The organism is Streptomyces sp. MB09-01 (assembly GCF_033794505.1).
Taxonomy (GTDB): domain Bacteria; phylum Actinomycetota; class Actinomycetes; order Streptomycetales; family Streptomycetaceae; genus Streptomyces.
This window is the reverse complement of sequence record NZ_JARAYQ010000021.1, coordinates 1-57,052: the sequence shown is the minus strand read 5'-3', so window position 1 is coordinate 57,052 and position 57,052 is coordinate 1. Positions and strand designations below refer to the sequence as shown.

The 57,052-nt window shown below is 71.8% G+C and carries 52 protein-coding genes, 1 tRNA gene and 1 pseudogene (1 of these 54 cut by a window edge); 17 read left to right on the top strand and 37 right to left on the bottom strand.

Annotated elements, in window-relative coordinates:
- The 4 genes from paaC to PV721_RS07255 form a co-directional block, all read left to right on the top strand.
- Positions 1-597, top strand: partial view of a 1,2-phenylacetyl-CoA epoxidase subunit PaaC gene (gene paaC, locus PV721_RS07270; protein WP_319721996.1) — the 3' portion only. The gene continues 150 nt to the left of window position 1, outside the view; the window shows 597 of its 747 coding nt (coding positions 151-747); the start codon falls outside the window, past its left edge; it ends in the stop codon at positions 595-597.
- A complete protein-coding gene (gene paaD / locus PV721_RS07265; protein ID WP_319721995.1) occupies positions 591-1,097 on the top strand; it encodes a 1,2-phenylacetyl-CoA epoxidase subunit PaaD in 507 nt (168 codons plus the stop codon). The genes paaC and paaD overlap by 7 nt, the downstream gene beginning before the upstream one ends.
- Positions 1,098-2,201 (top strand): 2Fe-2S iron-sulfur cluster-binding protein, encoded by a 1,104-nt coding sequence (locus PV721_RS07260; protein WP_319721994.1) that lies wholly within the window; start codon positions 1,098-1,100, stop codon positions 2,199-2,201. It abuts the gene before it with no gap.
- 79 nt (positions 2,202-2,280) lie between these two features.
- Complete coding sequence (locus tag PV721_RS07255) at positions 2,281-3,423, top strand: acyl-CoA dehydrogenase family protein (RefSeq protein WP_319721993.1); 1,143 nt, start codon at positions 2,281-2,283, stop codon at positions 3,421-3,423.
- A gap of 7 nt (positions 3,424-3,430) precedes the next feature.
- Here PV721_RS07255 and PV721_RS07250 read toward each other — a convergent pair whose 3' ends face one another.
- From PV721_RS07250 to PV721_RS07225, 6 genes are all read right to left on the bottom strand, one after another.
- Positions 3,431-3,775, bottom strand: coding sequence for a rhodanese-like domain-containing protein (locus PV721_RS07250; RefSeq protein ID WP_319721992.1), 345 nt, complete (start codon positions 3,773-3,775; stop codon positions 3,431-3,433).
- 81 nt (positions 3,776-3,856) lie between these two features.
- Entirely contained in the window at positions 3,857-4,705 is an 849-nt protein-coding gene (locus tag PV721_RS07245) for a hypothetical protein (RefSeq protein ID WP_416371045.1), read from the bottom strand.
- Between the two features lie 108 nt (positions 4,706-4,813).
- Positions 4,814-6,214 (bottom strand): DUF2252 domain-containing protein, encoded by a 1,401-nt coding sequence (locus tag PV721_RS07240; protein WP_319721991.1) that lies wholly within the window; start codon positions 6,212-6,214, stop codon positions 4,814-4,816.
- A gap of 52 nt (positions 6,215-6,266) precedes the next feature.
- Positions 6,267-6,926: a response regulator transcription factor gene (locus PV721_RS07235; protein WP_319721990.1), complete on the bottom strand. Its 660-nt coding sequence runs from the start codon at positions 6,924-6,926 to the stop codon at positions 6,267-6,269.
- A gap of 8 nt (positions 6,927-6,934) precedes the next feature.
- The gene (locus PV721_RS07230; protein ID WP_319721989.1) at positions 6,935-8,641 is read right to left on the bottom strand and encodes a sensor histidine kinase; all 1,707 of its coding nucleotides are present in this window, start codon (positions 8,639-8,641) and stop codon (positions 6,935-6,937) included.
- Between the two features lie 263 nt (positions 8,642-8,904).
- A tRNA-Leu gene (locus PV721_RS07225) sits at positions 8,905-8,987 on the bottom strand.
- A 294-nt stretch (positions 8,988-9,281) separates the two neighbouring features.
- On the opposite strand from PV721_RS07225, the gene PV721_RS07220 reads away from it, so the two are divergent.
- The 6 genes from PV721_RS07220 (at position 9,282) to pknB (ending at position 17,376) form a co-directional block, all read left to right on the top strand.
- Positions 9,282-10,139 carry a DUF3662 and FHA domain-containing protein gene (locus PV721_RS07220; RefSeq protein WP_319721988.1) on the top strand — a complete coding sequence of 286 codons (858 nt, stop codon included), beginning with the start codon at positions 9,282-9,284 and terminating at the stop codon, positions 10,137-10,139.
- A 10-nt stretch (positions 10,140-10,149) separates the two neighbouring features.
- Entirely contained in the window at positions 10,150-10,647 is a 498-nt protein-coding gene (locus tag PV721_RS07215; protein ID WP_215014477.1) for an FHA domain-containing protein, read from the top strand.
- Between the two features lie 138 nt (positions 10,648-10,785).
- A complete protein-coding gene (locus tag PV721_RS07210) occupies positions 10,786-12,246 on the top strand; it encodes a PP2C family serine/threonine-protein phosphatase (protein WP_319721987.1) in 1,461 nt (486 codons plus the stop codon).
- Positions 12,247-12,280: 34 nt separating this feature from the next.
- The gene (locus PV721_RS07205) at positions 12,281-13,705 is read left to right on the top strand and encodes an FtsW/RodA/SpoVE family cell cycle protein (RefSeq protein WP_319721986.1); all 1,425 of its coding nucleotides are present in this window, start codon (positions 12,281-12,283) and stop codon (positions 13,703-13,705) included.
- Positions 13,702-15,165 carry a peptidoglycan D,D-transpeptidase FtsI family protein gene (locus PV721_RS07200; protein WP_319721985.1) on the top strand — a complete coding sequence of 488 codons (1,464 nt, stop codon included), beginning with the start codon at positions 13,702-13,704 and terminating at the stop codon, positions 15,163-15,165. Before PV721_RS07205 ends, PV721_RS07200 begins: the two co-directional genes overlap by 4 nt.
- A gap of 195 nt (positions 15,166-15,360) precedes the next feature.
- The gene (gene pknB / locus PV721_RS07195) at positions 15,361-17,376 is read left to right on the top strand and encodes a Stk1 family PASTA domain-containing Ser/Thr kinase (RefSeq protein WP_319721984.1); all 2,016 of its coding nucleotides are present in this window, start codon (positions 15,361-15,363) and stop codon (positions 17,374-17,376) included.
- A gap of 184 nt (positions 17,377-17,560) precedes the next feature.
- Here the strand turns inward: pknB and PV721_RS07190 are convergent, their stop codons facing one another.
- The 6 genes and pseudogenes from PV721_RS07190 to PV721_RS07165 form a co-directional block, all read right to left on the bottom strand.
- Complete coding sequence (locus PV721_RS07190; protein WP_319721983.1) at positions 17,561-18,283, bottom strand: class E sortase; 723 nt, start codon at positions 18,281-18,283, stop codon at positions 17,561-17,563.
- A gap of 15 nt (positions 18,284-18,298) precedes the next feature.
- Positions 18,299-18,970: pseudogene (locus PV721_RS07185) on the bottom strand (class E sortase); the annotation flags it as partial.
- 149 nt (positions 18,971-19,119) lie between these two features.
- Positions 19,120-19,758 carry an aminodeoxychorismate/anthranilate synthase component II gene (locus tag PV721_RS07180; RefSeq protein ID WP_319721982.1) on the bottom strand — a complete coding sequence of 213 codons (639 nt, stop codon included), beginning with the start codon at positions 19,756-19,758 and terminating at the stop codon, positions 19,120-19,122.
- The gene (locus tag PV721_RS07175; protein ID WP_030707621.1) at positions 19,755-19,931 is read right to left on the bottom strand and encodes a hypothetical protein; all 177 of its coding nucleotides are present in this window, start codon (positions 19,929-19,931) and stop codon (positions 19,755-19,757) included. Before PV721_RS07175 ends, PV721_RS07180 begins: the two co-directional genes overlap by 4 nt.
- Positions 19,932-20,020: 89 nt before the next feature.
- Entirely contained in the window at positions 20,021-20,779 is a 759-nt protein-coding gene (locus tag PV721_RS07170; protein WP_319721981.1) for a class E sortase, read from the bottom strand.
- Complete coding sequence (locus PV721_RS07165) at positions 20,751-21,524, bottom strand: DUF881 domain-containing protein (protein WP_319721980.1); 774 nt, start codon at positions 21,522-21,524, stop codon at positions 20,751-20,753. The genes PV721_RS07170 and PV721_RS07165 overlap by 29 nt, the downstream gene beginning before the upstream one ends.
- Positions 21,525-21,615: 91 nt before the next feature.
- On the opposite strand from PV721_RS07165, the gene crgA reads away from it, so the two are divergent.
- Entirely contained in the window at positions 21,616-21,870 is a 255-nt protein-coding gene (gene crgA / locus PV721_RS07160) for a cell division protein CrgA (protein ID WP_319721979.1), read from the top strand.
- A gap of 115 nt (positions 21,871-21,985) precedes the next feature.
- On the opposite strand, the gene PV721_RS07155 is transcribed toward crgA, so the two are convergent.
- Together PV721_RS07155 and PV721_RS07150 are read right to left on the bottom strand one after the other, a co-directional pair.
- On the bottom strand, positions 21,986-22,864 hold the full coding sequence (locus PV721_RS07155) for a rhomboid family intramembrane serine protease (protein ID WP_319721978.1): 879 nt from the start codon (positions 22,862-22,864) through the stop codon (positions 21,986-21,988).
- 136 nt (positions 22,865-23,000) lie between these two features.
- Positions 23,001-23,528 (bottom strand): peptidylprolyl isomerase, encoded by a 528-nt coding sequence (locus tag PV721_RS07150; protein ID WP_319722000.1) that lies wholly within the window; start codon positions 23,526-23,528, stop codon positions 23,001-23,003.
- A gap of 174 nt (positions 23,529-23,702) precedes the next feature.
- Here PV721_RS07150 and PV721_RS07145 point away from each other — a divergent pair, with 174 nt between their 5' ends.
- Positions 23,703-24,395, top strand: a complete 693-nt coding sequence (locus PV721_RS07145; RefSeq protein WP_319721977.1) for a DUF5324 family protein — start codon at positions 23,703-23,705, stop codon at positions 24,393-24,395.
- A gap of 62 nt (positions 24,396-24,457) precedes the next feature.
- On the opposite strand, the gene PV721_RS07140 is transcribed toward PV721_RS07145, so the two are convergent.
- On the bottom strand, positions 24,458-25,009 hold the full coding sequence (locus PV721_RS07140; protein ID WP_319721976.1) for a LysM domain-containing protein: 552 nt from the start codon (positions 25,007-25,009) through the stop codon (positions 24,458-24,460).
- 209 nt (positions 25,010-25,218) lie between these two features.
- On the opposite strand from PV721_RS07140, the gene PV721_RS07135 reads away from it, so the two are divergent.
- Complete coding sequence (locus PV721_RS07135) at positions 25,219-26,124, top strand: hypothetical protein (protein WP_319721975.1); 906 nt, start codon at positions 25,219-25,221, stop codon at positions 26,122-26,124.
- Positions 26,125-26,213: 89 nt separating this feature from the next.
- Positions 26,214-26,378 carry a hypothetical protein gene (locus PV721_RS07130; protein ID WP_319721974.1) on the top strand — a complete coding sequence of 55 codons (165 nt, stop codon included), beginning with the start codon at positions 26,214-26,216 and terminating at the stop codon, positions 26,376-26,378.
- A 73-nt stretch (positions 26,379-26,451) separates the two neighbouring features.
- Here PV721_RS07130 and PV721_RS07125 read toward each other — a convergent pair whose 3' ends face one another.
- Complete coding sequence (locus PV721_RS07125; RefSeq protein ID WP_319721973.1) at positions 26,452-29,712, bottom strand: AfsR/SARP family transcriptional regulator; 3,261 nt, start codon at positions 29,710-29,712, stop codon at positions 26,452-26,454.
- Positions 29,713-29,888: 176 nt separating this feature from the next.
- On the opposite strand from PV721_RS07125, the gene PV721_RS07120 reads away from it, so the two are divergent.
- A complete protein-coding gene (locus tag PV721_RS07120) occupies positions 29,889-31,331 on the top strand; it encodes an NB-ARC domain-containing protein (RefSeq protein ID WP_319721972.1) in 1,443 nt (480 codons plus the stop codon).
- 63 nt (positions 31,332-31,394) lie between these two features.
- On the opposite strand, the gene PV721_RS07115 is transcribed toward PV721_RS07120, so the two are convergent.
- The 12 genes from PV721_RS07115 to PV721_RS07060 are packed head-to-tail and all read right to left on the bottom strand — an operon-like array spanning position 31,395 to position 44,263.
- Positions 31,395-32,399, bottom strand: coding sequence for an MmcQ/YjbR family DNA-binding protein (locus tag PV721_RS07115; protein WP_319721971.1), 1,005 nt, complete (start codon positions 32,397-32,399; stop codon positions 31,395-31,397).
- A 29-nt stretch (positions 32,400-32,428) separates the two neighbouring features.
- Positions 32,429-33,574, bottom strand: coding sequence for an FAD-dependent oxidoreductase (locus PV721_RS07110; RefSeq protein ID WP_319721970.1), 1,146 nt, complete (start codon positions 33,572-33,574; stop codon positions 32,429-32,431).
- Between the two features lie 35 nt (positions 33,575-33,609).
- Complete coding sequence (locus PV721_RS07105; protein ID WP_319721969.1) at positions 33,610-34,872, bottom strand: ATP-grasp domain-containing protein; 1,263 nt, start codon at positions 34,870-34,872, stop codon at positions 33,610-33,612.
- A 5-nt stretch (positions 34,873-34,877) separates the two neighbouring features.
- Positions 34,878-35,381 (bottom strand): YbaK/EbsC family protein, encoded by a 504-nt coding sequence (locus tag PV721_RS07100; protein ID WP_319721968.1) that lies wholly within the window; start codon positions 35,379-35,381, stop codon positions 34,878-34,880.
- Positions 35,381-37,159 (bottom strand): ABC transporter substrate-binding protein, encoded by a 1,779-nt coding sequence (locus PV721_RS07095; protein ID WP_319721967.1) that lies wholly within the window; start codon positions 37,157-37,159, stop codon positions 35,381-35,383. Before PV721_RS07095 ends, PV721_RS07100 begins: the two co-directional genes overlap by 1 nt.
- The gene (locus PV721_RS07090) at positions 37,156-37,491 is read right to left on the bottom strand and encodes a hypothetical protein (RefSeq protein WP_319721966.1); all 336 of its coding nucleotides are present in this window, start codon (positions 37,489-37,491) and stop codon (positions 37,156-37,158) included. Before PV721_RS07090 ends, PV721_RS07095 begins: the two co-directional genes overlap by 4 nt.
- The gene (gene ddaH, locus PV721_RS07085) at positions 37,488-38,312 is read right to left on the bottom strand and encodes a dimethylargininase (protein ID WP_319721965.1); all 825 of its coding nucleotides are present in this window, start codon (positions 38,310-38,312) and stop codon (positions 37,488-37,490) included. Before ddaH (PV721_RS07085) ends, PV721_RS07090 begins: the two co-directional genes overlap by 4 nt.
- Positions 38,305-39,552 (bottom strand): ATP-grasp domain-containing protein, encoded by a 1,248-nt coding sequence (locus tag PV721_RS07080; protein WP_319721964.1) that lies wholly within the window; start codon positions 39,550-39,552, stop codon positions 38,305-38,307. Before PV721_RS07080 ends, ddaH (PV721_RS07085) begins: the two co-directional genes overlap by 8 nt.
- 14 nt (positions 39,553-39,566) lie before the next feature.
- A complete protein-coding gene (locus PV721_RS07075; RefSeq protein WP_319721963.1) occupies positions 39,567-40,895 on the bottom strand; it encodes an MFS transporter in 1,329 nt (442 codons plus the stop codon).
- 15 nt (positions 40,896-40,910) lie between these two features.
- Positions 40,911-42,530 (bottom strand): class I tRNA ligase family protein, encoded by a 1,620-nt coding sequence (locus tag PV721_RS07070; RefSeq protein WP_319721962.1) that lies wholly within the window; start codon positions 42,528-42,530, stop codon positions 40,911-40,913.
- Entirely contained in the window at positions 42,527-42,895 is a 369-nt protein-coding gene (locus tag PV721_RS07065; protein ID WP_319721961.1) for a cupin domain-containing protein, read from the bottom strand. Before PV721_RS07065 ends, PV721_RS07070 begins: the two co-directional genes overlap by 4 nt.
- A gap of 54 nt (positions 42,896-42,949) precedes the next feature.
- A complete protein-coding gene (locus PV721_RS07060; RefSeq protein WP_319721960.1) occupies positions 42,950-44,263 on the bottom strand; it encodes a SidA/IucD/PvdA family monooxygenase in 1,314 nt (437 codons plus the stop codon).
- Between the two features lie 336 nt (positions 44,264-44,599).
- Here PV721_RS07060 and ddaH (PV721_RS07055) point away from each other — a divergent pair, with 336 nt between their 5' ends.
- Positions 44,600-45,466, top strand: coding sequence for a dimethylargininase (gene ddaH, locus PV721_RS07055; RefSeq protein ID WP_416371044.1), 867 nt, complete (start codon positions 44,600-44,602; stop codon positions 45,464-45,466).
- 84 nt (positions 45,467-45,550) lie between these two features.
- Here ddaH (PV721_RS07055) and PV721_RS07050 read toward each other — a convergent pair whose 3' ends face one another.
- Entirely contained in the window at positions 45,551-46,327 is a 777-nt protein-coding gene (locus PV721_RS07050) for an MGMT family protein (protein ID WP_319721959.1), read from the bottom strand.
- Positions 46,324-46,953, bottom strand: coding sequence for an RNA polymerase sigma factor (locus PV721_RS07045; RefSeq protein WP_319721958.1), 630 nt, complete (start codon positions 46,951-46,953; stop codon positions 46,324-46,326). The genes PV721_RS07050 and PV721_RS07045 overlap by 4 nt, the downstream gene beginning before the upstream one ends.
- 410 nt (positions 46,954-47,363) lie before the next feature.
- Between PV721_RS07045 and PV721_RS07040 the strand changes: the two genes are divergently transcribed.
- Complete coding sequence (locus PV721_RS07040) at positions 47,364-49,550, top strand: BTAD domain-containing putative transcriptional regulator (protein WP_319721957.1); 2,187 nt, start codon at positions 47,364-47,366, stop codon at positions 49,548-49,550.
- 17 nt (positions 49,551-49,567) lie between these two features.
- Here the strand turns inward: PV721_RS07040 and PV721_RS07035 are convergent, their stop codons facing one another.
- From PV721_RS07035 to PV721_RS07005, 7 genes are all read right to left on the bottom strand, one after another.
- Positions 49,568-50,203, bottom strand: a complete 636-nt coding sequence (locus tag PV721_RS07035; RefSeq protein ID WP_319721956.1) for a LysE family translocator — start codon at positions 50,201-50,203, stop codon at positions 49,568-49,570.
- Between the two features lie 23 nt (positions 50,204-50,226).
- The gene (locus PV721_RS07030; protein WP_319721955.1) at positions 50,227-51,504 is read right to left on the bottom strand and encodes an ATP-grasp domain-containing protein; all 1,278 of its coding nucleotides are present in this window, start codon (positions 51,502-51,504) and stop codon (positions 50,227-50,229) included.
- Positions 51,491-52,447 (bottom strand): alpha/beta hydrolase, encoded by a 957-nt coding sequence (locus PV721_RS07025; protein ID WP_319721954.1) that lies wholly within the window; start codon positions 52,445-52,447, stop codon positions 51,491-51,493. Before PV721_RS07025 ends, PV721_RS07030 begins: the two co-directional genes overlap by 14 nt.
- Before the next feature lie 42 nt (positions 52,448-52,489).
- Positions 52,490-53,818: an MFS transporter gene (locus PV721_RS07020; protein ID WP_319721953.1), complete on the bottom strand. Its 1,329-nt coding sequence runs from the start codon at positions 53,816-53,818 to the stop codon at positions 52,490-52,492.
- The gene (locus PV721_RS07015) at positions 53,815-55,065 is read right to left on the bottom strand and encodes an ATP-grasp domain-containing protein (RefSeq protein WP_319721952.1); all 1,251 of its coding nucleotides are present in this window, start codon (positions 55,063-55,065) and stop codon (positions 53,815-53,817) included. Before PV721_RS07015 ends, PV721_RS07020 begins: the two co-directional genes overlap by 4 nt.
- A gap of 141 nt (positions 55,066-55,206) precedes the next feature.
- The gene (locus PV721_RS07010; protein ID WP_319721951.1) at positions 55,207-55,584 is read right to left on the bottom strand and encodes a Rieske 2Fe-2S domain-containing protein; all 378 of its coding nucleotides are present in this window, start codon (positions 55,582-55,584) and stop codon (positions 55,207-55,209) included.
- Positions 55,575-56,990, bottom strand: a complete 1,416-nt coding sequence (locus tag PV721_RS07005; protein WP_319721950.1) for an iron-containing redox enzyme family protein — start codon at positions 56,988-56,990, stop codon at positions 55,575-55,577. The genes PV721_RS07010 and PV721_RS07005 overlap by 10 nt, the downstream gene beginning before the upstream one ends.
- Between the last annotated feature and the right edge of the window lie 62 nt (positions 56,991-57,052).

Here is a 57,052-nt window from a genome sequence, read left to right as displayed (position 1 = left end):
ATCGCCCTCGACCTGCTCGGCCAGGCCCGCATCCTGCTGTCCATGGCCGGCGACGAGGACGAGCTGGCCTACCTGCGCGAGGAGCGGTCCTTCCGCAACCTCCAGCTGGTCGAGCAGCCGAACGGCGACTTCGCCCACACCATCGCCCGCCAGCTCTACTTCTCCTTCCACCAGCACGAGCTCTACGCGGAGCTGGCCCGCGGGGACGGCCCGTTCGCCCCGCTCGCGGCCAAGGCCGTCAAGGAGACCGCGTACCACCGCGACCACGCCGAGCAGTGGACCCTGCGGCTCGGCGACGGCACCGAGGAGAGCCGGCTCCGCATGCGGAGCGCCCTGGACGCCCTGTGGAAGTACACCGGGGAGATGTTCCAGCCGGTCGAGGGGATCGACGGCGTGGACTGGGCCGCCCTGGAAGAGCGCTGGCTGACAGCGCTGACCGGCGTGCTGGAGCGGGCCGGTCTCGCTCTGCCCGAGGGGCCGCGCACCGGCGCCTGGGCGGCCGGAGCGGGCCGGCAGGGCCTGCACACCGAGCCGTTCGGGCGGATGCTCGCCGAAATGCAGCACCTGCACCGCAGCCACCCGGGGGCGTCATGGTGACCACCGACGCGGGAGTGACCCGCCTCGAGGCGGAGCTGGCCGAGCTGGCCGGTTCCGTCCCGGACCCCGAGCTGCCCGTCCTCACCCTCGGCGAACTCGGCGTGGTGCGCGGCGTGCGGATGCACGAGGACGGCCACGCCGAGGTCACCCTCACGCCCACCTACACCGGCTGCCCGGCCATCGAGGCCATGTCGGCGGACATCGAGCGGGTGCTGACCGCACACGGCATCCCCGGGGTGCGGGTGACCACCGTGCTGGCCCCCGCCTGGTCGACCGACGACATCAGCGCCGAAGGCCGCCGCAAGCTCGCCGAGTTCGGCATCGCGCCGCCCCGCCCGCACGCGGCCGGCGGACCGGTCCCGCTCACCCTGTCGGTCCGCTGCCCGAACTGCGGATCGACCGACACCGAACTGCTCAGCCGCTTCTCCTCCACCGCATGCAAGGCGCTGCGCCGCTGCACCGCCTGCCGCGAACCGTTCGACCACTTCAAGGAGCTGTAGATGGCCGCCCCCCGCCACGGCGCGTTCCACCCGCTGACGGTGGCGGCTGTCGACCGGCTCACCGACGACTCGGTGGCGCTGACCCTCCGGGTTCCGGCGGAACTGCGCGAGGAGTACCGGCACGCCCCCGGCCAGCACCTGACCCTGCGCCGCACCGCCCCCGAGGGCGGCACCGAGGTCCGTCGCACCTACTCGATCTGCTCCCCCGCCCCGGCGCCGCACGGCCCGGGCCCGGCGGAGCTGCGGGTCGGGGTGCGGCTGGTGGAGGGCGGGGAGTTCTCCACCTTCGCCCACAAGGAGATCGCGGCCGGGGACGTCCTGGACGTCATGGTCCCGGCCGGCCGGTTCGTGCTGGAGCCCGCCGCCGCCCCGGCCGCGGGGCACTATGCGGCGATCGTCGGCGGCAGCGGCATCACGCCCGTGCTGTCCATCGCCGCGAGCCTGCTGGCCGCCCGGCCGGACGCCCGCTTCTGCCTCGTGCGCAGCGACCGTACGGCGGCCTCGACGATGTTCCTGGAGGAGGTCGCCGACCTCAAGGACCGGTACCCGGCACGGTTCCAGCTGGTGACGGTCCTCTCCCGGGAGGAGCAGGAGTCCGGGCTGCCCTCCGGGCGGCTGGACGAGGAGCGGCTGGCGGCCCTGCTGCCCGCGCTCCTTCCGGTGGCGGAGGTGACGGGCTGGTTCCTGTGCGGCCCCTACGGTCTGGTGCAGGGCGCGGAGCGGGCCCTGAGCGTGCTCGGCGTCGTACGGACCCGGGTGCACGAGGAGATCTTCCACGTGGAGGAGCCCACGGCGCCGGCCCGAACGGCGGCCTCGGCGGCCGCCTCTCAGGGTCGGGTCACCGCGCGGCTCGACGGGCGCTCCGGCACCTGGCCGGTCCAGGACGGGGAATCCCTGCTGGACGCGGTGCTGCGCAACCGCGCGGACGCCCCGTACGCGTGCAAGGGCGGGGTCTGCGGCACCTGCCGGGCGTTCCTGGTGTCGGGCGAGGTCCGGATGGACCGGAACTTCGCGCTGGAGTCCGAGGAGACGGAGGCCGGGTTCGTCCTGGCCTGCCAGTCGCACCCGCTGACCGAGGAAGTGGAGATCGACTTCGACCGCTAGGGAGTTCCTCTGTCCAATTTCCAGAACGTGTTCTATCTTGACGCACCGTCAGACCTGAATGCGCGCGGGAGGACAGGCAGTGGACTTCACCTTCACCGAGGAGCAGCAGGCCGCCGTCGAGGCGGCCAGGGCCGTGTTCGCGGACGTCGCACCCGACGGCGTGCCCAGCCCCGCGCTCACCCCGGGCGCCGTCGCCGACGAGTTCGACCGGCCGCTGTGGGCCAGGCTCGCCGGGTCAGACCTGCTGAGCCTGGTCCTCGCCGAGGAGCACGGCGGGGCCGGCCTGGACGCCATCGCCCTGTGCCTGGTGCTGCGCGAGGCGGGCCGGGTGCTGGCACGGGTCCCGCTGCTGGAGCACTGCGCCGCCGCCATGGCCGTCCAGGCCCACGGCAGCCCCGAACTGGCCGCCGCCCTGCTGCCCGCCGCCGGACGCGGCACGCTCGTACTCACCGCCGCCGCGCACGGCCGCTCCGGCCACGACCCGGCCGAACTCGCCGTCACGGCCCGCCGCGAAGGCGCGGACTGGATCCTGGACGGCACGCAGACCGCCGTCCCCTGGGCGCAGAGCGCCGACTGGATCGCCGTACCGGCCCACACCGGCGAGGGCGACGCCGTCCTCGCGCTCGTCCCGCGCACCGCCGAGGGCCTCGCCCTCGCCGAGCAGGTCTCCACCAGCGGCGAGCGGCTCGCCGAACTCGCCCTGGACGGCGTACGGGTGGACGCCGCCCACCTCATCGACGCCCCGGAAGCCTGGGAGCGGCTCCGCCAGCTCCTCGCCACCGGCACCTGCGCCCTGGCCCTCGGGCTCGGCGAGGGCGTCCTCACCATGACCAGCCAGTACACCGGCAAACGCGAGCAGTTCGGCTTCCCGGTGGCCACCTTCCAGGCCGTCGCCGTCCAGGCCGCCGACCGGTACATCGACCTGCGCGCCATGGAGGTCACCCTGTGGCAGGCCGCCTGGCGGCTCGACGCCGCGACCGGCGGCGCCGGCGGTCCCCTGCCGAGCTCCGGTGACGTCGCGGTCGCCAAGATCTGGGCCTCGGAGGGCGTGCGCCGGGTCGTGCAGACCGCCCAGCACCTGCACGGCGGCTTCGGCGCCGACACCGACTACCCGCTGCACCGCTACCACGCCTGGGCCAAGCAGCTGGAACTCCAGCTCGGCCCGGCCGCCGCGCACGAGGAGGCCCTGGGCGACCTGCTGGCCGCCCACCCCCTCGGCTGAGCAGGGGCTACAGCACGAAGGCCGGGCTCCCGCTGTCCGTCACCATCGGGCGTCCGGCGCCGTCCCAGGCCTGCATCCCGCCGTCGACGTTCACGGCGTCGATCTCCTGGCGCACGAGGTACTGGGTGACCTGCGCGGAACGCCCGCCGACCCGGCACATCACGTACACCCGGCGGCCGTCCTCGACGGCCTCCGTCAGCTCACCGAAGCGGGCGACGAAGTCGCTCATCGGGATGTGCAGAGCGCCCTCGACGTGACCGGCCGCCCATTCGTCGTCCTCACGGACGTCGAGGACAAAGCCTTCGGAGGGCACCGCGGCGGCGTCCACCGAGGGAAGCGGTCCGAAGTTCATACGTCGCCTTCTCTCATCGCAGATGGTCCTTCCAACCTATCCGACGGGCCCGTCAGGCCCCGCCGGCACCAGCCCGCCCGGTCACTCCGCGGCGAGCGCGGCCGCCAGCTCCGCCTCGCGCTCGGAAACCTGCGCCAGCAGCTGCTCCGCGATCTCCTCCAGCAGCCGGTCCGGATCGTCGGGCGCCATCCTCAGCATCGACCCGATCGCGCTGTCCTCCAGCTCCCGGGCCACCAGCGCCAGCAGCTCCTTGCGCTGCGCCAGCCACTCCAGCCGGGCGTAGAGCTCCTCGCTCTCGCTCGGGGCGGCCGCCTCCGGGGCCGGGCCCGCCGCCCACTCCTCGGCCAGCTCGCGCAGCTGCACCTCGTCGCCCCGCCCGTACGCGGCGTTGACCCGCGCGATGAACGCGTCGCGCCGTTCCCGCTCCGCCTCCTCCTGGGCGAGGTCGGGATGCGCCTGGCGGACCAGCTCGCGGTACAGGCGGCGCACCTCCTCCGAGGGCCGCACCCGCTCCGGCGGCCGCACGGGCCGGTCGGTGAGCATCGCGGAGGCGTCGTCGGAGATCCCGTCCGAGCTCAGCCAGTCGTGGAACAGCTCGTCCACCCCCGGCATCGGCATGACCAGCGCGCGCGCTTCCTTGGCCCGGCGCAGGTCGTCGCGGTCCCCGCTGCGGGCCGCCTTCGCCTCGGCGATCAACGCGTCCAGCTCGTCGAGCCTGGAGTACATGGGGCCGAGCTTCTGGTGGTGCAGGCGGGAGAAGTTCTCCACCTCCACGCGGAAGGTCTCCACCGCGATCTCGAACTCGATCAGCGCCTGCTCGGCGGCCCGTACGGCCCGCTCCAGGCGCGCCTCGGGGCGCTCCTCACCGGTGGAGGAGTCGCCGGAACCACCGGGGACTGTCTGCTCAGGCTGCTCGGTCTGCTCGCTCACCCGGCCAGCCTACGGCCCGCCCGCGCGGGCGACGTCGTCACCGGGGGCACCTCCCGGCGGTGGCCGGGGGAGGGACACCGCCCGCCCGCACTGCGCTCCGGCACGGCCCTAGACCCCGGCTTCCGCGGCGATCCGCCCGCCCCGCACGGCCGCCACCAGGTCGGCGTGGTCGGCCTCGGTCCGGTCGGCGTAGGCCACCGCGAAGGCCGCCATCGCCTCGTCCAGCTCCTCGTTCTTGCCGCAGTAGCCGGCCAGCAGCCGCGGGTCGACGCTGTGCGCGTGGGCGCGGGCCAGCAGGGCGCCGGTCATCCGCCCGTAGTCGTCGAGCTGGTCGACGGACAGCGCCGCCGGGTCCACGCTGCCCTTGCGGTTGCGGAACTGCCGCACCTGGAACGGCCGCCCCTCCACCGTGGTCCAGCCCAGCATGATGTCGGAGACCACCTGCATGCGCTTCTGCCCGGCGACCACCCGGCGGCCCTCGTGCTCCTCGGGCGGCGAGGTGAAGCCCAGCGCGGGCAGGTGCGGCAGCAGCACCGAGGGCCGCGCCTCCTTCACCTGCAGCACCAGGGCCTCGCCCCGGTGGTCCAGCAGCAGCACCACGTACGAGCGGGTGCCGACGCTCCCGGTCCCCACCACGCGGAAGGCCACGTCCTGGATCGCGTACCGGGCCAGCAGCGGCAGCCGGTCGCCCTGCAGCGTCCGGAGGTAGGAGCCGAGCGAGGCCGCCACGGCCGCCGCCTCCCCGTCGCCCACGCGGCGCAGCACGGGCAGCGCGTCGACGAAGCGCAGACCGCCGTCCGGCCCGGTCACCGTCGACCTGGCGGCGAACCGGGCGGAGGTGTTGTTGCGGGCCTTCACCGAGACCCGCTCCAGCGTGCCCAGCAGATCGCGGGCGTCCGTGTGCGAGACGAGCTCCTCGTCCGCGATGGCGTTCCACGCGTCGAGGGCGGGCAGCTTGGCCAGCAGCCGCACGGTCCGCCGGTAGGCGCCCACCGCGTCGAGGGCGGCCGCCCGGCAGGTGTCCTCGTCCGCGCCGGCCACCCGGCCGGCCAGCACCAGCGAGGTCGCCAGCCGCTTGACGTCCCATTCCCACGGGCCGAACACGGTCTCGTCGAAGTCGTTCAGGTCGATCACGAGCCGCCCCTGGGCGTCCCCGTACAGGCCGAAGTTCGCCGCGTGGGCGTCACCACAGATCTGCGCGCCGACCCCGGTCACGGGGCCGCCCGACAGGTCGTGGGCCATCAGCCCGGCCGCCCCGCGCAGGAACGCGAAGGGGTTCGCGGCCATCCGGCCCACCCGTATCGGAGTCAGCTCGGCGACCCGCCCCGCGTTGGACTCCTCCACAGCCCGGACCGCGTCCGGCCGGTCCGCCGGCGCCGCGAAGGCGGCGTGCGCCGACCGCGGCACGCGCACGCGCAGCGCCTTGCCCTGCTCCTTGGGCGAACCCGTGGCCACGCGCGGCGCGAAGCCCGCCACGTCCGGAATCCGCTGCCCCGCTACCGCCGCCATCGGCGCCGCCCCCACCCGTTCATCGATCGCTTCTCGAACGGGCTGACCGTATCTACAGCCCGGCGTCCCTGGCCAGCAGGGCGGCCTGGACCCGGTTCTCACAGCCCAGCTTCGCCAGGATCCGGCTCACGTAGGTCTTCACGGTCGCCTCGCTCATGTGCAGCCGCCGGCCTGCGTCCGCGTTGGAGAGTCCCTCGCCGAGCAGCGCCAGCACACCGCGCTCCCGCTCGCTCAGCGCCGCCACCTGACGCCGGGCCTCCTCGCCGCGCACGGCGGCCCTCCCCGACGCCAGCTGGTCCACGACGTGCCGGGTGGCCCCCGGGGAGAGGTACGCGTCCCCGCCCGCGGCGGCCCGGACGGCCCCGATCAGCTCGCCCGGCGCCGAGTCCTTCAGCAGGAATCCCGCACCTCCCTGGCCCAGCGCCCGCAGCACGTTCTCCTTCTCCCCGAAGGTCGTAAGGATCAGCGCGCGCACCTGCGGCACGGCCCGCCGCAGTTCCCCCAGGGCGGTCAGCCCGTCCATCACCGGCATCTGGATGTCGAGGAGCATCACGTCGGGCGCGTGCGAGCGGGCCAGCTCCACCGCCTCCCGGCCGTTCGCCGCCTCCGCGACGACCTCGATGTCCGGCGCCGAGGTCAGGATCATCCTGATCCCGGCCCGGATCAACGGCTCGTCGTCGGCGATCACCACGCGGATCACTTCGGCTGTCACCCGTGCTCCTACTGCTTGACCTCGTAGACCTGCTTGTCGACGAGCTTGCCGTCCTTGAAGCAGAACCGGAAAACCAGGTCCGTGCCCCAGCTTCCCGACGACTCCTCGGCCAGCAGCGCCAGGCACTCCGAGCCCGGCGGCCTGGCCGGCCCCTTGCGCACCGCCCCCGCCGTCATGAAGCTCTCTCCGCTCGGCAGCCGGTCGCGGACGGACGCCTCCGACTCGCCCACGTGCACGGCGTCGAACTCGTCCCGGCCGATCATCGCCTCACCCGCCGAGTCCGCCAGCAGCACCGCCCCGGCGCCGAGCACGATCACCAGCAGCACCACCGCCGCGAAGGCGATCCCGCAGCCCACCGCGATGCCACCGGTCCGGCTGCGCACCCGTACGGCCAGCTCCCGGTCCACGGCCTCCCAGTCCATCGGCCGCTCGCCGTCCGGCCCCCGCACCCCGGCCGGCGCGTGCGTCTGCGCATGGGCCCGCTGCCCGAAGTCGTCGGCCACGTCCTCCACCCCGGCCGGCTCGGTCCCGTACGGGAGCACTCCGGCCACCCGGAACCCGCCGGCCTCGGTGGCGCCCGCGTGCACCATCCCGCCGACCAGCCGCGCCCGCTCGCGCAGTCCCGTCAGGCCCTGACCGCCCGAGACCACCTCGACGTCCGCCGGACCGGCCGCCGGACAGTTGGCGATCTCCACCACCAGCGAGTCCTCCTCGTACCGCAGCTCCACCGCGATCGGCGCCCCCGGAGCGTGCTTGTACGCGTTGGTCAGGGCCTCCTGGACGATCCGGTACGCGGCGTGGTCGCAGGCCGCAACCAGCGGCCTCGGCTGCCCCGACGTGGTCAGCCGTACGTCGGTGCCCGAGCCCCGCGCCGCCTCCACGACCCCCGCGATCCCGGCCACGCCGCGCGCCGCGGGCTGGGCCTCCTCCACCGGGGCGGGCGCCTCCACGCCGTCGCGCAGGATGCCGACGACCTCGCGCAGTTCGTGCATCGCGGCCACCGAGGCCTGCCGCAGCACGCCCACCGCCTCGCGCTGGCGGCCGGTGAGCTCCGGATCCACCTCCAGCGCCCCGGTGTGCACGGAGATCAGGGCCAGCTGGTGCCCGAGGCTGTCGTGCATGTCCTGGGCGATGCGCTGCCGCTCGCGCAGCCTCGCCTGCCCGGCGACCATCGCCCGCTCGCGCAGCAGCTGTCCGTTGCGCTCGTGGAGCGCCCGCAGGAGGGTGCGCCGCTGCGACCAGTACCGGCTGGCCAGACCGGGCATCACGATCATGGCCAGGAACATCAGCGTCGAGAACACGATCACCAACAGCGGCTGCATCTGCGCCGACTGGTCCGCCACGCTGGCGCCGACCGCCGCGACGAAGGCCAGCGCGAAGGCGGCCATCGCCCGGCCCACCCCGACGATCCGCCGCCCCGCCGACCAGGCCAGCAGGGGCGTGATGAAGAACGTCCCCGGGAGGAGGGCGCCCACCGCCGAGGCGACCACGAGCACGGTCCCCGGCAACCGCCGGCGCAACAGGGTCAGTGCCACCACGACCACGGAGCCCACGAGCATCCGCGGACCGGACCCGTCGCTGAGCTCGTCGACGCCCAGGCCGAGGATGGCCAGCACGCCGCCGACCGCCAGGTCCGCCGCCAGCATCCGCCGGGTCCACGGCTCCGGCCCCCTCAGCCAGCCCCAGCACGCACGCGTCTTCGCCGTCACATCCACCCGACCGACCCTAGACACCCGCGGTCCCGCCCGGCTGCCCTCTTTCGTCGCCCCCGCCGCGACGAAAGTCGAACGACCGCCCGCGCGGCCCCGTCGGCCGCAACTGGTCCCACCATGCGGACAGTTGATCCGACCAAACCGGTCCCGCCGGCAAGTCCGCACGTCAGGGCGCCCGGGAGGGACGTACGTCACACACGCGACCCGGGCGGGGAAAACACGAAACGGCCGCCACCGCTTCCGCAGTGACGACCGTCTCGTCGATGTGGGCGAGGGGGGATTTGAACCCCCACGTCCCGAAGGACACTGGCACCTGAAGCCAGCGCGTCTGCCGTTCCGCCACTCGCCCGAGCAGCTCCCCAGTGGTTCTTCCCTTTCGGGCCGTTCCCCTGGCGACGTCGAAACATTAGCACGGCGGACGGGGTGGTTTCACATCGCTTTCCCGGCACCCCCGCACCCCTCGTCGGACGGGCCCCTCCCGCACTCCGGTCCCGGTGCGGGACACTGTTCCTGCGGCGCCCCTACGATCCCTTGTGAGGACCAACACTCGTCCTCACAGGAGCGATGGGGAACCACCCGAATCCGCCACGCGTGGATACGATCAGTAAGCAGTACAGGGCGACAACGACGGAGGAGGTGCCCCATGGGAGTTCTGAAGCGGTTCGAGCAGCGACTCGAAGGTCTGGTGAACGGCACCTTCGCCAAGGTGTTCAAGTCCGAGGTCCAGCCGGTGGAGATCGCCGGCGCCCTCCAGCGGGAGTGCGACAACAACGCCACCATCTGGAACCGCGAGCGGACCGTCGTCCCCAACGACTTCATCGTCGAGCTCAGCGCCGGTGACTACGACCGTCTGAGCCCCTACTCCGGGCAGCTCGGCGACGAGCTCGCGGGCCTCGTCCGCGACTACGCCAAGCAGCAGCGCTACAGCTTCATGGGCCCCATCAAGGTCCATCTGGAGAAGGCCGACGACCTGGACACCGGGCTCTACAGGGTCCGCAGCCGCACCCTCGCCTCCAGCACCTCCCAGCCGCAGGCAGGGCCGCCCTCACCACAGGGCGGTTACGGCTACCCGCCGGAGAACCAGCCGCAGGGCGGCTACGGCTACCCGCCGGTCGCCGCCCCGCCCATGCCCAGTGCGCCGCCGCCCGGCGGCGCGGGCGCGCGGCGTCCCGCCCCCGGCGGACCCGCCGGAGCGGCCCCCGCGGCCGGCCCGGGCGGTCCCCGGCGGCACTGGATCGAGATCAACGGCACCCGCCACCAGATCTCGCGCCCCACGCTCGTACTCGGCCGAAGCACGGAAGCCGACGTGCGGATCGACGACCCCGGCGTATCCCGCCGGCACTGTGAGATCCGGACCGGAACGCCCTCGACGATCCAGGATCTCGGGTCCACCAACGGCATCGTGGTGGACGGGCAGCACACCACCCGCGCTACGCTCCGCGACGGCTCGCGGATCGTCGTGGGCAGCACCACCATCATTTACCGGCAAGCCGAAGGGTGAAGCGGGGGCAATGTCAGAGCTGACCCTGACGGTCATGCGGTTGGGTTTCCTAGCCGTTCTGTGGCTGTTCGTCATCGTGGCCGTCCAGGTCATCCGCAGCGACCTCTTCGGAACGAGAGTGACGCAGCGCGGCTCCCGCCGCGGCGGCGCCACCAGCGCACCGCAGCAGGCGGGCCGCCAGGCCGCGCCTCCGCAGCAACGCCAGCGCCGCGGTGCGCCCACCAAGCTCGTCGTGTCCGAGGGCACCCTCACGGGAACCACGGTGGCCCTCGCAGGCCAGACGATCACGCTGGGCCGCGCCCACGACTCGACGATCGTGCTGGACGACGACTACGCGTCCAGCCGCCATGCCAGGATCTATCCCGACCGTGACGGCCAGTGGATCGTCGAGGATCTCGGGTCCACCAACGGCACGTATCTCGACCGGACCCGGCTGACCACCCCGACGCCCATTCCGCCGGGCGCACCGATCCGCATCGGCAAGACCGTCATCGAGCTGCGGAAGTAGTACGAGAATGAGCGAGCGGAGCGAGCGCGCGGCGGTGATCCGTCCCACCGAGGACACGGACACGTGCGCGCTCCCGACCGGAGGGTGGGCAGTGTGGCTCGAGACCGGTTGTACCCGGAGCCGACCGGCGAGGTGCGCATGAGTCTGTCCCTGCGGTTCGCCGCCGGATCACACAAGGGCATGATCCGCGAGGGGAACGAGGACTCCGGCTACGCCGGCCCCCGTCTCCTCGCGATCGCCGACGGCATGGGAGGCCAGGCCGCCGGCGAGGTCGCGAGCTCCGAGGTGATCTCCACGCTCGTGCAGCTCGACGACGACGTCCCGGGCTCCGACATCCTCACCTCCCTCGCCACCGCCGTGCAGCGCGCCAACGACCAGCTGCGCGTCATGGTCGAGGAGGATCCCCAGCTCGAGGGCATGGGGACCACCCTGACCGCCCTGCTGTGGACCGGCCAGCGCCTCGGTCTCGTCCACGTCGGCGACTCCCGTGCCTACCTGCTGCGCGACGGCGTCCTCACCCAGATCACCCAGGACCACACCTGGGTGCAGCGCCTCGTCGACGAGGGCCGCATCACGGAAGAGGAAGCCACCACCCACCCGCAGCGCTCGCTGCTGATGCGGGCGCTCGGCAGCGGCGACATCGTCGAACCCGACCTCTCCATCCGTGAGGTCCGCGCCGGCGACCGCTACCTGATCTGCTCCGACGGGCTCTCCGGCGTGGTCTCGCACCAGACCCTGGAAGAGACCCTCGCCGACTACCACGGCCCCCGCGAGACCGTGCAGTCCCTGATCCAGCTCGCGCTGCGCGGCGGCGGACCCGACAACATCACCTGCATCGTCGCGGACGTCCTCGACACCGACAGCGGCGACACCCTCGCCGCCCAGGTCAGCGACACCCCGGTGGTCGTCGGCGCGGTCGCCGAGAACCAGCACCAGCTCTTCGACGGCGGCAACGCCATGCAGACCCCGGCCGGCCGGGCCTCGGGCCTCGGCCGCCAGTCCCCGCCGCCCGCCGGTGCCTTCGGCCCCCCCGGCAGCGGCGACGCCCCCGGCTACGGGTACTCCGAGCAGGGCCAGGGCGGCGGCGGTTACGGCAGCTTCGGCGAAGCCGACCGCTACGACGCCGACTCCGGCTACGAGGACACGTACGACCACCCCCGCAGGCGCCGCAGCAAAGGGCGCAAGTGGACCACGCGTACGCTGACCCTGCTCATCGTCGTCGGTGTCATCGGCGGCGGCCTGTACGCCGGCTGGCGCTGGACCCAGACCCAGTTCTACGTCGGCAAGAACGGCGAGCACGTCGCTCTCTTCCGCGGCATCAGCCCGAAGCTCGGCCCGCTGAAGCTCTCCAAGGTGGAGACCGACCGCCCCGACATCGAGCTGAAGTACCTGCCGCCCTTCAAGCGCAAGCTGGTCGAGGCCACCATCAGCGAAGGCAGCCTCGACGTCGCCAAGAGGAAGCTCGACGACCTCGGCGTCCAGGCCTCCGCCTGCAAGAAGGACGAAGAGCGCCGCAACGCCGAGGCGCAGAACACTCCGACACCCGGTCCCAGCCTGACTCCCGAGGAGCAGCAGCTGGTCGGCCTGTGCGGGAAGTAGCAGTCACACGCGGGCGCAGGGGGCCTGCCACACCATGAGCGTTGTCACCAACACGACCACCATCGGGGCCATCGAGCTGCCGAGCCGGCGGAACACCGAGCTCCTGCTGCTCGTCTTCGCCGTGGTCATCCCGATGTTCGCCTACGCCAACGTGGGCCTCGCGATCAACGGCACCCTGCCGCCCGGCATGCTGCTCTACGGCCTCGGCCTCGGCGCCCTCGCCGGGATCGCGCACTTCGTCGTGCGCCGGTACGCGAAGTACGCCGACCCGCTGCTGCTGCCGTTGGCCACGCTCCTCAACGGCCTGGGCCTCGTGCTGATCTGGCGCCTGGACCAGTCCGAACGGCTGCAGAACCTGGCGAAGAACTCCTTCGGCGCCTTCTCCCCGTCGGCACCCCGCCAGATGATGTACACGGCGGTGGCCATCGCCCTGTTCGCCGCCGTGCTGCTGATCCTCAAGGACCACCGCGTCCTTCAGCGGTTCACGTACATCTCCATGGCCGGCGCCCTGATCCTGCTGATCCTGCCGGTCATCCCGGGCCTCGGCGCCGACGTGTTCGGCGCCAAGATCTGGATCAGCGTCGGCGGCTTCTCCATCCAGCCCGGCGAGTTCGCGAAGATCGTCATCGCGATCTTCTTCGCCGGCTACCTCATGGTGAAGCGCGACGCGCTCGCGCTGGCCAGCCGCCGCTTCATGGGCCTCTACCTGCCGCGCGGCCGCGACCTCGGCCCGATCCTGATGATCTGGGCGATGAGCCTGCTCGTCCTCGTCTTCGAGAACGACCTCGGCACCTCGCTGCTCTTCTTCGGCATGTTCGTGATCATGCTGTACGTGGCCACCGAGCGCACCAGCTGGATCGTCATCGGCCTGCTGATGTCGGTCGGCGGTGCCACCGTCGTCGGGGCCACCGCCAGCCATGTCAAGGCCCGCGTCACCGCCTGGCTCGACCCCTTCGCCTGCTACGCCACCTCCGGCGCCTGCGAGCAGGTCGGCCAGTCGATCATGAGCTTCGGCTCGGGCGGCGTCCTCGGCGCCGGGTGGGGCCAGGGCAACTCCGACCTCATCGGCTTCGCCGCCAACTCCGACTTCATCTTCTCCACCGTCGGCGAAGAGCTCGGGCTCGCCGGTGTGATGGCCTTCCTCCTGATCTACGGCCTCATCATCGAGCGGGGCGTCCGCACCGCCCTCGCGGCCCGCGACCCCTTCGGCAAGCTGTTCGCCATCGGCCTCTCCGGCGCCTTCGCGCTCCAGATCTTCGTGGTCGCCGGCGGAGTCATGGGCCTCATCCCCCTCACCGGCATGACGATGCCCTTCCTCGCGTCCGGCGGTTCCTCCGTCCTGGCCAACTGGATCCTCATCGCCATCCTCATCCGGATCAGCGACACCGCACGCCGCCCCGCCCCGGCCCCCGCCCCGTCCCCCGACTCCGAGATGACCCAGGTGGTCCGCCCGTCATGAACAAGCCCCTGCGCCGCATCTCGCTGTTCTGCGGGCTGCTCGTCCTCGCCCTGCTGATCCGCACGAACTGGCTGCAGTACGTCCAGGCCGAGGAACTCAGCACGCGCAAGGAGAACCGCCGGGTCCAGATCGCCCAGTACGCGACCGAGCGCGGCAACATCATCGTCAACGGCGCGCCGATCACGGGCTCCGCGGTCACCGACGGCAGCGACTACAAGTTCAAGCGGACCTACGCGGAAGGCGAGCTGTGGGCGCCGGTCACCGGCTACGCCTCGCAGGCCTTCGGCTCCACCCAGCTCGAATCGCTCGAGGACGGCATCCTCACCGGCAACGACGACCGGCTGTTCTTCGACCGCACCATCGGCATGTTCACCGGGGAGAAGAAGCAGGGCGGCAACGTCGTCACCACGCTCAACCCCGCGGCCCAGAAGGCCGCCTTCGAGGCGCTCGGCAAGAACAAGGGCGCGGTCGCCGCCATCGACCCGCGCACGGGCGCCATCCTCGCCCTGGTCTCCACCCCCTCGTACGACCCCTCCAGCTTCGCGGGCAACTCCAAGGCCGACGAGAAGGCCTGGGTCGCGCTGAAGGACAGCGAGGACAAGAAGCTCGTCAACCGCGCGCTGCGCGAGACGTACCCGCCGGGCTCCACGTTCAAGGTGGTCACCGCGGCCGCGGCCCTGGAGAACAACGTCGTCAAGAACATCGACGACCCGACGGACACCCCCGAGCCGTACATCCTGCCCGGCACCCAGACCCCGATGGAGAACCACGCCAAGGGCTGCGAGAAGGCCAGCCTGAACAAGGCGATGGAGGTCTCCTGCAACTCCGTCTTCGCGAACCTGGGCGACAAGGTCACCCGCGACAAGATGGTGGAGACCGCCGAGAAGTTCGGCTTCAACAACGACAAGGTCGACATTCCGGTCCGCGCGTTCGCCAGCATCTACGACAAGAAGATGGCCAGGGACGGCAACGCCCTCAGCTCCATCGGGCAGTTCAACACCGCCGCCACCCCGCTCCAGATGGCCATGGTCACCGCCGCGATCGCCAACGACGGCAAGCTGATGAAGCCGTACATGGTCGACCAGCTCACCGCCCCCAACCTGGACGTCATCGAGAAGCACGAGCCGCAGGAGATGAGCCGCCCGCTCTCCGCCGCCAACGCCCAGAAGATCCAGCAGATGATGGTCAACGTCGTCGAGAGGGGCACCGGCCCCAAGGCCAAGATCAAGGACGTGACGGTCGGCGGCAAGACCGGAACCGCCCAGCACGGCGAGGGCAACAAGAAGCGGCCGTACGCCTGGTTCATCTCCTACGCCGAGACCTCGGACAAGTCCTCGCCCGTCGCCGTCGCCGTCGTCATCGAGGACAGCGCCGCGGAGCGCGAGGAGATCAGCGGTGGCGGTCTGGCCGCCCCCGTCGCGAAGGCCGTCATGGAAGCGGTGCTCAACAGCCAGGGGTGACCAAGCAATGACGGACCGGAGCGGAGTGACCCACATCACTGAATTCCGCCCGGATCCGAGCGTACGGTACCGGTCCAGTATCAGCCTGTGGCCACGAACCGATCACGGACGATCGGCCGGTAGCCTTTGCGCGAACAGCACACCGCCGGACCACACACAGGTGCGGTCGGGACTGACGGAGAGGGCTGCAACGTTATGGAAGAGCCGCGTCGCCTCGGCGGCCGGTACGAGCTGAGCCACGTGCTCGGCCGTGGTGGCATGGCCGAGGTCTACCTCGCCCACGACACCCGGCTCGGCCGTACCGTCGCCGTCAAGACCCTGCGTGCCGACCTCGCCCGTGACCCGTCCTTCCAGGCCCGGTTCCGGCGCGAGGCCCAGTCGGCCGCGTCGCTGAACCATCCCGCGATCGTCGCCGTCTACGACACCGGCGAGGACTACGTCGACAACATCTCCATCCCGTACATCGTGATGGAGTACGTCGACGGCTCCACCCTGCGCGAACTGCTGCACTCCGGCCGGAAGCTGCTGCCCGAGCGCACCCTGGAGATGTGCATCGGCATCCTCCAGGCCCTGGAGTACTCGCACCGGGCCGGCATCGTGCACCGCGACATCAAGCCCGCGAACGTGATGCTGACGCGCACCGGCCAGGTCAAGGTCATGGACTTCGGCATCGCCCGCGCCATGGGCGACTCCGGCATGACCATGACGCAGACCGCCGCCGTCATCGGCACCGCCCAGTACCTCTCCCCGGAGCAGGCCAAGGGCGAGCAGGTCGACGCCCGCTCCGACCTCTACTCCGCGGGCTGCCTGCTCTACGAGCTGCTCAGCGTGCGGCCCCCGTTCGTCGGCGACTCCCCCGTGGCCGTCGCCTACCAGCACGTGCGGGAAGAGCCGCAGCCGCCGTCGAACTTCGACTCCGAGATCACGCCCGAGATGGACGCCATCGTCCTCAAGGCCCTGGTCAAGGACCCCGATTACCGCTACCAGTCGGCCGACGAGATGCGCGCCGACATCGAGGCCTGCCTCGACGGCCAGCCCGTCGCCGCCACCGCCTCGATGGGCGCGGCCGGCTACGGCTACCCCGACCAGGGACACGGGTACGGGCAGCCGGGCTACGACCAGCCCACCACCGCCCTGCGCGCCACCGAAGGCGGCCAGACCGCGATGATGCCGCCGATGCCCCCGGGCGACGGCGGCTACGGCTACGGCGACCAGGGCCACGGCGGCTACGACCAGGGCCAGGGCCGCCGCCAGCAGAAGAAGAGCAAGGCCTCCACGGTCCTGCTCGTCACGGCCGGCATCCTCGTCCTCGTCGGCGCGATCCTCATCGGCCGCTCGCTCTTCAGCGAGACGCCCGACAACCGGCCCGCCGTGCCCAAGCTCATCGGCCAGACGCTGGAACAGGCGCAGAAGAGCGGCGACAACGTCGGCCTCAAGGTGGTCAAGGGCGGCGACGCGCCCTGCAACGACCAGCCCAAGGGCAACGTCTGCAAGCAGGACCCGGCGGCCGACCTCAAGGTCGACGAGGGTTCCACCGTCACGGTGACCATCTCCTCGGGCGCACCCAAGGTGCAGGTCCCCAACGTGCTGCGGCTCACGTACGAAGAGGCCGAGAAGACCCTGAAGGAGAGGGGCTTCCAGGTCGAGCGCAAGACCGAGGAGTCCGACCAGACCCCCGGGATCGTGCTGGAGCAGGACCCGAAGAGCGGTGAGGCGGAGAAGAACTCCGTCATCAAGCTGACGGTCTCCAAGGAACTGGCCAAGGCCGTGGTCCCGGAGCTCAAGGGCAAGAGCAAGGACGACGCGGAGAAGGCGCTCAAGGACGTCAAGCTCAAGCTCGGCAGCGTGACGGAGGCCGACCAGCCCGGAGCCGCTCCGGGCACGGTGATCCTCCAGCAGTTCGCGGCGGGGCAGCAGCTCGACGTGGGCAAGACGGTGAACATCACCATCGCCAAGGCCGCGACGACGACCGTGGTGCCGAACTTCGCCACCCGGACCCTGGGCCAGTACAAGGACGATCTGCAGCGCGCCAACCTGAGGGTCGGCATCGTCGGCGGCCCGACGGACGACAACGCGATCGTGGTGGGCACCAACCCGCCGCCCGGCACCCCGCTCAACTCGGGCCAGGCCGTCAACATCGCCACCACGCAGGGCCAGCAGGACGGCGGTGGCCTCATCTCCGGCCTGACCGGGGGCAACGGCCGCCGCTAGCGGGCCGGCCAGGCACGTCAAGGGTCCGGCCCTTCCCCCCTCGACCGGGGGAAGGGCCGGACCTTTTCCGCATCCGCCGCTGCGCGGCCGCCTGCGCCCCGTCCGGCACAGCCCCGGGCCTCGTTGACCCCGGGGGCCCCGCGAGGCTCAGAAGGGGCCGCAGAAGCCCCCCGGGGGGCCTTCCTCAGCGCAGCTCCGCCGGCAGCGTCCGCTTCGCGTCCACCTTCTCCGTGCGGACGAGCTCGCCCCACACGATGTACCGGTACTTCGAGGTGTAGACCGGTGTGCAGGTCGTGAGCGTGATGTAGCGGCCGGGGGCGGTCTTGCCCGACTCCTTCGGGACCGGGTTGATCACGTCGGTGTTGTACTTCGACGTCTGGCGCAGCTCCGCGAAGACCTTGTAGACGTACCACGTGTCCCGGGTCTCGAAGACGACCGCGTCGCCGTTCTTCACCTTGTCGATGTTGTGGAACTTCGCCCCGTGTCCGTCGCGGTGCGCGGCGAGCGAGAAGTTCCCCTTCTCGTCCCACGGCAGCGCCGACTTCACCGGCTCCGTGTAGTACCCGGCCACGCCGTCGTCGAGGATGTCCGGCGCGGTGCCCGGCTTGACGAGCACCTCGCCGTTCTTCATCGCCGGTACGTGCAGGAAGCCGACGCCGTCCTTGGTGTCCAGCGCCCCGGGTTCCGCCGGCTGCGAGGGCGTCTGCCACTGCTGGCGGACCTCGTCGCCCTTCGCGGAGGCCTGCCGGTCCGCGAGCACGTTCGTCCACCACAGCGAGTAGGCCACGAACAGGCCCAGCACCAGGCCCACCGTGATCAGGACCTCGCCCAGCAGGCTCAGGAATCCGGCGAGCACACTGCGGTTGCCGGCGGGCGGGGCCGCGGCGCGGCGGCGGGCTCGAGACACTGCTTGATTCGTCCTTCAACTGGTCAGCGCGGGCGGCGGGCCCTGACTGCGGGGCCGTTCCTCGGTCATCCTGCCCCATACGATCATCCGGTAGGTGCTGGTGAACTCCGGGGTGCAGGTGGTCAGCGTGATGTACCGGCCCTCGGCGGTGAAACCGGACCCTTCCGGCACGGGCCGCAGGACCGCCACGTTCGTCGGCGGTGTCTGCACAAGCGACGAGGTCATCTCGTACGTGTAGTACGCGTCCCGGGTCTCGACCACGACGGGATCCCCGGGCACCAGCCGGTTGATGTAGCGGAAGGGCTCGCCGTGGGTGTTGCGGTGGCCGGCCACCGCGAAGTTTCCCTGCTTGTCCGAGGGCATCGCCGTCTTCAGCGGGCCCTCGCCGTAGTGCCCGACCATGCCCCGGTCCAGCACCTTGGGCTTGCTGACGCCCTCCGCCACCGGGACCTTCACGTCGAGCTTCGGGATGTGGAGGATGGCGAAGCCCTGGCCGGGCTCGAAGGCCGTCACCGGCGGTGCCGCGGCCCCGTCGCCGGCCGGCGGATCCGCCCAGGTCTGGCGCAGCGAGCCGGCGGCCCCGTTCGCCGCCCGCTCCGCCACGACGTTCGTGTACCAGAGCTGGTAGGCGACGAACAGCAGCATCACCAGCCCCATCGTGATGAACAGTTCTCCGCCCAGCCGGCTCGCGATGACCACCGGGCCGCCCGACGCCGCCCGCCTGCGCCGCCGTCCGCCCCGCCTCCGGGTGTGTCTGGCGGCCCGTTTCGCGGCCTCCTGAGCTGCCCTGCGTCGCGCGGCCCGGCCCTCCGTGGGCGCGGACGGCGCGACCGTCGTCACGCGACGGCCTTGCCCACCACCGGGGCCAGCCCCACCGAACGCTCCACGGCGCCCGCGTCACCGCACCGCACCAGCCAGTTCGCGAGCATCCGGTGGCCCCACTCGGTCAGCACGGACTCGGGGTGGAACTGCACGCCCTCGACGTCGTGCTCCCGGTGGCGCAGGCCCATGATGATCCCGTCCTCGGTGCGCGCCGTGACCTCCAGCGCGTCGGGGAGGGTGCCGGGCTCGGCGGCGAGGGAGTGGTAGCGGGTCGCGGTGAACGGCGACGGCAGTCCCTCGAAGACGCCCAGCCCCTCGTGGATCACGGGCGAGGTCTTGCCGTGGAGCAGCTCGGGGGCCCGGCCCACGACCCCTCCGTAGGCGACCGCCATCGACTGCATGCCGAGGCACACGCCGAAGACGGGAACGCCCGTCCGCGCGCAGTGCCGGACCATGTCGATGCAGACGCCCGCTTCCTCGGGCGTGCCCGGCCCGGGGGACAGCAGGACGCCGTCGAAACCGTCCTGCGCGTGCGCGAGCTCGACCTCGTCGTTGCGCAGCACCTCGCATTCGGCGCCGAGCTGGTAGAGGTACTGGACCAGGTTGAAGACGAAGCTGTCGTAGTTGTCGACCACCAGAATGCGCGCGCTCACGGAGTGGCTCCCGATCCCTCGTCCACCGTCACATCGTTGAACGGCAGGAGCGGCTCGGCCCACGGGAAGACGTACTGGAACAGCACGAAGACCACCGCGAGGACCAGTACGAGTGAGATCAGCGCGCGGACCAACGCGTTGCCCGGCAGGTGCCGCCAGATCCAGCCGTACATGCCGCCTGTTTCCTTTTCGTCCACATTCGTTCAACGCACCGCGGGGGCGGTACGCGAACAGACTAAAGGCAGCGGCCCGACGGGGTGGGTCACCCGGACAAACCCTCCGGGCGGCCCTGCCCCACGGAACGGGTGCCGGTCAGCTCCGCCCAGACCACCAGCCGGTGGCTGTGGCCCCACTCCGGATCGCAGGTCGTGAGGGTCAGGTACCGGCCGGGCGTGGTGAACGGCGACTTCTCGGGGACCGGGGCGACCACCCCCACCTGGGTCGGCAGCGTACGCAGGGGCCCGCCCCGCACGGTGTACGTGTACCAGGCGCCCTCGTCCTTGAGGATCACCTCGTCGCCCGTGCGCAGCTCGGGGAAGTCCTTGAAGGGATCGCCGTAGGTGCGCCGGTGTCCGGCCACCGAGAAGTTCCCGGTGGCGCCGAGGCGGGCGGTGGCGGCGTAGTGGCCCAGCCCCTTCTTCAGCAGCTCGGGGTCCGTGCCCTCCAGGACGGGCTTGACCCAGTCGGGGCCGAAGCGCGGAACGTACATCTCGGCGAAGGCCCGGCCGGCGGGATAGGGCGGCGGTTCGGCGGGGGGCGCCGGCTGCGCGGACGGCGCGGGCTGCGGCCCGGCTTCCGGGGCGGCCGCCGGGACCGCCGCCGCCCAGCGGTCGCGCAGCCCGGCCATCTCGCCGTCCATGGCCCGGTCGGCCTTGACCCCGGTCCACAGCAGGACGTACGCGACGAAGAGCACGATCAGCGTGCCCGCCGTCAGGCACACCTCGCTGAACGTCCGTACCACCAGGCGCAGTACGACGTCGGGACGGACCCGCTCACGGGGTGGCAGCCACCGGCTTCGCATAGTGGAGGTCCACTGTGCCGGAGTAGCCGGGAAGTGTCAGCGCCTTGTGCTCGTCCACTTTCCAGCCGAGCCCGTACGCGTTCACGTACATCTGGTAGTTCTGCAGGGACGGCGAGGCGGCGAGGGCCTTCTTCAGCGCGCCCGGGTCGCCGACCGCCGAGATCTTGTACGGGGGCGAGTAGACGCGCCCCTGGAGGATCAGGGTGTTGCCGACGCAGCGCACCGCGCTCGTGGAGATGAGCCGCTGGTCCATGACCTGGATGCCCTCGGCACCGCCCTGCCAGAGGGCGTTCACCACGGCCTGCAGGTCCTGCTGGTGGATCACCAGGTCGTTGGGTTGCGGCTCGGGCACGTTGGGGATGCGGGCGGTGGCGTTCGGCGGGGCGTCGTTGAGGGTGACCGTCAGGCCCTTGCCGGACAGCTCCTCGGTGCCCGACGCCGCGCGCAGGGCGGCCAGCTTCGCGTCCTCGGCCTTGGTGCTGCCGTCGTCGCGGTCGGCGAGGGCGTCCACCCGGCGGCGCGCCACCGCGGTGCCCTGCTCCAGTTCCGCGTTGTCCTGGCTGCGCTCCTTGATGAGGTCGGACAGCTTGAGGAGCGAGGCGTCCGTCCGGATGTTCGTACCCTTGGAGGTGTTGAAACTGGTGACGAAGAGCAGCCCGGCCAGGGCGAAGACGGCGGCCGTCAGCAGCCTGACCGGTCTGGCCCGGCGACGGGGACCCGCGGAGGAGTCGTCGGAATCGCTCAACGTACCCTTCTCCTTCAACGCCACAGGTCCACTACGCTAACGGACGCCCGGGGCAGGCAAGGTCCCCAGCGCATCGACAGGAGAGCCCCTCGTGCCGAAGTCACGTATCCGCAAGAAGGACGACTACACCCCGCCGCCCACGCGGCAGCCGCAGGCCATCCGGCTGACGAACCGCAGCTGGGTCGCCCCGGTCATGCTGGCGTTCTTCCTGATCGGACTCGCGTGGATCGTCGTCTTCTACGTGACCGAGACCCAGCTGCCGATCGAGGCGCTGGGCAACTGGAACATCGTGGTCGGTTTCGGCTTCATCGCCGCGGGATTCGGTGTGTCCACGCAGTGGAAGTAGCACCTCCCGACCTCTGACGGAAGCTCTCCCCATGAGTTATCCACAGCGTCATCCACACCTGAGGAAAAGACAGAAGATCTGTGGATAACTCTGTGGAGAGTTGACGCCGGTGTGATCAGGTGAGTTCCGCCGTACGGATCAGGACCAGGGCCGTGGCCAGCAGGAACACCCCCGCACAGGTCCCCCACTGGACGAGTGTGCGCGTCCTGCCCGCGGCGGGCGTGAGCATGCCCAGCCCCACCAGGGCACCGGTCACCAGCCCGCCCACGTGGGCCGGCCAGGACACGCTGATGCCGCCGAGCGGGACGAAGGTCAGCACCAGCATCAGCACGACCATGACGATGACCGGCCGCATCTCGTACCGCAGCCGGCGTACCAGGACGACCGTGGCGCCCAGCAGGCCGAAGACGGCGCCGGACGCGCCGAGGGTCGGGGTGTTCGGCGCGCTCAGCAGATAGACGAGCGCGCTGCCGCCCAGGCCCGACAGCAGGTAGACCGCCAGATAGCGGGCCCGGCCCAGCGCCGCCTCCAGCGGGCCTCCGATGACCCACAGGGCGATCATGTTGCCGGCGATGTGCCACAGCTCGGTGTGCAGGAACACCGAGGTCAGCAGCCGGTGGTACTCACCGGTGGACACGCCCTCGATGGGGCCGACGACGTACGCGAACTCCCGGTACCGGCCGATCAGCTCCAGCTGGACCACCAGGGCCGGGTTGATCGCGCCCACCAGGAACACCAGGACGTTGATCCCGATGAGGATCTTGGTGACGAGGTGGGGGTCGGCGGCGACCACCCCGCCCGCGATGGTGCGCGGCGCGTTCGCGGTCGGCCGGTGCCCGGTGCCGGAGCCCTCGCGGACGCATTCGGGGCACTGGAAGCCGACCGAGGCGCTGATCATGCACTCGGGGCAGATGGGGCGCTCGCAGCGGTTGCAGCTGATCCCCGTGTCGCGGTCCGGGTGGCGGTAGCAGCCCGGCAGACGGTCGGTGTCCATCGGTTCCCTCGATCGGCGGCGGGGCAGGCGTGCGCCCCGCCGGTCCGGTGTGCCCCATCACTTCATACGCATGCAGGACGGACGGGCGGGGCGGAAAGGTTCCCGGGGCCGGGCCGGGGCGGCCGGCGCGCGGGCGTCAGCGCTTCTCGACGACCACGGACTGGATGATCACGTCGTCGAGGGGGCGCTCGGTGCGCGGGTTGGTGGCGCTGCCGGCGATGGCGTCCACGACCTTCTGGCTCGCCGGGTCGGTGACCTCGCCGAAGATGCTGTGCTTGCGCGTCAGCCAGGCGGTGGGCGCCACGGTGATGAAGAACTGCGAGCCGTTGGTGCCCGGGCCCGCGTTGGCCATGGCGAGCAGGTACGGCTTGGTGAAGGCCAGGTCGGGGTGGAACTCGTCGGCGAACTGGTAGCCGGGGCCGCCGGTGCCGTTGCCGAGCGGGTCGCCGCCCTGGATCATGAAGCCTTTGATGACGCGGTGGAAGACGGTGCCGTCGTACAGCGGGTCCGTGGTCTTCTGGCCGTCGGTGGGGCGGGTCCATTCACGGGCACCCGTGGCGAGCTCCACGAAGTTCCGGACGGTCTTCGGAGCGAAGTCCTCCAGCAGCTCGATCTCGATGTCGCCGTGGGTGGTCTTCAGGGTGGCGTAGAGCTTCTCGGCCACGGATCTGCCTTCCATAGTCATCACTGTCGGTCCAGATGGTCGCACGGAGCGCTCCGCAGCACTGAAATCCTCCACCCGTATGCCCTGTCACGCATGCCTCTCGTCGACAGGAGAGGCATGATCCGACAAAGGGTGGAAAGGTGAACTGTGTCCGCCACCGAGGAGGAGGATCCCGTGACCCGCAAGGACAGCGTGCGCCTGGCAGCCGAGAGCGCCAGGGAGAGTTTCCTGCACGCGGCGGAAGTGGTGGCACCGTACGCGGAATCCGCCAGGGACGCTGCGGTGCACTACGCGCATGAGGCCAACGAACTGCTGGCGCCCAAGGTGTCGTACGCGGCCGACGCGGCCGCCCGGCAGGCGCGCACGACCTACGACAGCCATCTGCATCCCCGGATCAAGGCGGCGCGCGCACACGTGCCGCCGAACGTGGACCGGGCGGCGACGAAGGCGGTGCACCAGACCCGCGTCGCGGCGCGGCAGGCCGCCGACTACACCCAGCCGCGGATCGAGAGCGCGATCGCGGCCGCCACTCCGGTGGCCGAGGAGGCCGCATCGCGGTCGGCGGCGGCGTTCGCGGCGCTGCGCGGCCAGGTGTCGGCCAAGGAAGTGCAGAAGCTGGTGCGGCGCCACGAGCGGCGGCAGCGCTACAAGGGGCTGGTCAAGGGTGCGGTGGTCGTCGGCGTGCTGGCCGGCGTCGCCTACGCGGCGTGGAAGTGGTGGGACCAGCAGTCGAACCCGGACTGGCTCGTCGAGCCGCCGGCCGCCACGGAGCTGTCGACGCAGGACGCCGCTCCGGCGAGCTTCGACGACGAGCTCGCGGCCAAGGAGCACGAGACCGGTTCCGCTTCGGACGACACGCAGCGCTGAGGCACGCGGGAGGGGCCCGGATCCAGCCGGATCCGGGCCCCTCCCGCGTGTGCGTGGGGGTCTCAGCCGGGGAGGGTGAGGACCACGCCCGGGCGGATCAGGTCGGGGTTGGGGCCGACGACGCCCTTGTTCATGGCGTAGAGCTCGCGCCAGCGGGCCTCGTTGCCCAGCTCGCGGCGGGCGATCGCGGAGAGCGAGTCGCCGGGCCTGACGGTGTAGGTGCGCTTCTTCGCGGTGGCCGCCGGCTTGGGCATCGGGGCCGCGGGCACCGCCTTGTGCGCGGCCGACGCGGGTGAGGGGGTGTGCGCGGCGCCCCGCGCGGCGGGCGCGGGCCCGGGCTTCGGCATCGCGGGCGGGTGGGGAGCGGCCGGCACGGCCTTGTGGGCGGCGGACGTCGGGCTGGGGGTCGCGGGGGCGGACCTGGGCCCCGCCTTGGGCGGAGCCGGGGCCGCCATGCGCTCGGCGGCCGCCCTGGTGGCCGCGGCGGCGTCGGCCGCCGAGCTCGCGGAAGGTGTCGCCCGCGCGGCCGACTGCTGCTCCACCTGCTCCTTCGCCTTCTCGGCGGCCTCGTGTGCCTTCTTCTTGTCGGACTTCAGGAAGTCGAAGAGTCCCATGTGCGTACGCCTCCGGCGTGAGGGTGCCCCCCTGGGCTCGGTGCCTTCCCCCACTGTCGGACACGGGGCCCCGGGTGGCCCCGTGACGGGGCCATCCGGGGGACCCGCGGCGCCCGTGGACCGCACGCCGCCCGGCGGCCGGGAACGCGGCGGGAAGGGGCCGGGAACGCACGGCGGCAGCATCGTGGGACACGATGGAGGAGAATTCTGTGATCATCAGGAAGTCCGCGGAGCGGGTCGTTCTGGTCAGGCCCGGACCAGGTCTCGTACGCGCCGCGGTCGTGGCGGGTCTGGACGTCTGGGTGGTGGCGGACCCGGGACCGTGGCCACCGGACGCCCGGCTTCCCCCCGAGCTGCCCCCGCAACGCCTCCTCCGGGTGGACTTCGACGACACGGCCGCGCTGCGCGCCCTGTTGACGGACACGGTCCTCAAGTACGGGATCGGGCACGTCCTGTACCTCGCGCGCGACCTCGAAAGGGGTCTCGGAAGCGGGGCGGCGGCCGCCGCCGGGGAGGTCCTGCGGGAACTCTCCGCGGGCCGCGAGACCCCCTCGGGTCCGCTGCCGGACGCGGTGACGATCCGGCGCATCCTCAACGAGAGCCGGACCTCGGCCGTGCGCGCCGAGGAGGCGGGGTCCGTCGCCGAGGCGCGTTCACTGGCGGAGCGCTTCCCCCTGCCGGTGGTCATCAAGTCGGCCGACAAGGCGGGCTGTTGGTGGACCGTTCGGGTGCACGACCGGCCCGGACTCGACCGATGGGCCGAACAGGCCGTCACCGCACGGCACTCGGCCCCCTATCTCGTCGAAGAGCTCTTGACCGGAGCCAAGTTCCGTGTGGAGACGCTGACCGTCGACGGCATGCACCTCGTCGCCGACATCACCGCCGAGGGGAACGCCGTACCGCTGCACGAGACGGAACAGGCCGGGATCCGCGCGACCGTGCGGGCCCTGCTGGATCTGGCCGGGTACGAATCGGGCACCACGCGGACGGACGTGCTGGTCAGCGCGCGGGGATCGCGGATCGCGGCGGCCATGGAGCCGGGCCGGGAACGGGCCGGTGCCGGCCGTTCCCGGCCCGTTCCCGCGAGCGGTATCGAGAGGGGAACGGACCGGTAAGGGCCTCGGCCAGTCTGTGTCTTGTCGAGAGCGGCCACCGCACCACACGGGAACCGCACACCGGTTACGCAAACCAGGGGGATCAACACATGCGCAGCAAGCTGGCTGGACTGGTCGGAATCTTCGCGGCGGCTCTGGTGATCGGCGTCGGTGTGACGGTCCCGTCGGCGGACGCCGGTCAGCCCTCCGGGTACGAGGTCCTCGCGGACGACCGCGGACCGGGCGCCCCCTCCCCGGGCCCCACCACACGCTGAGCCGGCCGCCTGCCGCGCAGGCATGGACGTGCCCCGCACCGGATTCCGGTGCGGGGCACGTCCGCGTACGCGGTCAGTACGTCCGCCGGTGCGCCGGCAGGCCCATGAACTCGAATAAGTCGTCCGCGGCCGCACGGTGTCCGGCCGCCGCCGGGGAGTCCCCGAGGGCCTCGGCCGCCGCGGCGAGGCCCACCAGCGCGGACGCCTCCTCGGCCCGGAAGCTCATCGGCGCCGCGATCTTGTGGGCGTGGGCGTGCAGGGCCAGCGCCTCCTCGTGCTCCCCCCACGTCATGTGGAGCCGGCCGATGACGTTCTCGACCTTGGCCAGCCGGATCGGGGCGCCGCTCGTACGGCCGAGGAGCAGGGCCCGGTCGGCGAACGCACGGGCCTGCGTGCCGTCCCCCCGCTCCTGCGCCACCTGGGCGGACACCGCGAACACCAGGGCGACGTCACCCGGCGACCTGGTCTCGTCGCACAGGTCGCGGGCGCGCTTCAAGGTCTCGTGCGCGTCCGTGTACTCGCCGAGGCCCACCTGGGCGAAGGCCAGATCGGCCAAGGCCATGATCTCGTTGCTGCGGTAGCCGAGGTCCCGGTCGATCGCGAGCGCCCTGCGGGCGGAGGCGGCCGCTTCCGGATAGCGGCCCCACCGCTCGTACAACGTACTGAGCATGGTGAGGCTTTCGGCCTCCTCGCGCGGGTTGCCCAGTTCCCCGGCCATCGTGAGGGACCGCTCCAGCAGGGGCAGGGCCTCCTCGTACCTCCCGAGCATCGACATCAGCAGGCCGATGGTCGCTTCGCTGTGCGCCTCGGTGTGCAGGTCCCCGGCGCGGACCGCCGTGTCGCGCGCCTCCGTGGCCACCTCAAGCCCTTCCTCGAAACGGCCGAGCTTCCAGCAGGCCGCGCCGAGGTTGGCCAGGCTGATGCCGAGGAGCGCCGGGTCGTCGAGCCGGCGGGCGGCGGCGACCGCGAGGTGCCCGACGCTCCAGAACTCGTCGAGCTGTCCGTGCGTGTGCAGGTGGAAGCCGACGTTGCGGCTCAGACAGGCCGCGTACCGGTCGTGGCCGGACCGCTCGGCGAGGGACACGGCCGCCAGCAGTCCCGCCTGCTCCCGGTCGAACCACCGCACGGCCTGGTCGGCCAGCGTGAAGGTCGGCCGTTCGCCCTGGTAGGCCGGGAGACCGGTGGGCCGGCGCTCGCGGCCGGGGAACAGCACCTCGCAGGCCGCGTCGGAGGTCGTCAGGTAGTAGCCGAGCAGCCGCTCGACCGCCGCCGCGTCGTCCTCCGCCGTCGCCGGTCCCCGCAGGCTCTGCGCGAAGCTGCGCACCAGGTCGTGGAAGGTGTAGAGGCCGATGTCGGGCTGCTGCACCAGGTGGACGTCGAGCAGGAACTCCAGGGCGTCCTCGGCGTCCCGGACGGCCGTGCCGAGCAGGGCCGCCGCCGAGTGGACGTCGGTTCCCGCGCACGGGTACAGGCTCAGGATGCGGAACGCCGTGCGGTACTCCTCGTCCATCGCCAGGTACGACAGGCGCAGGGTCGCCGCGACGCTGCGCTCGCCCGAACTCAGCTCGTCCATCCGGCGCTTCTCGTCGCGCAGCCGCTCCACCAGGTAACGCACCGTCCAGCGCGGCCTGTTGCGCAGCCGGGCGGTCGCGATCCGCAGGGCCAGCGGCAGGTGGCCGCACAGCTCGGCGAGTTCGGCGGAGGCTTCCGGCTCGGCGGCCACCCGGGTCGTGCCGAGCGTCTCGGTCATCAGGCTGGTGCTGTCCTCGGGCTCCATCATCCCGATGGACACCCACTCGACGCCGTCGAGGTCGAGCAGCCGCCCCCGGCTCGTGATCAGCACCAGACAGCCGGGCGAGGCCGGCAGCAGGGGCCGGATCTGCGCGGCGTCGACCGCGTTGTCGAACAGCAGCAGCATCCGCCGGCCGTCCAGTTTCGAGCGCCACAGGGCCGTGCGGCCCTCCAGGTCCTCGGGGATGCGGTCGCCGGGCGTGCCGACGGTCCGCAGCAGGCTGTCGAGCGCGCTGGCGGGCGACACGGGCTTCCCGCCGGGCGTGAATCCGTGCAGGTCGATGTGGAGCTGCCCGTCGGGGTACCCCGCGGCCAGGCGGTGGGCGGCGCGTACGGCCAGGGTGGTCTTGCCCATGCCGCCCATGCCGTCGATGGCCACGATCCGGGAGTACCGCTCGGCGCCCCGGCCCTCGTCCTGTACGTAGTCGAAGAGTTCGGCCAGTTCCTTGGCGCGGCCGGTGAAGTCGGGCAGGTCGTACGGCAGCGTGCACGGCGCGTCGGCCGCTGCGGGCGCCCCGGCCTGCGTCCGCGGTTCCTCGGCAACCGGTTCCGCGAGGGCCGGCGGCCCGGAGTCCGCGGCCTGCGGCACCGTGCGTACGGGACCGGCCGGCTCGGGCCCCGGCCGTACGGGGGCCGCCCGCTCGGCCGGTTCCGGACGCACGGGCGCGGCCGGTACGGGCGCGACGGCCACGGGCGCCACGGGTACGGGCGCCACCGGTACGGGCGCCGGGCGCTCGGGCGCGGCCAGCTCCGGGCTGTCCCGCAGGATGGCCTCGTACAGCCGGGCCAGCCGCGGTCCCGGATCGATCCCGAGCTCGTCGACGAGGAGCTCGCGGACCTCTCCGTACTCCTTGAGCGCCTCGGCCTGCCGCCCCGAGCGGTACAGGGCGAGCATCAGCTGGCCGCGCAGCGTCTCCCGCAGCGGGTGCTGGGTGATCAGCGCGCGTAGCCCGGAGACGAGCTCGCCGCTCTCGCCCAGTGCGAGGCACAGGTCGAAGCGCTGCTCTGCGGCGGCCAGCCGGCGCTCTTCCAGCGCGGTCGCCGCGGCCTCGATCACCGGTCCGCCCGCGCCGGAGAGCACCGAGCCCCGCCAGAGCGCGAGAGCCGCCCGCAGGGTTTCGGCGGCCTCGGACTGCCGGCCTTCCCGCACGGCCTGGCCGGCCGCCTTGGTCAGTGCGTCGAACTCCAGGAGGTCGACCTGGTCGTCCGCCACCACCACGCGGTATCCGGGCCCGTCGGTCGCGATCACCTCGTTGCCGGCCGGTATGCGCCGCCGCAGATCGGCGACGGCCTTGCGGACCTGGTGCGCCGCGGTCACCGGCGGGTCCTTCTCCCAGGTCGCCTCGACGAGCCGCGCAACGGGCACCACCCGGCCGGCTTCGAGAAGGAGCGTGCACAGGACCCGTTCCTGGATCGCTCCCCCCAGTCTCAGCCGTACTTCCCCTATCCATCCCTCGAGCGATCCGAGGACGTTGAAGCGTGGCCTTCCCCCCACGGGATCCACGCCACGTCTCTCCCCGGATTCCGCATCCGCCCCCGGCATCGGCTATCCACCCCCAATGAACACAACCCCTGGCCAGGCCATGTCACCCGGATCATAGGGGTTCCCCCTAGCGCGCGGTAAGCATCCGGTAGCAGATCAGGAAGGGCGACACAGACAGTTCATGGGCAGGCCGGAGGAGCTGGCAGCACACAGGACGAGTGCCAAAGGAGCAAGGTGTGGGAAGACTGGAGCGACCACTGGCCCCCGATGCCGGACCAGTCACCGCGTTCGCCCGGGAGTTGCGCAGGCTGAGGACGGCGGCCGGCAGCCCCGGCTACCGCGACATGGCCACGCGGGCCATGTTCTCCGCCTCGGTGCTCTCCGACGCGGCCGCCGGGTACCGCCTCCCGACCCTTCAGGTGGCCCTCGCCTTCGCGGAGGCCTGCGGCGGTGACCGCGCCACCTGGGAGCGCCGCTGGCACGAGGCGGCGCGCGCCGAGGGTGACGAAGGCGCGGCCCGCCCGGCCGCCAAGGCCGTGCAGCAGCACCAGGAAAACGAGCTGCGCGCCGCCGACGTGCGCGCCGTCCTGCCGCCGCCCGCCCAGCTGCCGATGGAGCCCCAACCCCTGGTGGGACGGGCCGAACTGCTCCAGCGGGCCCGCGCCATGACGGCCCCCTGCTACGGCGAACAGCGTCCCCCGGGACCGCTGCTGATCAGCGGTCAGGTCGGTGCGGGCAAGTCGGTCTTCGCCCTGCGGCTCGCCCACGAACTGGCGACGGGGCTGCCGGACGGACAGCTCTACGCGAACCTGGACCCGGCCGCCGACGGACGCAAGGACGCGGCGGGCATCGCGGGCGGTTTCCTGGAGGCGCTCGGCATCCCGGCCGACCGCATCCCGAACGACCCCGGACAGCGGATCGGCCTGTACCGCTCGCTGCTCCACAGGCGTCGGCTGCTCGTGGTGCTGGACGGGGTGACGCACGAGCGCCAGGTACGGGAACTGCTCACCGCGGCGCCCGAGAGCCGCATCCTCATCACCAGCCGGTCGCGGCTCCTGGGCCTCGACGGAATTGGCCGAATAAGGCTGTCCTCACTGGACCGCGACGAGTCCATGGAGCTACTCGCCCAGCTGATCGGCGGGGACCGGGTCGGCACCGAACCGCGCGCCTGCCTGCGCCTCGCAGACGCGTGCGGGGACCTTCCGCTCGCGCTGAACCTGGCCGGCCGGCGGATCGCGGCCCGGCCCGAGTGGATGCTTCAGGACGCCGTGTCCGAACTGCTCGGCGAGGGACGGCGGGAACCCGGCCGCTTCCTGAGCCGGCTGCAGATCGGCGACGAAGGCCTGGGCAGCCGCCTGGACAGCGCGTACCGGCTGCTGACCCCGTGGGCCCGCCTGATGCTGCGCCAGTTCGCAGGCTCCGAGAACCCGCCCTCGGTGGACAACGTGGTGTACGGGTCCACGGACGCGCTGGCCGTCCTGGTCGAGCGGTCCGCCCAGCCGGTGGAGGACCTCCTCGAACGCCTCCTCGACGCGGGCCTGCTCGAGCACTCCGACCTGCCGGGGCAGTACGGGCTGACGCCGATGGCCAGGGCGTTCGCACTGGCCCAGCCCGACCCGACGGAGGAGGAGCAGGCACCGCCGGCGCGCTCCGAGGCGCTCGCGCGGGCCGCCCGCTAGGCCGCGGCCGCCCACCGGGAGGCGCCCTGCAGCTCCTGCTGCGGGGCGCCTTCGCGCGTCCCCTCAGGCGTCGGAGCGCACGGGGCCCTGCCTGCCCGCCGCGTACGTGATCGTGACGTAGAGGTGTTCGTCGAGGATCTTGGCGAGGGACACGCCGGGCCGGCCGATGTCGGCGCACAGGGTCCGCTCGTCCGGGCCGCCGCCCTCGGCGAGCGCCGCCCGTGCCCAGGTCCGGCCGGTCTCCAGGTGACGGGCGAAGGCGGCCCCGTCCCGTACGCCGTACAGCCGGTCGGCGATGGCCGCGTCCCACGGCATGACCGAGTCGGGCCGCAGGGCGTACAGCGCCTTGGACGCGGCGGTCGGGCCGAGGGTGCGGCGGCCGATCGGCAGTGCGGCCAGTTCCTCGTAGGCCCGCGCGAAGCGGGAGATCTCGCGGGGGGTGAGCCGGGCCAGCGGCGTCTCCGGCAGGGGGTGGCGCCCCCACCAGGCGGCGAGCTCCGCGCCGAACAGGTCGGGCTCCCCCTCCCGCGGGTACCGGATCCGGCAGCCCCAGGAGTTCAGCCAGCGGTGCAGGGCGGCGCGGTGCGCGGGGACGGAGGGGTCGAGGCCGGGGGCGGTCTCCTCGCGCAGCGCCTGCCAGCTCCGGTCCACGCCGGCGAAGCCGTTGAACGCCTCCGCGGAGGCCCGCAGTTCGGACAGGGACGGAGCGGGTGGCGGCGGTGGCGCGGCCGGGGCCAGGTGGTCGCGCGCCACCCGGGCCGGCACCACCATCCGCCAGGCCTCGGTGACCAGTTCCGTCAGCTCCTCCAGGCCCAGGGCGGCCATCTTGGCCTCGGCCCAGTTGAAGCGCAGATCGGACTCACGGGGCAGGAAGAACTTCGCGGGTTCGGCGGCGACGAGCGCCGCCCGCTCCTCCTTGGGGAAGGCGAAGCCCAGCTCGGTCTCGTCCCGGGAGAGGGCGAGATAGACGATCTTCCCGATCCGGAACTTCACCCGGTCCCGGATCAGGTGCTCCTCGGTCCTCGGCAGGCTGAGCGCGAGCCTGCGTACGTCGTCCGTCGTGACCACCGTTTCCTCCTTCACCCTCGGCCGCCGGCTCACCGGCCCGCGAGCTGCGGGGCGAGGGCGTCCAGCGGCGGCCCGTCGAGCGCGCCGAGCCCGATCAGGGACGGGACCCGGCCGGTCAGCCGGTCCGCCAGCGACCGCGCGATGAGCGGCGCGAACTTGAAGGATGTGCCACCGCAGGCCGCGTAGGCGTACGCGTCGCCGCCCAGGGCGACCACCAGCGGCCCGCCGGTCTCGGAGAAGGAGGAGTAGTAGGCGTCCTTGGCGGCGGTGACCCAGGCCGGGCCGAAGCCGGGCAGCAGGTCCCCGAACTCCTTCTCCAGCCGGCGCTGCCAGTACGGGTCCGTGGCGTGGTCGGTGATCTCGTCCACCACCCGGCAGGCGGTGGCCGAGGTCAGCTTGAGGGCCGTGCCCGCCACCGGCGGGATCAGCCAGGCTCCCCCCTTGGTGCCGAGCGCGGGGATGGCCGGGGTGGACGCCCAGGCCTGCGCCTGCTGCCGGGGCACCCTGCAGTAGAGGAGGGACTGGCGGAACAGCGTCAGCCGCTCGGCTATGCCCGCCGGCATCAGTCCGCGGGACCAGGGGCCCACCGCGACCAGTACCGCGTCGCCGTGCAGCACCCGCCCGTCCACCAGCCGTACGTTGCCGCCCTCGCCGTCGACGGCGGTCACGGCCCGGTGCTCGATGAGCTCGATGCCGGGCTGCCACTTCAGCCAGGCGACGCACGCGGCCAGGACCCGTTCGGCGAGCAGGACCCCCGCCTCGTCCTCGAGCACCGCGCCGAGACCGCCGTCCACGTGCAGGTGCGGATAGCGGTCGGACAGGCCGGCCGCGGTCAGTTCCCTGACGCTGCCTCCGGCGTTGCCGAGCATCGCCGCCGCTTCCGACGCCGCCGCGGGCGGCAGCACGGTGAGGGCGCCGACCTGTTCGTAGAAGCGGGTCAGGAAGAGCTCTTCCAGTTCGACCCAGCGGCGGTGCGCACGCAGCGCGGCCGCCGTGGCCTGCGGATCCGAAGGGTGCAGGGCCCGCAGGATCCGGTGCTGGTCGAAAGAGGTGGCTCTGCTGTGCGGGATGGGGCCTTGGTCCACGACCGTGACCTTGTGTCCGTCGAGCACGCATTCGACTGCCGTGAGCAGGGCGATCACACCGCCGCCCACTACCGTCACCCTCGCCGACATCACACACCTCCTTTCAGTGTTCCGGTGCCGACGTGTCAGCTGTCGAGGACGATCGTGGTCAGTGCGGCGGCCTTGGCGAGGTGCTCCTCGCAGGCCGGCCGGTCTTCGCCGGCGCAGATCACGTTGGCGTACCTGCTGAGGTAGCCGTCCGGCGGGAGCAGCAGCGTCGTCCCCGGCGGGACCATGACGTTCGCCTCCAGCAGCCCCGGGGTGTCCGGTGCGGCGGGCACGTCGACCGAGCGGACGGTGCCGTTCTCGTGCGGGTAGAGGAAGCGGATGCCCACGGTGCGGGCCTTGGTCGGCGTCCACTCGGGGCGGGTGCCGGTCGCCACTTCCGCGGCCACCTCGCCCGGCTCGATCCCGGTGGCGAGACTGCCGAGGTACGGGATGAGGTCGCCGCCCAGCCGGGCGTTCACCTCGATGATCACCGGCCCGCGGGAGGTCAGCTTCACCTCGGTGTGGGTGATCCCGTAGCCGACTCCCAGTTCCCGGTGGGCGTCGCGGAGGATGCCCAGCAGTTCCTCGTCGGCCAGCAGCGGGTCGGTGGCGCTGACCACGTGCCCGGTCTCCTCGAAGTAGGGCTCCAGGCCCACTTCCTTGTGCGCGAGGAAGAGCGGGGTGTAGCCGCCGTCGAAGACCACGCCGTCGATGCTGATCTCGGGGCCGATCACGCACTCCTCGACCAGCGCCCCGCCCTCGTAGTCGCTGTTCCCGCCGTGGCCGGCGGCGTCGGCGACCTCGAAGGCCGGGCGGACCCCCTCGGGTCCGTCGACCTGGATGACGCCGATGCTCGCCCCCATGCCGCGGGGCTTGAGCACGACCGGGTAGCCGAAGGAGTCGGCCGCCGCGAGCGCCTGCCCGGCGTCGGTCACGTAGGCGAAGTGCGGCTGGGGCAGTCCGGCGGCGGTCAGCAGCCGCCGGGTGTTGTGCTTGTTGCGGCAGTTGTCGGCGCCCCGCGACGTCAGTCCGGGCAGGCCCAGCCGCTCGGCTATGAGCGCGGTGGTCACCACGAGCGTCTCGTCGTAGCTGAACACCCCCACCACCCGGTGCTCGGCGGCCACCGCCTCTGCGGCCCTGACGAGCCCTTCCTGGTCGGGCACCAGCCGTTCCCGGTCGAGCAGCTCGACGGTCGTCGAGCCGATGACGTACTCCTTCTGCCAGGTCGGATCCACCGCGTCGAGGATCCAGATGGGGCGCCGGCGGGCGGCGCCCGCGAGCAGGTACTCGCGGTAGGCGCGCTGTCCGCTGCCGACCAGGATCACCACGCCGTCATCGGTCGTGTGGGCGTCGTCAGTCATGTCGGTCACCTCGCGGAGTGGGTCAGGACCCGGTCGCCGGCCGTCGCGATCGCCGCCAGCTGGGGCTGCGCGATGGCCAGGTAGTCGGGTGTGGACAGGGCCACGGAGCGGTCCAGGCGGGCCGCGTTGAAGTAGATCTCGTCGGTGAGGATCAGGCCCTCGTCGACGACGAGGTGCAGATCGGGGTGGAAACTCAGCGGCATCACCGTGCCGCAGACGCTGCCGGCCAGCCGCTCGGCGATCTCCGGCGTGGCGAAGGCCGTCCGGCCGCCGCCGAACAGCGAGCCGACCGCCTCCAGGTCGACCTGCCGGTCCCCGGGCACCACCGCGAGCACGTACTTGCCGACCCGCTTGGTGATGCTCACGCGGACGACGATGCACTTCGCGGCCTGCTCCAGCGGGTGGCCGCGCAGCACGCTCGCCAGGTCCGTGCGGCCCTCGGCGGGGTGGTCGATCAGCCGGTAGCGCGCCTGGTGCCCGTCGAGGTGGTCGAGCAGCCTCTGGTACATCACAGCTCCTCGCCGACGTAGTGCCAGTCCTCGGGATTGATCAGCCCGAAGGGGTTGACCGGGGCCACGCCCCGGAGGTCCTTCGCGACCTCCAGCAGACGGAAGGGGAAGTTGGGCATCCAGATGACCGGGACCTGCTGGGCGATGTAGTCCTGGTAGGCGTAGAGGTCCTCCAGGTCGTCGCTGACCACCGTGCGCGCGATGAGTTCGTCGGCCTTCGGGTCGCTGTAGCTGCCGAAGTTGACCGAGGAACCGGTCGAGTAGAGGGCCTCTCCGGTCGGGTAGAAGCCGGGGCCGTAACCCCAGCCGCCGTTCCAGTCGCTGAACTCCCACAGGCACGGGCTGTCGGGGCCCGGGGTGCAGGTGGTGTCCTCCAGGACCAGGACGCTCGCCTCGACCTCGGTCAGCTCGATCTCGATGCCGGCCCGTGCGGCGTCGGCGGCGAACTTGCGCATGACCGCGGTCAGGGTCTCGTGCCCCTTGGCGTACCGCATGGAGAAGCGCAGCGGGGTGCCGGCCGGGATGCCCTCTCCCGCCTCGCCGGGTCCGGTGCCCTCGCGGACGCACGTACCCGGGGTGGTGCTGATGTCCCAGCCGTTCTCGGTCAGGAAGCGCCGGGCCGCCTCGATGTCGAAGGGGTACGGGTCCTCGTGTGCGGCGGGCGAGAGCAGCGGGCTGTCGGGCAGGGCCGGGATGGGCCCGGTGGTCGGGTAGCCGTAGCCCTTGTAGACGTCGCGGATGGCGCCCCGGGAGTCGAGGCTGGACTGGAGTGCCTGGCGGAAGTAGAGCTGCTTGAAGATCTTTCCGGCGACCGTCGGGTTGTTGAAGTTGATCGGGAAGTAATGGATCTTGTAAGTGAGCTGGGGCACGAGGTCGTAGTGCTCGCCGAGCGGGTTGGGCCCGCCGAGCTGCGGGTCCTCGGCCGGCTCGGTGACCTCGTCGAAGGGCAGGAAGCCGATCTGCACGCCGTCGATGGCCTCGGGGCCCCGGCGGAGCATCTCGTACTGGTCGGTGTCCGAGTCGGTGGGCACCAGCCGGAACTCGTCCAGGTAGGGCTTGTTGGGGCCGGAGTAGCTCTCGTTGGGCACCAGGACGCATTCGCCCGAGGTACCGTCGATCGTGTAACTGCTCAGCTTCCAGGGTCCGTTGACCACGCTCCAGACGGGGCTGGTGTCCCAGCCCTTGCGCTCGTCGTTGCAGGCCCGCAGGTAGGCGTAGACCGCGGAGGCCTGGGCCGGGTCGTGCGTGGCGTCGGCCGGCCGGTCGTCGCCGGTGCGGTCCCAGGCCCTGGGCAGCGGGGTGATGGTGCTGAACTGGTTCATCAGCACCCAGTTGTGCGAGTAGGCGCGGTCGAAGGTGAAACTGACCTTGTCCTCGGCGACCTTCTCGTAGCCGGTCAGGTTGTCCGGGAAGAAGCCCGGCGTGTAGCCGCCGAAGCTGTCCTTCTCGGCCTCCAGGAGGTGCATCCACAGCATCACGTTGTCGGCGTCGACCGTCTCGCCGTTCGACCACTTGTACGGCTTGACGGTGATCGTCGCCGTGCGGCCGTCCTCGCTCCACTCGGGGGGCTCGGCGAGGCTGCGCTCGTAGTCCACCGTCGGCTGCCCGCCGGTGCCGTACCAGTACAGCGGGCGGTACATGAGCGTCTGGAACTCGTGCAGGTTGGCCACCCCGTAGTACTCGCCGGGGGTGAACGGGAAGATGAAGACCGGGCTGAAGCCGCTGGTGCAGGCCCAGGTCACGCTGCCCCCGCGGAGCGGGGTGGTGGGCGCGGTCATGTGCTTACCTCCTCCAGTGCGGATTCGCCGCTGTCCGAGTGGGCTCCGTAGCGCTCCCAGCGCTCGTTGAGCCGGATCCGTCCGTCGTCCAGGAATTCCGGGGTGCTCCAGCACCTGCCGGCGACCACCTCGCCGTCCGCGAGGACCATCGTGTAAGCGAATTCGAGGTTCCCGTCGGACTCCACGCGCCCGTTCAGCGAACCCCTGCGGACGGGCCCTCCGTCGAAGTCGGCCCAGAGCAGGTCGCCTTCCTGGTGGTAGTGGCCGACGGGGGCGTCCTCGCCCGCCGGGTAACCGGTGTTGCGGAAACTTCTGCCGTCGTAATCGATCACGGGCGTCGTATCTCCTGAGTGATGCATTTGACCGCGCCACCGGCCTTCAGCAGTTCGGACATGTCCACGCCGTGCACCTCGAAGCCGCGCTCGCGCAGCTCCCCGATCAGGTGCGTGGCGGTCTCCGTCAGGACCACGTTCAGTCCGTCGCTCACCGCGTTCAGGCCGAAGGCGTCGGCGTCCTGGCGGGTGGCGATGACCGCGTCCGGGTACAGCTCCCGCAGCACGTCCCGGCTCTCCTCGGAGAAGGCGGCGGGGTAGTACGCCACCAGGTCCTCGTCGAGGACGAACAGTGCGGTGTCCAGGTGGTAGAAGCGGGGGTCGATCAGCTCCAGGCCGACCACCGGCAGGCCGAAGAAGTCACCGAGCTCCTCGTGCGCGCCGGGGTCGCTGCGGAATCCCGCGCCGGCCAGGATCCGCCGGCCGGCCGGGGCGAAGTCGCCTTCGCCCTCGTTGACGTACTCCGGGACCTTGAGGTCGCTGTAGCCGTGCTCCTCGAACCAGGCCCGGTAGGCGTCGGCCTCGGCCGCCCGCTCCCGGTGGCGGAACTTCGCGATGAGCACCTTGCCGTCGACCACGGTGGCGCCGTTGGCGGAGAACACCATGTCCGGCAGGCCCTCGACCGGTTCGATGAAGGAAACCTCGTGGCCGAAGCCGAGGTAGAGGTCCCGGATCCGCTCCCACTGGGCCAGCGCCAGATCGGCGTCCATCGGCTTGTCCGGGTTCATCCACGGGTTGATCGCGTAGCTCACCTCGAAGTGGGTGGGCCGGCACATCAGGTAGTGGCGCTTCGCGGCCGTGCGCCGCGGGGACTCAGCCATGCTCGGGCCTCATCTCCGTACGGATGCGGCTGGCCACGATGTGGGCGGTGCTCAGCGCCTCTTCCAGCGAGTCGCCCGTGGCGCCCAGGAAGCCGAGGATGTTGTTGCCCGCCGGGGGGCGCTTGATGACGGTCCCCGGAGTGGCCGTGATCTTGAGGAAGAAGACGGAGGACGGGACGTCCTGCGGCACCTCGATCGACGCGACCGTGCCCGCCCCGCTGATCAGGCACATCGCGGCGGTGTGCACGGAGGTCGGCGAGTAGTGCGAGACGTCGGGGCGGGTGCCCCGGGCCACGTCGACCACGCACTTGATGGGGTCGTGGCCCGCGCTGATCCGCGCCATGTGGTCGAGCCCGCCGCCGCCGGGGCGGATCGCGATTTCCAGGATGAAGGGCTTGCCCTGGTGGAACCTCACCTCCGCGTGCAGCACGGACCGGCGCAGTCCCTGGGCGTGGGCCGCGTCCCGGACCACCTCGTGGACCGCGGCCACCTGCTCGGGGGTCAGGGAGCTCGGCGCGTGGTGGACGTCGTCGTCGAAGGTCCCGCTCTCGACGGTGATCCGGTCCACGATGGAGCCGAGGTACACCTCGTCGTCCCAGGCCAGCGCCTCGATGAGGTGCTCGTGGCCGTCGAGGTAGCCCTCGACGATGATCCCGTTCGGGCCGAGGTCGAGGCCGTCCGCCTCCATCAGGGCCCACGTCATGGTCTCGATGCCCAGGGTGGCGTCCGCGAAGCGGGCCCTCATCTCCTCGGCGTCGTCGACCTTGAAGACGAAGTTGCTGGCGGCGCCCAGGGTCGGCTTGAGGATCAGCGGGTAGCCCAGCTCTTCGCCGGCGGCCAGCGCGGCCTCGATGTCGGGGGCGTGGCGGAAGCCGGGGTGCGCCGCGCCGCCGCGCTCGTGCGCCTGGCGCATGAGCAGCTTGTTGCGGCTGGTCCGGGCCGCTTCGAACCCGATGCTCGGCAGTCCGAGCGCCTCGGCGACGACCGCCACCGTGACGACCCCGGACTCCGAGAAGGTCAGGACCCCCTCGAACTCCTCCTCCGCGTGCCAGACCTTGGCGGCCGTGACGATGTCCTCGATGTGCTTGGATCCGGCGATCCGGTAGCGCTCCGCGTCCCAGAAGTCCTCGGTGCCCAGTCCGTTGAGGACGTAGACCGCTGCTCCGAGGTCCTGGACCTGCTGGTAGCGGGAGATGTAGTAGGTGGCGTTCTGGCTGGCCTCGATGGCGAGCAGCTTCATCTCTGCTTCCCCCCTCAGACCTTGGCCGGGACGGACTCGCGGGCCTCGGCGGCGCGCTCGGTGACCTCGGCGGCGGGCCCGGTGACCTCGGCGGTCCCGGCGACGGCCCCCGACTTCTCGGCGGCGGCCGCGGCGGCCACCTCGCGGTCGTGCTTGCTGAGGGAGATGACGGTGATGGTGGCGATGACGACGACCAGGGCGGAGAGGGCGTAGAAGCCGTTCTTCACGTTGGTGGAGTCGACCAGGAGCGAGATCAGGACGACGGCGGTGGTGCCGGCGGCGAGGCCGAAGGCGTTGGTCGCACCGAAGACGAAGCCCGTCTTCTCCTCGGGCGCCGCGCTCATCAGGGCGGTACGGGCCGAGATGCGGGCCACGCAGAAGGCGATCGCCGCGAAGGGGATGACGGCCATCATCGCGTAGAGGTGGATGGACTCCAGGGACAGGAGCACCGCGAAGGCGAGGTAGCCGATCAGGGCCGTCTTCAGCACGGTGGCCTTGGAGCTGATCTTCTTGAAGGCCCAGGCCGCGAACAGCGCACCGATGCCGAACAGGGCGTCGACGATGCCGAGGTAGCCGGCGTTGGACTTGAAGCCCTCGATGACCAGGACCAGCATGATGCTGTTGCCGACGATGATGACGATGTTGCCGATGATGTAGAGCACCGCGAGACGGGCCAGCGGCGGGCGGGAACCGGTGAGACGGGCGGCGGCAGCGGCAGCGGCCTTGGCCACGGCCTCGGGGGCGCTGGTGCCCTCGCCGGCGGGACGACGGCCGATGAAGAACAGCAGGGCGGCGGAGACCAGGAACGTGATCGCGTTGAAGTAGAAGAGCGACGTGGTGCCGACCCAGACGATCACCCAGCCACCGAGGGCCGCCGAGGCGAGCGTGCCGCCCTGGATGGCGATCTCGGCGTTGCCGTTGAACTGCGCCAGCCGGGACTCGGGGATGCGCTCCTTGATCAGGGCGTTGCTGGCCGGGAAGAAGAGGGCCGCGGAGATCGACAGGACGAAGCTGGCTACGTAGCTGACGGTCGAGGGGTTGCCGCCGAGGGCCAGCCAGACCGGCAGACCGATCGCGGCGGCGGCACTGGCCAGGTCCGAGACCATCGCCAGCGTCCGGCGGTCGAAGCGGTCGGCGAGCTTGCCGAAGAACAGCGAGAGCGCCACCTGCGGGATGGTGACGGCGATCATCAGCCAGCTGACCGCGAGCATGGTGTTGGCCTCGGTGAAGACCAGGTACGAGGCCGCGGTGAGCTGGATGCCGTTGCCCAGGTTGGTGATGAAGGTCGCGGGGATGAGCAGTCGTTCTGCCCGATTGGGTCGGGGCGGGGCGATCGTGGACACAGTGCTCCTCGGAGGTCAGGCTCGGATGTCGACCGGCTCGGCCAGGGGCTCGAAGGCCCCGACCGCGGTGGACAGGAGGGGGAGTCGCAGGGGAGCGACGGGGGCGGCCGCGAAGGGGCCGGCCGGAAGGGTCAGATCGGCCCCGGCGCGCTCGGCGCGGGCGGCGAGGTCGACGAGCAGCGGAGCGGCGCAGGCCGTCAGCGTCCGGACGGCGAGGACCAGGTCCCCGAGGTCGGTCGGCACGTCGGCCGCCACCCGGTCCGCCTGCTTCAGCAGCCGGTCGAGGTGGACGACGACCAGGTCGGCGGCCCGGTGGAGGCTGAAGCTGTCCAGCTCGTAGTGGGAGCGGAAGCGCTCGACGACGATGCCCGCGTGATCGGCGCCGGTCCGCGACACCGGGAGCAGCGCGTCCGCCGGGACGGCGGCGAGCAGTTCCTCCAGGCGGCCGGCGAGCCGGTTCCACGGCTCGACCAGCCGGGAGCTCGCCAGGGTGTCGAGCGCCTCGCGGCTGAAGTTCGTCCGGGAGTGCTCCGGCGCGGTGAGCGCCAGGTAGAACCGCACCAGGTCGCGCGGCACCTCGGCGACCAGATCGGCGGCCCAGACCACGTGGCCTTTACTCGTGGAGAACTTCTGGTTCTCCAGTTCGTAGAACTCGTTCGACACGATGGCGTGCGGCTCGACGTACCGGTCGCCGTGTGCCATCAGCAGGGCCAGGTGCGTCATTCCCCAGAAGTAGACGTTGTCGAATCCGAGGAAGTACACGAGGTCGATGCCGTGCTCGGACAGCCAGTGCTCGTCGTAGCGGTCGGTGTGCTCACCGAGCTGCTCGGCGGCGTACCAGGTGCAGTACATCGAGGCGGCCATGCCCTCGGCCCAGGCGTTGAGGACCTGCCCCGGCGTCTCGACGAACGGAGCCGGGATGCCCCAGCCGGTGGGGTAGGTGATCGGGAAGTCCGGCAGCGGGCGCTCCAGCGCCTCGCGGACCAGCTGCGCGGTGTGCGGCCGCAGCACGTCCCGGTGCCGGACGTAGTAGTCGGCGAGGCGGTCCCGGTACTCCTCCATCGGCAGCACGAGGATCTGCGCCTCGCGGTGCGTGACCACGGCGTCCGGGTCGACGGTGGAGCGCGGACGCAGCAGCTCGTCGAAGTTGTTGGGGTGTCCGCAGGACTCGCAGAGTCCGCCGCGGCTCTCCACCAGGCACACCGGGCAGTCGCCGGCGACCAGGCCCTCCATGAGGTACTCGCCGGTGGCCTCGACGTAGGGCAGGAGCACGGTCTTCAGGCGGAACGCGCCGTCGTTGTGGAGGTCGGTGACGAAGTCGATGACGGTCTGCCGGTAGCCCTTGTCGAAGGGCGCGAAGCCGTCCACGGAGATGCCGGCCGCCTCCAGGGTGGCGCGGATCTGCGTCGCGGAGCGCAGGGCCAGCTCCTCCGGCGTCAGGCCCGCCTTCGCCGCGCTGGACACCACGTAGGTCTGGCTGTCGTCGGTGCCGCTGGTGAAGATCACCGGACGGCCGGACGCGCGCAGGTAGCGTGCGTGCACGTCACCGGCCAGGTACGGGCCCGCCAGGTGCCCGGTGTGCAGGTCCCCGTTGGGGGTCGGCGGCGGCGCGATGATGACCGTACGGCGCGTCATGCCTGGGCTCCTTCGTGTCGTGCTGCGAACCGCTGCGTCATGTCGAGGTCCCACCAGACCGAATACATCTCGAAGTCCTCGGCGGACTCGTTGATCACCCGGTGGTCCGAGCCGGGGGCGAAGTAGACGATGTCCCCGGTCACGAGGGGCTTGCGGACGCCCTGCGACTCCAGGACCGCGGTGCCGGAGACGGCGATGAAGATCTCGTACTCGTGGTGGGCGTGCGCCGTCGATGCGGTGCCGGGCCGGATCACGCACCAGGAACCCTCGAAGGGGGCGTTGAGCTCGGGCCAGGGCAGCAGGCGCTGGGCGTCCAGCCCGTTCTCGTGCGTCAGTCCGTCGCGGTCGAGTTGCTTGGTGAGCATGGGGGTCGTTCTCTCCTCGTCAGGCGGGTACGGCTCGTGAGGGGCGCGCGGGGCTCAGACCGCGCCGGCGAGCGCGAGCTCGCGCTCCTGGGCCGGGATCTCCACCGATCTCGTCCGGCGGTGCGCCACGATGTCCTGGGTGATCTCGGCGGAGCGGCCGGCGAGCACGCTGAGCAGCGAGTCGGCGATGCCGTGGGTGGCCTCGTTGACGCCCTGCAGGTAGCAGGCGGCGGTCGCCGGGCGGCCCAGGTCGAGCCGGTAGTTCCGGCTCACGTTGATCTCGTCGAGTCCGATCGACTGCGCGAGGGCCTTGACCGCCCACGGCATCTCGCGGACGAACCCGGTGCCCAGGAGCACGAGGTCCGTGCGCATCTCCCGCTCGGCACCCGACTTGCGGTCGACGAGGGTCAGGACGATCTCCTCGCCGTCCATCCGCGCGGCGGTCACGTCGGTCATGGGGTGGAGCGCCAGGCGCTCCTGGCCGCTGCGGCGGTCCTGGTAGAACTGCCGGTACAGGCCGTCGAGGGTGGCCGGGGACAGACCGCCGTAGTTGGAGCGGTACATCTCGGCGAGCAGCTGCTGGCGGGCCTCGGGCGAGGACTCGTAGAACTCGTCGATGAAGGACGTGTAGTACAGCTCGTTGGTGAACTTGCTGCTCTCGTAGCCGTTCAGGCCGATGGACCGCATGATCATGGTCGGCTTGCACTCGGGCAGGTCCCGCAGGGCCGCGCCGAACAGCTCGGCCGCGCTCTGCGCACCGCCGATGACCGCGACCCGGTGCGGCAGGTCGGCGCGCACCCCGGCGATGCGCTGCGTGTACTGCGTGCTGTGGATGACGCGCTCGGCCGGCAGGCCGTCGAACACCGCGGGGACGTGGGCGTCGCGGCCGGCGCCGATCACGAGGTAACGGCAGCCGATGGTGTCGCCGTTGGCGAGGGTGACCAGCCAGCCGGAGAGTGCGCCGTCGTCGCCGTTCACCGCTTCGACGGACGTGCACTCGCGGCCGTATTCGACCTTCACCGTGGCGAGTTCGTCGGCCACCCACTGCAGGTACTCGGATATCTCGCTGCGGTACGGAACGAAGCTGGCCAGGTTGACGAAAGCGTCGAGCCGCTGCTGCGAGTGGAGGAAGTTGACAAAGGAGAAGCGGCTGCACGGATTGCGCATGGTGACCAGGTCCTTGAGGAAGGAGACCTGGCTGAGGGCGTCGGGCAGCAGCATGCCGCGCTGCCACACGATGTCCTGCTCGCGCTCGATGAGCAGGGTTTCGCCGGCCAGCTCGGGAGCGAGCTCCTCGACGGCGACCGCCAGCGCGAGGTTCGCCGGTCCTGCACCGACTGCGAGCAGTTCGACGTTGCGATGCGCCATGGAAGTACCTCCAGATGGAACAGGTGGACAGGTTCGTACGGTCGGGCAGGACGGTTCGGGATCTCTTTCCCGTCCTTGCGTCGCCTCCCGAAACCGGGTGATGTCCACATTCCACGGGGGCCCCCGATTGCCCGGAAGCGAAGTCGGACACGGACAATCAACTCGGCCGAGGGCCAGGTCAGAGGGTTGATTGGCCGGTGTTCCCGACTGCTTCCGGTCAATGCGGAGCGCCTTTTCCATTGACCTCAGTGATCAGTCGCGTTCGCGCTTCCGGCCGGCCCGAAACATCCCTCGGGCGGCCGGGCTTCCATCCCCACCCCATGAGAAGGAGCCCTCGTGCCGCTCACCGAGCCCATCACCCCCGCCGGCGCTCTCTACCGTTCGGAAAACCCCACCCGGGTCGCCACTCGCCGCCATCTGCTGATGTGCCGGCCCCGGCACTACGACGTCACGTATTCGATCAACCCGTGGATGAACCCGCAGCACGCCACGGACAACGCGCTCGCGGTCAAGCAGTGGGAGGGGCTGCGCGAGCTGTACCTCGAACTCGGCCACGTGGTCGAGGAGATAGACCCCATCGAGGGCCTGCCCGACATGGTGTTCGCGGCCAACGGCGCCACCGTCGTCGACGGCAAGGTCTACGGGGCCCGCTTCCGGCACGCGGAGCGGACCGCGGAGGGGCCCGCGTACCTGAGATGGCTGGAAGGCCGCGGTTACACGGACACGCTGTGGCCCGAGTTCGTCAACGAGGGCGAGGGCGACATCCTGACCGTCGGGCGGCGCCTGCTGGCCGGCACCGGCTTCCGCACCGACCCGCGCTCGCACGCGGAGGCCCAGGAGTTCTTCGGTCTCCCGGTCACCTCGCTGACGCTGGTGAACCCGGAGTTCTACCACCTGGACACGGCGCTCTCCGTCCTCTCGGACGACGAGGTCATGTACTACCCGGCCGCCTTCTCCCAGGGCAGCCAGGCCGTTCTGCGGGCCATGTTCCCCAGCGCGATCCTGGCCGACGCCGAGGACGCCGCGGTGTTCGGGCTCAACGCCTTCTCCGACGGCCGCCACGTGCTGCTGCCCGCCGCGGCCACCGGCCTGCACGCCAAGCTGCGCGCGCGGGGCTTCGAGCCGATCGGGGTCGAGCTGTCCGAGCTGCTCAAGGCCGGCGGCAGCGTCAAGTGCTGCACGCTCGAACTCCGCGACCGCTGAGCGGGACGGACGGGGCGCGGCCGGCGGAGGCCCCGCACCTTCCGTGCTGACGCGGCAGCACGGAAGGCGGCACGGGCACTCCCGTCACACGGTGGCCGGCCGGCAGCTGCGGCAGCCCCGGAACCCGGCGGCGGCCGCCTCGTCGGCCGAGGTGAACGGCACCTCGTGGCGGGCGGTGATGCGGCGCGCGTGCGCGCACGTCGGGTAGCAGAAGATCCGCGTGGTCCCGCTGCCCAGGAAGCGGGCTCCCAGGCGTACGAACCGCTCCACCCGGTCGGCGTCCACGCCCTCCCATTCCCGCAGCCCCGCTTCGAACCCGGCCGGCAGCCCGCAGTCCGCCGGCAGCCCGTCGTCCCGGCACACCCGGTGCGCCGGCACGAGTACGGGCACGGGATTGGCCCGGACGGCCGCCATCACCTCCGCGGGGGCGAGACCGGGCAGTCCGGCCTCGCGGGCCAGCCAGCCCGTCGGACGCAACTGCCCGAACGGGATGAGCCGGGTGGCCTCCAGGACCGCGCTCTGCTCGTCGGGCAGCGGCCCGAAGTCGTAGCGCAGGGTCCGGTCCCGGCCGCGCAGGGCCCGCGCCAGACCCGGCGGGGGCTTGGCCCCGGAGAGCACCGACCGCCGGGTCCGGGCCCGGTAGGCGTCCTCGAACGCCGCGTCGTCGGCGTACCAGTCCGTGGCGGCGGCACCGGTCACCGCTCCCCGCCCGTGAGCCACGTAGAGGGGGCCGACCGGTGAGTCGGTGCGTACGTAGCAGTCGTAGCGGTGCGCCGGAACACCGGCGCGCTCCAGCACACGTACCGCGAACCCTGCGGGTGCCACCTGGCGCAGGGTGCTCAACTCGTCCGGCAGTCTCATCCCGCCGCCTCCTTCCGTTCCTCTCGGGCCGGCCCGTGCCGCGTACGGTCGGCGGCTAAGACGGGCTCGGCGCGCAGAGTGGCCAGACCCCGCGACACCTGCGCCTTCACCGTTCCGACCGGGCAGTCCAGGACCGCGGCCATCTCCTGGTAGGTCAGCTCGCCGATGTACCTCAGGACCACGGGCAGCCGGTGGTGGTCCGGCAGACCCGACAGCGCGGCCACCAGCCGGGCCCGCCGCGCCCCGTCGAGCGCGCGTTGTTCCGGCCCCGGAGCGTCGTCCAGGGTCTCGACACACGTGATTTCGACGCCGTCGGCCACGCCGGGCCGGCGGCTCAGGGTACGGAGGTGGTTGCGCCACACGTTCGCCGCGATGGTGAGCAGCCAGGCACGCGGCTGGAGCTGCCTGCGGCGCTCGGCGGAGTACGCGCGCAGGGCGGAATAGGCGCGCAGGAAGGTTTCCTGGCCCAGGTCGTCGGCTTCTCGCGCGGAGCCCGACAGGCGCAGCAGGACGGACCGCACGGCGCCGGCCTGGGTGCGTACGAGTTCGGTGAACCCGTCGTCCAGGTCGGTCGCGAGCAGTTCGGTCAGCGGCAGGGCCATCTCGTCCATCGTGCTGGTAAACACCGGACCGCGCGAGACCGTTGCACCGGACGCGGGCCCACCCTCTCGATTTGTCGCTTCTGGCCAAAACAACGGTGTTCTTGGCCAGAAGCGACACCTGATGGTCAAGGTTTTGGAGTTACGGTCGGATCGGGGGCGCCGAGCCGCCCCCACGGTTCGAATTGTTCATGGTCCTGCGGGAATTCGGGGGGGCACGATGTCGACCCTTGTGCACGGAGAATTGGGGAAACCTTTTTCCGGGCGTTGTCCTCCCGCCCTCTTTCCTGTCGTGCCGCGCCGTCCGGCACCGCACGGCGACCCGATATCCGAAGGTTCCGACGGACTGCGCCCCGCGCGTTCCGTCGCCGCGCACCTTCCGCTCGCAGCCGCTGGAAAGGCACCACCGAGCTGCACCTCAGCCACCAGGGGGAACGTTGGAGAACCGCGTATTCGGGACGAGATCCACGGAAGACTGCAGCTGGTCGTTCGGTGAGCGGATCCGCTCGTTCCGGGGGCGGGCCGGCCTGCCCCAGCACGAGCTCGCGGAACGCGCCGGAGTGAGCGTGCGCACGCTGCGCGACATCGAGCAGGGCCGGGTGCGCCGGCCGCAGACACGGACGCTGCAGCTGCTGGCCGACGCGCTGGGCCTCGACGCGGACGCGGCGCGGCAGCTCTCTCCGCCCGCACGCGACGGCGTGCGCCCCGGTGACGGGCGCCCCGCCGACGGACGCCTGCAGATCGGCATCCTCGGGCCGCTGTCCGTCCGGTACCGGGGCGTCGAGACGCCCGTGCAAGCGACCAAGGTGCGGCGGTTACTCGCCCTGCTGGCACTCCAGCACCCGGAGCCGGCCAGCCTGGGGGAGATCACCCACACCCTGTGGCCGAACGACCCCCCGCGCTCGTACCAGAGCCTGGTCCACACGTACGTCAGCCAGGCGCGCCGGCTGCTGCTCCCCTCCGACTCCGCAGCGGGGGTACCGGCCGACTCGTTCCTGACGCGTACGCACACGGGCTACGCACTGGCCCTGGACCGCGACCAGGTCGACCTGACCCGCTTCCAGGACCTGTCGCTGCGGGCACGGCAGGCACACGGGGCCGGCGACGCCGCGGCCGCCCACGAGCTGGCCGGACGCGCTTACAAGTGCTGGCGCGGACCTCTCCTGGCGGGCGAACCGCTGCTGCCGCACCATCCCGCGGCCACGGCGGCCGCCCGGCAGCGGGTGGAGAGCCTGCTGCTGTACGCGGACCTCGCCCTGCAGCTGCACCGGCCCGGGCAAGTGGTGCAGGCGCTGCGCAGCGCCAGCGAGGAGGAGCCGCTGCACGAGGGCCTCCAGGCCTCGCTGATGCTGGCGCTGGCGAGCTGTGGGGAGCAGCAGGAGGCCCTGAGGGTCTTCTCCGGGGTGACGCGCAGGCTCGACCAGGAGCTGGGCGTCCAGCCCGGCGACGAACTGCGGCGCGCCCACCTGCGGATCCTGCACCAGGAGCTTCCGTGGCCGAGGACCGGACCGGTGGCCGAACGGGCGGCGTCCGGCGCGGGAGCACCGCTCGTACGGCGGCCGGCCACCGCGCCGGCGCCGAGGCCCCGGCCGTCCCAGATGCCGGCCTCGAGCACGGGCTTCGTCGGGCGCGGCGCCGAGCTGGACCGGCTGGACCGGCTGCTCCTGCCCACCTGCGAGCGCGGCGGGCAGGTCCCGGCGGCCCTGATCACGGGCTTCCCCGGGGTGGGCAAGACGGCACTCGCCGTGCGCTGGGCGCACCTGGTCAGAGAGCGCTTTCCGGACGGGCAGCTGTACGGCGACCTGCACGGCTACGGCGACCGGCGCCCCCTGCGCCCGGAGGAGGTACTCGCCTCCTTCCTGCGGGCGTTGGGCGTCCCGGACGGGGAGATCCCCGACACCCCCGACGAAGCCGCGAACCTGTACCGCACCCTGCTGTCGGACCGGCGGATGCTGATCGTCCTGGACAACGCGCGCGAGGAGGGCCAGGTCCGGCCGCTCGTCCCGGGGACGGCCAGGTGCGCGGTCCTGGTCACGAGCCGCAACACCCTGCCGGGGCTGGTGGCCCGGGACGGCGTGCCCCGGCTCGACCTCAACGTGCTCGACCGGGAGGAGGCGCTCGCGCTGCTGGGCCGGCTGTTGGGGAGCGGCCGCGTGGAGGCCGAGCCGCTGGCCGCGATGGCACTGGTCCGGCACTGCGGCGGCCTCCCGCTGGCGGTCCGGCTCCTCGCGGCCCGGCTCGCGGAGTACCCGGGGAGCGGCATCGCCCAGCTCTGCGTCGAGTTGCAGGAGGCCGGGGCGTTCTCGGACCTGCCGGTCGCGAGCGACGACCTGTTCGCCGCGGCCCACGCGGCGTTCGAACTCTCCTACGTGTCCCTGCTGGAGCCCGTGCGGCGCTGTTTCCGGCTGCTCGCACGGACCGAGGGGCGGCTCGTCAACGCGTACACCGTGGCGGAACTGGCCGGCACGACCCCGATGGAGGCGACGCACATGCTGCGGCGCCTGGTCGGGGCGAGCCTGCTCCGCGAGTGCGTGCCCGGCCGGTTCTCGCTCCCCGCTCCGCTCCTGCGCTACGCGCGCAGGCTGGCGCTGCAGGGCGACACCGAGCGGTTGCACGCCGTGTGACGCGGGTGGCGGCCACGTCAGCCGCCGAGCGCCAGCCGGACGGCGAACACGCCGAACACGACGGCGGTGAGCCCGTCGGCGATCCGCAGCGTCCGCGGGGACCGCAGGTGCCGGGCGAGCCGGTGGACCAGTCTCATCCAGGTGAGGAGCCAGATCAGCCCGAGGGCCAGGTAGCAGGCGGCCAGCAGGGGGACGCCCGCCTCGGGAGCCATGCCCGCGGGCACGAACTGGGGCAGGAAGGCCATCAGGAAGATGCCCACCTTGGGATTGGACCCGGTGCACAGCAGGCCCTGTACGAAGGCCTGCCGGTCGGAGGATCCGGCCGGGGCGCTCACCCGGACCGCCGCGGCACCGGCCGCCGGGGCCTGCGCCACCGGGTCCTCGGCGCCGGCCGGCCGGGAGAACCGCCGCAGGGCGAGCACGGCCCATCCGAGCAGGACGAGCGCGCCGGCCCACCGGAAGGCCGCGAACAGCTCCGGGCTGGCGGCGAGCAACGCGGCCAGCCCGGCCGCACCGAGCCCGGCCTGGGCGGCCCCCGCCGTGATCATGCCGAGGGCGGCGGCGGTGGCCACCCTCAGGGACCCGTTCAGCACCAGACCGGTGATCAGGACGAGGTCGGGGCCGGGCATCATGATCACGATCAGGGAACTCACCAGGAACGCGGCGGTGTTGATCTCTACTCCTCGATGGACAGGAGGCGTTCCGCGGCCCGGACCGCCTCGTAGTCGCGCCGGATCTGCTCCTCGTCGGGGTGGGCAAGGATCACGAACCCGAAGTTGAGGCTGTCGACCAGGTCCCGGGTGGCGCGGACGTGGTCGCCGTCCTTCAGGCTCTGGACCGAGAAGTGGTGGCTCGGGAGGTCGCGGAGGGCCTCCAGGGCCGCCGTGCCGGAGACGGTGCCGGTGCGGGGCGCGATGTGGAAGACGCACATCTGGTGCAGCAGCAGCTCGTACCCCTGGGGAAGTTCGCCCCCGGTCAGCCAGCGCACCGTCCGGTCGATCTGGCTGTCGGCGGTGGCGTTGCGGTTGAAGCGCGGCTGGCCGCCCCCGTGGGGGCGGGCGCCGAGCTCGATGAGCAGCGGCCCGTCAGCGGTGCCCATCACCTCGACGTGGGCCGAACCGAAGCGCAGGCCCACCGCGTCCAGCACGCCGAAGACGTACTCCGTGAGGCCCGGGATGGCCGGGTCGTCCGGGGGGAGCCAGCGCATGGTGTCGTAGACGGCCATGTGCGGACCGTTGTCGACCTTGCGGTAGGCGCACACGTCGACCACGGCGTGCTTCCCGTCGTGGCTGAAGGTGTCGATCACGTACTCGGTGCCGGTGACGAACTTCTGCACGATCAGCCGGTCGTCGGTCTCGCCGAACTGGTTGGTCCGGCCGAGCTGGCGGCCGAAGACGGCCCGCCAGTCCTTCCCGCCCGCCAGTTTGATCACGCCGTCGGTGCTGGCGCTCTTGGGCGGCTTGACCACCAGGTCCGCGCCGGCCAGGCCCTCGCGCTCCAGCCAGGCCGCGACCTCCTCGGCGTCGTCGGTGCAGATCTGCGGGATGACCGGCAGGCCGGCCGCCGCGACGGCGGCCGCCATGCTGCTCTTGTCCCGCCGGGCCGCCGCGAGTTCGGGCACGTTGCTGCGGTGGGGCACCACCCGCGGGGCGAGGCGCTCGGCCAGTTCCACCCCGGACTCGCAGCCGGCCAGGACGGCTCGCGGGTCCAGCTCCCGCAGCCGCTCCACGACCGGCTCCAGGTCCCCCTCGTACACGATGGTCTCGGCGAAGTCCTGCGGCCGGTAGGAGGAGGCGTAGGCCTCCGGCGGGCGGGGGCCCGTCACCACCGCCACCACCGGCACGCCGTGCTCGGTCAGCGGCTCCGCGAAGAGGGCTCCCGAGGAGTAGGGGTCGACGATCACGCAGGGGCCGCTGCCCCGCGGTGCGCCGGCCCCCCGTTCAGCGTCCGCCACGGCCGGCCGCCTTTCCGGCCAGAGCGGCCACGGCGTCGCAGTAGCGCGCGAAGAACTCCCCGGCGGGTTCGCTGAGGCGGCGGGCGCGCACCGGAGCGTGCACCATGCCCTCCTCCATCACGTACGTCACCGGTGTCCCGTTCTGCTCCAGCCGGGCGGTGTACTTCTCCGCGTCGACGCGCAGCGAGTCCATCTCGCAGCCCACCACGTAGGCGGGCGGCAGGTCGTGGAACTCGCCGGTCAGCAGCGGCGAGACGTACGGGTTCTCCGCCTGTTCGGGCTCGGGGCAGTAGCAGGCGGTGTAGAACTCCATCTCGCCACCGGACAGCAGGGGGGCGTCCTCGCCGCCGTGCCGCCAGCGGGTGAAGTCCAGCACGGGGCTGATCACCGCCTGGCCGCGCAGCCGGGGGCCGCCCCGGTCGCGCGCCATCATCGAGAGGACCACGGCCATGTTGGCCCCCGAGCTCTCCCCGCAGAGCACCGCGGCCTCGGGGTCGATGCCGTCGAGGCCGAGCGCGGGCAGGTCGGCGAGGGTTCCGCAGAGTCCGGCGTAGCAGTCCTCCAGCGGCCCGGGGTACGGGTTCTCCGGGGCCATGCCGAAGTCCAGGGCGATCGCCACCAGACCCGTACGGTCGGCGAGTTCGGCGACCAGGCTGTGGTGGCTGTGGAGCGAGCCGATGACGAAGCCGCCGCCGCGTATGTAGAACAGCACGGCGTCGCCCGTGCGTCGGGCCGGTTCGTAGATGCGGATCCGGGCGGTGCGGCCCCCGTGGGTGACCGCTGCGTCCCGGTGGCTGACCCCCTCGGGCACCGGGATCGGCAGTACCTCGGTCAGCGCGTCGTACAGGGCGCGCTGTCGTTCGACGGGGTAGGTGTAGAAGTCGGGTGGCAGGGCGCCGTCGACGGTCTCCACGAACTTCTCGATGCCGTCTGCGTAGGCCATGGGCAGCTTCGCTCACTTCCGGATACGGGGCAGGCAGGGGGCTCAGGGGGTTTCTGCGGTTGCCGGTGCGGCCGGGCCGGAGGCCGCCCCGGTCGGCTCGGCGGGACGGGCGTCGGCCGGATCGGACCCGGCGGCCCGCTCCTTCTCGGCGGCGGGCGGTTCGGCCATGCCGAAGAGGATGGCGACGACCGCCACCGCGGTCAGGCCGCCGCACAACCACCACACGGAGGCCGCCGACGCCTGCCAGGCGGCGATGCCGATCACCGGGCCGACCGCGTAGCCGATCTGCATGGGGAACGCGCAGGCGGCGATGTACCGGCCCCGCAGGTGTGCGGGGGCGACCCGGCCGGGCCAGGCGGAGGCGGTCGGGGTGCCCACGATCTCACCGATCGTCCACACCACCGTCGCGACGACGAACATGGCCATGCCGGGGCCGGCCACGTACAGGTTCATCCCGACGCCCACCAGGCCGATGCCCAGGGCGACCGCGAACCGGGCCGGGAGGTGCTGCACGTACTTGGTGAACAGCAGCTCCAGGCAGATCACCATGGCCGCGTTCAGCGACAGCAGGACCGAGTAGAAGGTCGGGCCGTGGCCGTCGGACTTGAGCTGGAGCGGCAGGGCGGACGTGTGCTGGATGTAGACGACGGCGTTGAGGAACAGCGCCAGCAGGAACAGCAGGTAGCGCTTGTCCCGCAGCACGGCCGCGTACGACCGGCTGCCCTCCTCCGGCTTCGGCCCGGCGGAACCGGCGGTCGTGCCGGTGCGGACCAGGACCAGCGCGAGCAGGGCGAAGCCCGCCTGCGCGCCCGCCTCCGCGTAGAACATCAGGTCGTACGAGTAGGTGATGAGCAGGGCGCCGATCAGCGGGCCCGCGGTGGTGCCGAGGTTGAACGCCATCCGGTAGACGGCGAACACCATCACGTGGTGTTCCTCGGGGGTGGCTTCCACCAGCAGCGCCGAGGAGGCGGGCCGGTAGGCCTGGGCCACCACGCCGATCACCGCGGCCACCGCGATCACCAGGGGCAGGGTGTCGAGGTAGACCAGGCTGAGGGTGAGCAGGCTGGCGAACGCCATGGAACCGACGATGGTCCGCGCGTAGCCGATCCGGTCCGAGACCGAACCGCCGACCAGGACTCCGACGACCGAGCCCACTCCGTACGCGCCGAGCGCGAAGGCGGCCGCGGAGGTGCTGAAGCCCTTGTCGGTGAGGTAGAGCACCAGGTAGATCTGGAGGAAGGTGCCCAGCCGGTTGATCAGCATGCCGACCAGGACCAGCCAGATCGGGCCGGGGATCCCCCTCAGTGTCTCGGTGACGGAAGGCCGCGCGGCCTTCCGCCCCTCCGGGGAGCCTTGTCCGGTGGTGCTCACGGAGCCGGCACCTCCACCGGCCGGGAGGCGACTTCCACGATCTCGGGGGTGCGCAGCAGCGCGGCGCGCGCCTGCTCGACGGAGTCGGACAGGGCGATCACGCGGGCGTAGCGGGAGATGTACCCGCGGGGCGGCAGGCGCAGCACCGCACCCGGGTCGACCATGGCCTCGGCGCTGTGCACATCGGGGCCGAAGCGGTCCTCGTGGACGGTCACGGCCTCGATCTCGACGTCCTCGTCGGGGTAGAGGAACGCGATCGCGGCGGCCTTGCGGTGCTGCACCGCGGTGTCCGGCGTGCGGCCCGCGGCGGTGTCGGCCGCCGCCATCGCGACGTCGACGCCGGTGGCCAGGTGCCCGAGGTAGGGGATCATGTCGCCGCCGAGACGGGCGTTGACCTCCATCAGGCGCAGACCGCCGGCGGTGATGCGGAACTCGGTGTGGCTGACTCCCGTGTGGAAGCCGAGCGCGGCGTGCGCGGCCCGCAGTGCCTCCAGCAGTTCGGGGTCGGTCAGCAGCGGGTCGGCCCCGTCGACCTCGTGACCCGTCTCCTCGAAGAAGGGCGCCAGGCCGACCTGCTTGCGGGCCACGACGAGCGGCACGCACTCACCGTCGAAGAAGACCGCGTCGACGCTGATCTCCGGGCCGTCGGCGTACTCCTCCACCAGGACCGACACGTCGAAGACCGGCACGCCGGGATAGGAGGCGCCGGCGGCGGCCCGGTAGGCGTTCTCCATGTCCTCGGGGCCGTCGGCCTTGCGCACGCCCATCCCGCCGGCCAGGCCGCGCGGCTTCACCACGACGGGGAAGCCGATCTTGTCCGCCGCGGCCCGCGCCTCGCTCAGGGAGCGGACGCCGATCGAGACCGGCTGCGCGACCCGGGCCGCGTCCAGCGCGATCCGGGTGGCGTTCTTGTCCCGGCAGGCGGTGACCGCCTCGGGGGAGTTGCCCGGCAGCCCGAGCGCCTGCGCCACGTGGGCGGCGGGCGTGACCAGCCCCTCGTCGTAGCAGAACACCCCGGCCACCTCGTGCGCGGCGGCCACCTGACGGGCGGCCTCGACCAGGGCGTGCGGGTCGGTGTTGTCGACGACCGTGCTCCCCACCACGTACGGGTCCTCCCAGCTCACCGGTGCGGGCTGGAGGAGCCATAACGCGTAGCGCCGGCTCACCGTCCGCAGGATGAATTCCCTGCTGCGCCGGCCGCTGCTCCCGATCAACAGCAGAAGGGGCTTGTCCCCGTCCCACGCCATGGTCCACTCTCCTCGTTCGTCGTCGTGCGTCCGGCAGGTGCGGTGCGGGCCCCTCACGGCCCCGCCCCGCACCCGCCATCACCTGTAGAACACCGGCCGGGCCCGGGGCGTTGCACCGGCCCCGGACTTGGCCGGAAGGGGTCAGACCGCCGCTCCCGGTCGGGCGAGCTCGGGCGACAGGGGCCGGTATTCGCGGCTCGTCACGCCGCACGGCCGGCCGGATTCCGCCGGTCGGCCGGCCGGCCGGCGGTCGGGGAAGACCGCGGTGACGCGGCTGCCGGCCCGTACCGCCGGGATCTCGGCGCGCAGCCGCGCCGCGGACGTCTTGCGGTCGTGCCAGGGGCAGACGAGCCGGGAGGCGTCCGGTGTCACGCCGGCCAGGTGCAGCGGGCCGCCCCGGTGGGGGCACTCCGCGTTCATCACGAAGCCCCGGCCGTCGACCGTCGCGTACACGTACGAGGTGCCCGCGACGACCACACAGTTCTCCCGTCCGGCGACGGGGAAGCTCACTACAGGCATTTGCGGTAGTCCCCCACCGAGTGGATCTCGTAGACGCACTCCTCGGACAGGATGTCGGCGCCGTGCAGCCGGTTGCGCCGGATGACGACGCCCTCGCCGGCCTCAAGGGTCAGCGAGGAGCCCAGTCCGCTCTCGAAGCGCATCGTGCCCGAGACGATGTGGCAGAGCTCGTCGCCCTCGTGGCAGTGGGTGTTCGACAGCTCGTTGAAGGGCTCGACCAGGTGCGCCACCGGGGCCTCCACCCGCCCCTCCCGGATGGCCTCGTAGACGGGGCCGTGCAGCTTCTTGAGCTCCGGCTGGTCGTCCATCCAGGCGATCTGCGCGCAGAAGTCCTGGTCGGCGACCTCCAGGAGCACCCGGTACTCCTCGATGCCCCGGACGATCTCGGGGATGATCCCCTCGCCGTGCGCCTCGATCAGCGGCGCGATGATCTTCTCGCGCGCCATGCGGCCGTGGTGCTGGTCGATGTGGACGTGCTCGGTGAAGTACGTGGTGTCGACGGAGTCGCCGAAGACTCCGTGCAGCAGCCGGTCGGCGCGCTGACAGAAGTCGACCAGCGAGCTCTCCGTGTAGAACAGCGCGCCCACGTAGCGGAAGAACAGCTCGTGGTTCTTGCCGAGGTAGTGGAAGTAATTGTTCAGCAGCAGGCTGCTGTTGAGGTAGTACTGCCAGTACCGGTGGAGGTCGGCCTGGAGGCCGACGGACTCCAGCGTCCGCTCGAACAGGGTGCTGTGCTTGGTGTCGTGCACGCCGTAGCCGTACTCGTCGATGACGACCTTGAACCACTCGGACTGGACGGGTCCGTAGTAGCCGAGCACATTGCGGATCATCGGCGACGCCTCCGAGAGGAAGTCGGCGGCGAACTGCACCAGCCACATGCGCGCCGCGCGCTCGGGGTCGCTGGAGCCGGTGATGGCCTGCTCCACCGGCGTCCGCTCCTCGCCGCCGCCCATGTCGAGGGAGTCCAGGTAGCTGTCGAGGCTGGCCTTGGTCCACTTGCCCGAGGTCTCGACCTCGTCGTCGAGGAAGCCGAAGGCGTACCGCTCCAGGGCGGGGCGGACCCGCTCGCCGAGCGCCCGGTTGGCCGGGCTGTAGAACGCGCGGAAGTCCTCCTCCTTGCCCTTGAGCCCGGACTTGGGGAAGAACACCAGGTCGGCCTCGTATATGGAGGTGAGCAGGCGCTGCACGGCCAGGCTGGTGTAGTCGAGGATGTTCTCCCGGCCCGGCACCTTGTCGAAGTCGAGGTACGGGAGCACCTGCGGCCGCAGCTGGCGCCGGTACGGGTTGTCGTGGTTCTGCCAGTCCGTGTTGTCGAGGAAGATCGGGTTCGTGGCGTACTGCACGATGGCGTCGCGCAGGGCGGTGCCGCTGAGCTCGAACGGGATGTGCTCGGGTACGTGACTCATTGCGTGCTCCTTGGTCCGGATCGCAAGACGTGCGGCCGCGTGCCTGGTGGGCGGGCCGGGTG

Bases quoted from the DNA above. Each gene is read 5' to 3' on its own strand.
- paaD (WP_319721995.1), top strand. From the start codon at position 591: ATGGTGACCACCGACGCGGGAGTGACCCGCCTCGAGGCGGAGCTGGCC.
- PV721_RS07260 (WP_319721994.1), top strand. From the start codon at position 1,098: ATGGCCGCCCCCCGCCACGGCGCGTTCCACCCGCTGACGGTGGCGGCT.
- PV721_RS07250 (WP_319721992.1), bottom strand. From the start codon at position 3,775: ATGAACTTCGGACCGCTTCCCTCGGTGGACGCCGCCGCGGTGCCCTCC.
- PV721_RS07240 (WP_319721991.1), bottom strand. From the start codon at position 6,214: ATGGCGGCGGTAGCGGGGCAGCGGATTCCGGACGTGGCGGGCTTCGCG.
- PV721_RS07220 (WP_319721988.1), top strand. From the start codon at position 9,282: ATGGGAGTTCTGAAGCGGTTCGAGCAGCGACTCGAAGGTCTGGTGAAC.
- PV721_RS07215 (WP_215014477.1), top strand. From the start codon at position 10,150: ATGTCAGAGCTGACCCTGACGGTCATGCGGTTGGGTTTCCTAGCCGTT.
- PV721_RS07210 (WP_319721987.1), top strand. From the start codon at position 10,786: ATGAGTCTGTCCCTGCGGTTCGCCGCCGGATCACACAAGGGCATGATC.
- PV721_RS07205 (WP_319721986.1), top strand. From the start codon at position 12,281: ATGAGCGTTGTCACCAACACGACCACCATCGGGGCCATCGAGCTGCCG.
- PV721_RS07200 (WP_319721985.1), top strand. From the start codon at position 13,702: ATGAACAAGCCCCTGCGCCGCATCTCGCTGTTCTGCGGGCTGCTCGTC.
- pknB (WP_319721984.1), top strand. From the start codon at position 15,361: ATGGAAGAGCCGCGTCGCCTCGGCGGCCGGTACGAGCTGAGCCACGTG.
- PV721_RS07175 (WP_030707621.1), bottom strand. From the start codon at position 19,931: ATGTACGGCTGGATCTGGCGGCACCTGCCGGGCAACGCGTTGGTCCGC.
- PV721_RS07170 (WP_319721981.1), bottom strand. From the start codon at position 20,779: ATGCGAAGCCGGTGGCTGCCACCCCGTGAGCGGGTCCGTCCCGACGTC.
- PV721_RS07155 (WP_319721978.1), bottom strand. From the start codon at position 22,864: ATGGACACCGACCGTCTGCCGGGCTGCTACCGCCACCCGGACCGCGAC.
- PV721_RS07140 (WP_319721976.1), bottom strand. From the start codon at position 25,009: ATGGGACTCTTCGACTTCCTGAAGTCCGACAAGAAGAAGGCACACGAG.
- PV721_RS07130 (WP_319721974.1), top strand. From the start codon at position 26,214: ATGCGCAGCAAGCTGGCTGGACTGGTCGGAATCTTCGCGGCGGCTCTG.
- PV721_RS07125 (WP_319721973.1), bottom strand. From the start codon at position 29,712: ATGCCGGGGGCGGATGCGGAATCCGGGGAGAGACGTGGCGTGGATCCC.
- PV721_RS07110 (WP_319721970.1), bottom strand. From the start codon at position 33,574: ATGTCGGCGAGGGTGACGGTAGTGGGCGGCGGTGTGATCGCCCTGCTC.
- PV721_RS07105 (WP_319721969.1), bottom strand. From the start codon at position 34,872: ATGACTGACGACGCCCACACGACCGATGACGGCGTGGTGATCCTGGTC.
- PV721_RS07100 (WP_319721968.1), bottom strand. From the start codon at position 35,381: ATGTACCAGAGGCTGCTCGACCACCTCGACGGGCACCAGGCGCGCTAC.
- PV721_RS07095 (WP_319721967.1), bottom strand. From the start codon at position 37,159: ATGACCGCGCCCACCACCCCGCTCCGCGGGGGCAGCGTGACCTGGGCC.
- ddaH (WP_319721965.1), bottom strand. From the start codon at position 38,312: ATGGCTGAGTCCCCGCGGCGCACGGCCGCGAAGCGCCACTACCTGATG.
- PV721_RS07080 (WP_319721964.1), bottom strand. From the start codon at position 39,552: ATGAAGCTGCTCGCCATCGAGGCCAGCCAGAACGCCACCTACTACATC.
- PV721_RS07070 (WP_319721962.1), bottom strand. From the start codon at position 42,530: ATGACGCGCCGTACGGTCATCATCGCGCCGCCGCCGACCCCCAACGGG.
- PV721_RS07065 (WP_319721961.1), bottom strand. From the start codon at position 42,895: ATGCTCACCAAGCAACTCGACCGCGACGGACTGACGCACGAGAACGGG.
- PV721_RS07060 (WP_319721960.1), bottom strand. From the start codon at position 44,263: ATGGCGCATCGCAACGTCGAACTGCTCGCAGTCGGTGCAGGACCGGCG.
- PV721_RS07050 (WP_319721959.1), bottom strand. From the start codon at position 46,327: ATGAGACTGCCGGACGAGTTGAGCACCCTGCGCCAGGTGGCACCCGCA.
- PV721_RS07025 (WP_319721954.1), bottom strand. From the start codon at position 52,447: ATGGCCTACGCAGACGGCATCGAGAAGTTCGTGGAGACCGTCGACGGC.
- PV721_RS07015 (WP_319721952.1), bottom strand. From the start codon at position 55,065: ATGGCGTGGGACGGGGACAAGCCCCTTCTGCTGTTGATCGGGAGCAGC.
- PV721_RS07010 (WP_319721951.1), bottom strand. From the start codon at position 55,584: ATGCCTGTAGTGAGCTTCCCCGTCGCCGGACGGGAGAACTGTGTGGTC.
- PV721_RS07005 (WP_319721950.1), bottom strand. From the start codon at position 56,990: ATGAGTCACGTACCCGAGCACATCCCGTTCGAGCTCAGCGGCACCGCC.